The organism is Allobosea sp. 05T433 (assembly GCF_056396065.1).
Genome location: NZ_JBFTKS010000014.1, coordinates 54,960 through 109,972, shown reverse-complemented (window position 1 = coordinate 109,972; position 55,013 = coordinate 54,960). Strand labels below are relative to the sequence as shown.

55 protein-coding genes (2 of these 55 cut by a window edge) are annotated in these 55,013 nt (G+C 64.9%); 23 read left to right on the top strand and 32 right to left on the bottom strand.

The features are described from left to right. Both AC1DGP_RS19920 and AC1DGP_RS19915 read right to left on the bottom strand, forming a co-directional pair. Window positions 1–995 carry the 5' portion of a Gfo/Idh/MocA family protein gene (locus AC1DGP_RS19920; protein WP_476768863.1) on the bottom strand. It extends 274 nt beyond the left edge of the window, so only the first 995 of its 1,269 coding nucleotides appear in the window; the start codon lies at window positions 993–995; its stop codon lies beyond the left edge, outside the window. 86 nt (window positions 996–1,081) lie between these two features. Beyond that, on the bottom strand, window positions 1,082–1,822 hold the full coding sequence (locus tag AC1DGP_RS19915) for a GntR family transcriptional regulator (protein WP_476768864.1): 741 nt from the start codon (window positions 1,820–1,822) through the stop codon (window positions 1,082–1,084). 415 nt (window positions 1,823–2,237) lie between these two features. Here AC1DGP_RS19915 and AC1DGP_RS19910 point away from each other — a divergent pair, with 415 nt between their 5' ends. From AC1DGP_RS19910 to AC1DGP_RS19885, 6 genes are all read left to right on the top strand, one after another. Further along, a complete protein-coding gene (locus AC1DGP_RS19910; protein ID WP_476832441.1) occupies window positions 2,238–3,524 on the top strand; it encodes an ABC transporter substrate-binding protein in 1,287 nt (428 codons plus the stop codon). Window positions 3,525–3,624: 100 nt separating this feature from the next. Beyond that, on the top strand, window positions 3,625–4,473 hold the full coding sequence (locus AC1DGP_RS19905; RefSeq protein ID WP_244523698.1) for a carbohydrate ABC transporter permease: 849 nt from the start codon (window positions 3,625–3,627) through the stop codon (window positions 4,471–4,473). Continuing rightward, complete coding sequence (locus AC1DGP_RS19900) at window positions 4,466–5,344, top strand: carbohydrate ABC transporter permease (protein ID WP_476768866.1); 879 nt, start codon at window positions 4,466–4,468, stop codon at window positions 5,342–5,344. Before AC1DGP_RS19905 ends, AC1DGP_RS19900 begins: the two co-directional genes overlap by 8 nt. A gap of 11 nt (window positions 5,345–5,355) precedes the next feature. Beyond that, on the top strand, window positions 5,356–6,396 hold the full coding sequence (locus AC1DGP_RS19895; RefSeq protein WP_476768867.1) for a Gfo/Idh/MocA family protein: 1,041 nt from the start codon (window positions 5,356–5,358) through the stop codon (window positions 6,394–6,396). Then, entirely contained in the window at window positions 6,396–7,472 is a 1,077-nt protein-coding gene (locus tag AC1DGP_RS19890) for a Gfo/Idh/MocA family protein (protein WP_476768868.1), read from the top strand. The genes AC1DGP_RS19895 and AC1DGP_RS19890 overlap by 1 nt, the downstream gene beginning before the upstream one ends. Window positions 7,473–7,551: 79 nt before the next feature. Then, window positions 7,552–8,628, top strand: a complete 1,077-nt coding sequence (locus tag AC1DGP_RS19885; protein WP_441491157.1) for an ABC transporter ATP-binding protein — start codon at window positions 7,552–7,554, stop codon at window positions 8,626–8,628. 85 nt (window positions 8,629–8,713) lie between these two features. Here the strand turns inward: AC1DGP_RS19885 and AC1DGP_RS19880 are convergent, their stop codons facing one another. After that, entirely contained in the window at window positions 8,714–10,312 is a 1,599-nt protein-coding gene (locus AC1DGP_RS19880) for an MDR family MFS transporter (RefSeq protein WP_476768869.1), read from the bottom strand. An 86-nt stretch (window positions 10,313–10,398) separates the two neighbouring features. Further along, the gene (locus tag AC1DGP_RS19875) at window positions 10,399–11,583 is read right to left on the bottom strand and encodes an HlyD family secretion protein (RefSeq protein ID WP_476768870.1); all 1,185 of its coding nucleotides are present in this window, start codon (window positions 11,581–11,583) and stop codon (window positions 10,399–10,401) included. 112 nt (window positions 11,584–11,695) lie between these two features. Between AC1DGP_RS19875 and AC1DGP_RS19870 the strand changes: the two genes are divergently transcribed. After that, entirely contained in the window at window positions 11,696–12,343 is a 648-nt protein-coding gene (locus tag AC1DGP_RS19870; RefSeq protein ID WP_441491160.1) for a TetR/AcrR family transcriptional regulator, read from the top strand. An 88-nt stretch (window positions 12,344–12,431) separates the two neighbouring features. Here AC1DGP_RS19870 and AC1DGP_RS19865 read toward each other — a convergent pair whose 3' ends face one another. After that, on the bottom strand, window positions 12,432–13,775 hold the full coding sequence (locus tag AC1DGP_RS19865) for an aminotransferase-like domain-containing protein (protein WP_476832440.1): 1,344 nt from the start codon (window positions 13,773–13,775) through the stop codon (window positions 12,432–12,434). 181 nt (window positions 13,776–13,956) lie between these two features. On the opposite strand from AC1DGP_RS19865, the gene AC1DGP_RS19860 reads away from it, so the two are divergent. Next, a complete protein-coding gene (locus tag AC1DGP_RS19860; protein ID WP_476832439.1) occupies window positions 13,957–14,226 on the top strand; it encodes a YjiS-like domain-containing protein in 270 nt (89 codons plus the stop codon). A 70-nt stretch (window positions 14,227–14,296) separates the two neighbouring features. Beyond that, window positions 14,297–15,055 (top strand): sulfite exporter TauE/SafE family protein, encoded by a 759-nt coding sequence (locus AC1DGP_RS19855; protein WP_476769142.1) that lies wholly within the window; start codon window positions 14,297–14,299, stop codon window positions 15,053–15,055. A 25-nt stretch (window positions 15,056–15,080) separates the two neighbouring features. On the opposite strand, the gene AC1DGP_RS19850 is transcribed toward AC1DGP_RS19855, so the two are convergent. Further along, the gene (locus AC1DGP_RS19850) at window positions 15,081–17,078 is read right to left on the bottom strand and encodes a transcriptional regulator (protein WP_476769143.1); all 1,998 of its coding nucleotides are present in this window, start codon (window positions 17,076–17,078) and stop codon (window positions 15,081–15,083) included. A 131-nt stretch (window positions 17,079–17,209) separates the two neighbouring features. Between AC1DGP_RS19850 and AC1DGP_RS19845 the strand changes: the two genes are divergently transcribed. From AC1DGP_RS19845 to AC1DGP_RS19835, 3 genes are all read left to right on the top strand, one after another. Then, window positions 17,210–18,298, top strand: coding sequence for a PLP-dependent cysteine synthase family protein (locus AC1DGP_RS19845; protein WP_476769144.1), 1,089 nt, complete (start codon window positions 17,210–17,212; stop codon window positions 18,296–18,298). Window positions 18,299–18,314: 16 nt separating this feature from the next. Beyond that, window positions 18,315–19,814, top strand: coding sequence for a pyridoxal phosphate-dependent decarboxylase family protein (locus AC1DGP_RS19840; protein WP_476769145.1), 1,500 nt, complete (start codon window positions 18,315–18,317; stop codon window positions 19,812–19,814). A 127-nt stretch (window positions 19,815–19,941) separates the two neighbouring features. Then, the gene (locus AC1DGP_RS19835; protein WP_476769146.1) at window positions 19,942–20,787 is read left to right on the top strand and encodes a class I SAM-dependent methyltransferase; all 846 of its coding nucleotides are present in this window, start codon (window positions 19,942–19,944) and stop codon (window positions 20,785–20,787) included. Window positions 20,788–21,131: 344 nt separating this feature from the next. Here the strand turns inward: AC1DGP_RS19835 and msrA are convergent, their stop codons facing one another. Further along, on the bottom strand, window positions 21,132–21,647 hold the full coding sequence (msrA, locus tag AC1DGP_RS19830; RefSeq protein ID WP_476769147.1) for a peptide-methionine (S)-S-oxide reductase MsrA: 516 nt from the start codon (window positions 21,645–21,647) through the stop codon (window positions 21,132–21,134). A gap of 241 nt (window positions 21,648–21,888) precedes the next feature. After that, window positions 21,889–22,989, bottom strand: coding sequence for a PLP-dependent transferase (locus AC1DGP_RS19825; protein WP_476769148.1), 1,101 nt, complete (start codon window positions 22,987–22,989; stop codon window positions 21,889–21,891). A 189-nt stretch (window positions 22,990–23,178) separates the two neighbouring features. On the opposite strand from AC1DGP_RS19825, the gene AC1DGP_RS19820 reads away from it, so the two are divergent. After that, window positions 23,179–23,628, top strand: a complete 450-nt coding sequence (locus AC1DGP_RS19820) for a hypothetical protein (protein ID WP_441491170.1) — start codon at window positions 23,179–23,181, stop codon at window positions 23,626–23,628. Between the two features lie 181 nt (window positions 23,629–23,809). Here the strand turns inward: AC1DGP_RS19820 and AC1DGP_RS19815 are convergent, their stop codons facing one another. Further along, window positions 23,810–24,220, bottom strand: a complete 411-nt coding sequence (locus AC1DGP_RS19815; protein ID WP_441506738.1) for a YunG family protein — start codon at window positions 24,218–24,220, stop codon at window positions 23,810–23,812. Between the two features lie 80 nt (window positions 24,221–24,300). Continuing rightward, on the bottom strand, window positions 24,301–25,008 hold the full coding sequence (locus AC1DGP_RS19810) for a TetR family transcriptional regulator (RefSeq protein ID WP_476769150.1): 708 nt from the start codon (window positions 25,006–25,008) through the stop codon (window positions 24,301–24,303). Between the two features lie 88 nt (window positions 25,009–25,096). Between AC1DGP_RS19810 and AC1DGP_RS19805 the strand changes: the two genes are divergently transcribed. The 5 genes from AC1DGP_RS19805 to AC1DGP_RS19785 all read left to right on the top strand — a co-directional run bounded on the left by AC1DGP_RS19805 (window position 25,097) and on the right by AC1DGP_RS19785 (window position 30,100). Then, window positions 25,097–25,882: a cyclase family protein gene (locus tag AC1DGP_RS19805; RefSeq protein WP_476769172.1), complete on the top strand. Its 786-nt coding sequence runs from the start codon at window positions 25,097–25,099 to the stop codon at window positions 25,880–25,882. Window positions 25,883–25,931: 49 nt separating this feature from the next. Continuing rightward, window positions 25,932–26,858, top strand: a complete 927-nt coding sequence (gene kce, locus AC1DGP_RS19800) for a 3,5-dioxohexanoate:acetyl-CoA acetone transferase (protein ID WP_441491173.1) — start codon at window positions 25,932–25,934, stop codon at window positions 26,856–26,858. Between the two features lie 8 nt (window positions 26,859–26,866). Then, window positions 26,867–27,907, top strand: coding sequence for an SMP-30/gluconolactonase/LRE family protein (locus AC1DGP_RS19795; RefSeq protein ID WP_476832438.1), 1,041 nt, complete (start codon window positions 26,867–26,869; stop codon window positions 27,905–27,907). 26 nt (window positions 27,908–27,933) lie between these two features. Next, the gene (locus tag AC1DGP_RS19790; RefSeq protein ID WP_476769152.1) at window positions 27,934–29,145 is read left to right on the top strand and encodes an ABC transporter substrate-binding protein; all 1,212 of its coding nucleotides are present in this window, start codon (window positions 27,934–27,936) and stop codon (window positions 29,143–29,145) included. Window positions 29,146–29,383: 238 nt separating this feature from the next. Then, window positions 29,384–30,100: an amino acid ABC transporter ATP-binding protein gene (locus tag AC1DGP_RS19785; RefSeq protein WP_476769153.1), complete on the top strand. Its 717-nt coding sequence runs from the start codon at window positions 29,384–29,386 to the stop codon at window positions 30,098–30,100. Between the two features lie 153 nt (window positions 30,101–30,253). On the opposite strand, the gene ubiA is transcribed toward AC1DGP_RS19785, so the two are convergent. From ubiA to AC1DGP_RS19755, 6 genes are all read right to left on the bottom strand, one after another. Then, window positions 30,254–31,168, bottom strand: a complete 915-nt coding sequence (gene ubiA, locus AC1DGP_RS19780) for a 4-hydroxybenzoate octaprenyltransferase (RefSeq protein ID WP_476832437.1) — start codon at window positions 31,166–31,168, stop codon at window positions 30,254–30,256. 182 nt (window positions 31,169–31,350) lie between these two features. After that, entirely contained in the window at window positions 31,351–32,142 is a 792-nt protein-coding gene (locus tag AC1DGP_RS19775) for an endonuclease/exonuclease/phosphatase family protein (RefSeq protein WP_476769173.1), read from the bottom strand. Window positions 32,143–32,251: 109 nt separating this feature from the next. Continuing rightward, entirely contained in the window at window positions 32,252–32,746 is a 495-nt protein-coding gene (locus AC1DGP_RS19770) for a hypothetical protein (RefSeq protein WP_476769155.1), read from the bottom strand. 183 nt (window positions 32,747–32,929) lie between these two features. Continuing rightward, complete coding sequence (locus AC1DGP_RS19765) at window positions 32,930–33,430, bottom strand: sugar O-acetyltransferase (protein ID WP_476832436.1); 501 nt, start codon at window positions 33,428–33,430, stop codon at window positions 32,930–32,932. A 190-nt stretch (window positions 33,431–33,620) separates the two neighbouring features. Beyond that, window positions 33,621–34,550 (bottom strand): hypothetical protein, encoded by a 930-nt coding sequence (locus tag AC1DGP_RS19760; protein WP_476769157.1) that lies wholly within the window; start codon window positions 34,548–34,550, stop codon window positions 33,621–33,623. Window positions 34,551–34,561: 11 nt separating this feature from the next. Then, the gene (locus AC1DGP_RS19755) at window positions 34,562–35,368 is read right to left on the bottom strand and encodes a MerR family transcriptional regulator (protein ID WP_476769158.1); all 807 of its coding nucleotides are present in this window, start codon (window positions 35,366–35,368) and stop codon (window positions 34,562–34,564) included. A 155-nt stretch (window positions 35,369–35,523) separates the two neighbouring features. Between AC1DGP_RS19755 and AC1DGP_RS19750 the strand changes: the two genes are divergently transcribed. From AC1DGP_RS19750 to AC1DGP_RS19740, 3 genes are all read left to right on the top strand, one after another. Beyond that, the gene (locus AC1DGP_RS19750; RefSeq protein ID WP_476769159.1) at window positions 35,524–35,742 is read left to right on the top strand and encodes a hypothetical protein; all 219 of its coding nucleotides are present in this window, start codon (window positions 35,524–35,526) and stop codon (window positions 35,740–35,742) included. A gap of 176 nt (window positions 35,743–35,918) precedes the next feature. Next, the gene (locus tag AC1DGP_RS19745) at window positions 35,919–36,632 is read left to right on the top strand and encodes a riboflavin synthase subunit alpha (RefSeq protein WP_476769160.1); all 714 of its coding nucleotides are present in this window, start codon (window positions 35,919–35,921) and stop codon (window positions 36,630–36,632) included. Between the two features lie 340 nt (window positions 36,633–36,972). Then, window positions 36,973–38,880 (top strand): potassium transporter Kup, encoded by a 1,908-nt coding sequence (locus AC1DGP_RS19740; protein ID WP_441491184.1) that lies wholly within the window; start codon window positions 36,973–36,975, stop codon window positions 38,878–38,880. 30 nt (window positions 38,881–38,910) lie between these two features. On the opposite strand, the gene AC1DGP_RS19735 is transcribed toward AC1DGP_RS19740, so the two are convergent. The 6 genes from AC1DGP_RS19735 to AC1DGP_RS19710 form a co-directional block, all read right to left on the bottom strand. Beyond that, window positions 38,911–39,849, bottom strand: a complete 939-nt coding sequence (locus AC1DGP_RS19735; protein WP_476832435.1) for a LysR substrate-binding domain-containing protein — start codon at window positions 39,847–39,849, stop codon at window positions 38,911–38,913. A 92-nt stretch (window positions 39,850–39,941) separates the two neighbouring features. Continuing rightward, window positions 39,942–40,712: an ABC transporter ATP-binding protein gene (locus AC1DGP_RS19730; protein ID WP_441491186.1), complete on the bottom strand. Its 771-nt coding sequence runs from the start codon at window positions 40,710–40,712 to the stop codon at window positions 39,942–39,944. Then, entirely contained in the window at window positions 40,709–41,578 is an 870-nt protein-coding gene (locus AC1DGP_RS19725) for an ABC transporter ATP-binding protein (protein ID WP_441506749.1), read from the bottom strand. The genes AC1DGP_RS19730 and AC1DGP_RS19725 overlap by 4 nt, the downstream gene beginning before the upstream one ends. 11 nt (window positions 41,579–41,589) lie before the next feature. Further along, a complete protein-coding gene (gene nikC, locus AC1DGP_RS19720) occupies window positions 41,590–42,507 on the bottom strand; it encodes a nickel transporter permease (RefSeq protein WP_441506750.1) in 918 nt (305 codons plus the stop codon). After that, on the bottom strand, window positions 42,504–43,523 hold the full coding sequence (locus AC1DGP_RS19715; RefSeq protein ID WP_441491365.1) for an ABC transporter permease: 1,020 nt from the start codon (window positions 43,521–43,523) through the stop codon (window positions 42,504–42,506). Before AC1DGP_RS19715 ends, nikC begins: the two co-directional genes overlap by 4 nt. A 45-nt stretch (window positions 43,524–43,568) precedes the next feature. Further along, window positions 43,569–45,164 (bottom strand): ABC transporter substrate-binding protein, encoded by a 1,596-nt coding sequence (locus AC1DGP_RS19710; protein ID WP_441506751.1) that lies wholly within the window; start codon window positions 45,162–45,164, stop codon window positions 43,569–43,571. 580 nt (window positions 45,165–45,744) lie between these two features. Here AC1DGP_RS19710 and AC1DGP_RS19705 point away from each other — a divergent pair. Then, window positions 45,745–46,389: an alpha/beta hydrolase family protein gene (locus AC1DGP_RS19705; protein WP_441506752.1), complete on the top strand. Its 645-nt coding sequence runs from the start codon at window positions 45,745–45,747 to the stop codon at window positions 46,387–46,389. A gap of 366 nt (window positions 46,390–46,755) precedes the next feature. Here the strand turns inward: AC1DGP_RS19705 and AC1DGP_RS19700 are convergent, their stop codons facing one another. The 9 genes from AC1DGP_RS19700 to AC1DGP_RS19660 all read right to left on the bottom strand — a co-directional run bounded on the left by AC1DGP_RS19700 (window position 46,756) and on the right by AC1DGP_RS19660 (window position 53,869). Continuing rightward, window positions 46,756–47,160: a RidA family protein gene (locus AC1DGP_RS19700; protein WP_441506753.1), complete on the bottom strand. Its 405-nt coding sequence runs from the start codon at window positions 47,158–47,160 to the stop codon at window positions 46,756–46,758. 114 nt (window positions 47,161–47,274) lie between these two features. Next, window positions 47,275–48,312 (bottom strand): trans-3-hydroxy-L-proline dehydratase, encoded by a 1,038-nt coding sequence (locus tag AC1DGP_RS19695; RefSeq protein ID WP_441506754.1) that lies wholly within the window; start codon window positions 48,310–48,312, stop codon window positions 47,275–47,277. Between the two features lie 62 nt (window positions 48,313–48,374). Then, complete coding sequence (gene lhpI / locus AC1DGP_RS19690; protein WP_441506803.1) at window positions 48,375–49,373, bottom strand: bifunctional Delta(1)-pyrroline-2-carboxylate/Delta(1)-piperideine-2-carboxylate reductase; 999 nt, start codon at window positions 49,371–49,373, stop codon at window positions 48,375–48,377. Between the two features lie 82 nt (window positions 49,374–49,455). Next, complete coding sequence (gene ehuA / locus AC1DGP_RS19685) at window positions 49,456–50,250, bottom strand: ectoine/hydroxyectoine ABC transporter ATP-binding protein EhuA (protein WP_441506755.1); 795 nt, start codon at window positions 50,248–50,250, stop codon at window positions 49,456–49,458. A 47-nt stretch (window positions 50,251–50,297) separates the two neighbouring features. Continuing rightward, the gene (gene ehuD / locus AC1DGP_RS19680; protein ID WP_441491194.1) at window positions 50,298–50,957 is read right to left on the bottom strand and encodes an ectoine/hydroxyectoine ABC transporter permease subunit EhuD; all 660 of its coding nucleotides are present in this window, start codon (window positions 50,955–50,957) and stop codon (window positions 50,298–50,300) included. Continuing rightward, a complete protein-coding gene (locus AC1DGP_RS19675) occupies window positions 50,954–51,619 on the bottom strand; it encodes an amino acid ABC transporter permease (RefSeq protein ID WP_162768001.1) in 666 nt (221 codons plus the stop codon). The genes ehuD and AC1DGP_RS19675 overlap by 4 nt, the downstream gene beginning before the upstream one ends. Window positions 51,620–51,643: 24 nt before the next feature. Further along, entirely contained in the window at window positions 51,644–52,534 is an 891-nt protein-coding gene (gene ehuB, locus AC1DGP_RS19670; RefSeq protein WP_441491196.1) for an ectoine/hydroxyectoine ABC transporter substrate-binding protein EhuB, read from the bottom strand. Between the two features lie 27 nt (window positions 52,535–52,561). Continuing rightward, window positions 52,562–53,464, bottom strand: coding sequence for an ectoine/hydroxyectoine ABC transporter substrate-binding protein EhuB (ehuB, locus tag AC1DGP_RS19665; protein ID WP_476769167.1), 903 nt, complete (start codon window positions 53,462–53,464; stop codon window positions 52,562–52,564). A 27-nt stretch (window positions 53,465–53,491) separates the two neighbouring features. Beyond that, complete coding sequence (locus AC1DGP_RS19660; protein WP_441506757.1) at window positions 53,492–53,869, bottom strand: RidA family protein; 378 nt, start codon at window positions 53,867–53,869, stop codon at window positions 53,492–53,494. 153 nt (window positions 53,870–54,022) lie between these two features. Between AC1DGP_RS19660 and AC1DGP_RS19655 the strand changes: the two genes are divergently transcribed. After that, entirely contained in the window at window positions 54,023–54,691 is a 669-nt protein-coding gene (locus AC1DGP_RS19655; protein WP_441506758.1) for a GntR family transcriptional regulator, read from the top strand. A gap of 8 nt (window positions 54,692–54,699) precedes the next feature. Here AC1DGP_RS19655 and AC1DGP_RS19650 read toward each other — a convergent pair whose 3' ends face one another. Further along, window positions 54,700–55,013, bottom strand: the 3' end of a protein-coding gene (locus tag AC1DGP_RS19650; protein ID WP_441506759.1) for an SDR family oxidoreductase. The gene runs 439 nt beyond the window's last position; the window shows 314 of its 753 coding nt (coding positions 440–753); its start codon lies beyond the right edge, outside the window; the stop codon is at window positions 54,700–54,702.

Genomic DNA, 55,013 nt, shown 5'->3' with positions numbered 1-55,013 from the left:
ACCTCGAAGGCCTGGCGCTCGTACTGGCGGATCTCGATGCGGCCCTTGGTGCCGTTGAAGGCGAGGTGGTGCCCCTCGATCGGCATGAAGGTGTTGAGCGAGTAGGAGGCGATCACGCCGTTCTCGTAGCGCAGCATCGCCGTCATCGTATCGGGAATGTCGATATCCTCGCGATAGACGCAGCCATCGCGGAAATAGCCATCGACCTCGGCGGGCTCGTCATAGAGCGCCGTCAGCCAGGGATCCTTGCTGATGTCGAGATGGAAGTCGCATGCGACGGTATGCGCGCAGGTCTGGCAGCGCTCGCCGCGGAACGGGCCATTGCGGCCGTAATGGCGCTGCGTGCCGAAAGCGGAAACCTCGAGCGCGGTCGAGTCCAGGTACCAGTTCAGCAGGTCGAAATGATGGGTCGACTTGTGCACGAACAGGCTGCCGGAATTCTTCTCATAGGCGTGCCAGCGCCGGAAGTAGTCGGCGCCGTGCTTGGTATCGAGATACCAGTGGAAATCGACCGAGGTGACGGTGCCGATGGCGTTCTCGAGCAGCAGCTGCTTGATCCGGGCGGCAGTCGGCGCGAAGCGATAGTTGAAGGTCACGTCGATCTGCCGTCCGGTGCGGATCTCGGCCTCGAGGATGCGGCGGCATTTCTCCGGCGTCGTGGTCATCGGCTTTTCCGTGATGACCCGGCAGCCGGCCTCCAGCGCCTTGATGATGATGTCGTCATGGGTGTCGTCGCGGCTGCAGACGATGACGATCTCGGGCTTTGCCACGGCGAGCATCGTGTCGACATCGGTATAGATCGGCGCATTGGTGCCGATCTCCTGGCGGGCATGGCTGGCGCGCAATTCGTTGACGTCGCAGATCGCGACGAACTCGGTGCAATCGCGCCAGCCGGCGAGGAGCTCGCGCCCCCACATGCCGGCTCCGCGGTGGCCGGTGCCGACCAGGGCCACGCGATGGCGTTCGTCACTCAAGGTCATCGCCGCATCCGTCATGTCTGCATTTCCTCGTCAGTCTCTTGTTTTTTGAAACCCTCCGGATCACCGCGCCGGGCTTGATCGCCGGCTGCAATGACCGGCCGTCAGACGAAATAGTCGGGATGGGCGACGCGCAGCCGGGCCAGGTCGGGGATGACCACGTTGAGATGGGTCTGCATGGCCTCCCGCGCGGCCTCGACGTCATGCCGCGCGATGGCGTCGCGGATGACCTCGTGCTCGCCGATGACCTGGTGCATGCGGCCGGGGACCGGCAGGGTCAGCCGGCGCGCCCGGTTGATCTGGACCTTCACCTGGCGCAGCAGCTTCCAGATGCGGGGATAGCCGGCGATCAGCGCGATCGCCTCGTGGAAGGCTTCGTCCGCCGCGTGGAAGGCGTCCATGTCGCCGATCTCGGCCAGCATCCGCTGGTTCGCCAGCTTGGCGTCGAGCTGGGCGATGTCGGCGACGGTCGCGATCTCGGCCGTGCGCTTGATCGCCGTGTCTTCAAGGGCCAGCCGGATGACCTGCGCCTCGGGGATTGCGCTGAGCGGCACATGCGAGACGAAGGTGCCCGATTGCGGGAAGATGTCGACGAGTCCGTCCTCCGAGAGGCGGATCAGCGCCTCGCGCACCGGCGTCTTGCTGACCCCGAATTGCTGGGTCAGCGCCTTCTCCTGCAGGGGGGTCCCGGGGGCCAGGTGCATGTTGACGATGGCCTCGTAGAGCTCGTCGTAGATCACCGTCGCCGTGGTGACGCGTCGCTGCGGCGGACGAAGGCCGGACTTCGCCGACCGCCCCCGCGGGACGGGCCCCTCCGCCGTTTCATGCTCCCCCTGGCGTTCCATCGCTCTCGCCTGTTCGGCCTGTGCAGCACCGCTCAAGGCGGTTTTGACATACTAGTATCTTAGTGTATCAGTTTATCAAGGCTCAAAGGAAGGCGCTTGGTTGGAACGCCACAAAACCAGCTCGCTACCGCTCGAAGCGCATGCCCGTCCGCGCTCATCCGTCTGTTGGGCATGACGGGGCAGGGTTCGCTACACTTGCGGGCTGGGATCGAGGCCGCGCTCGTGCAAGCATGGGCGGATACAGCTCGCCGCCTGACACCAGCTCCGACGACTGCAGACGCTTTGATGCCTGAAGTATCTTTGACGCCCGAAGTAGGTTTGACGTCCGAAGACTTCCGCGCGCACCGGCGCGCCAAGAACAACAAGTTCAAACAAAAACAAAATCTGGAAACGCACCAATCGAGGGAGAAAGTCGATGAGCGCCTATTCTGTTAACCGTCGAGGGTTGCTTGGCGCCGGCGCCGGTATCGCTGCTGCTTCGCTGCTGGGCCTCAAGCCCGCAGCTGCGCAGCAAAAGGACATCAGGGTATTCTGGTGGGGCTCGCAGGAGCGTGCCGACCGTACCAACCGGGCCGTCGATGCTTACAAGAAGGCGAATGCCGGCATCGAAGCCAAGACCGAGTTCGCCGGCTGGAGCGATTACTGGCCGCGCCTCGCCACACGGGTCGCCGGGCGCAATGCGCCGGATCTGCTCCAGATGGACTACCGGTACATGTTCGAATACGCCCGCCGCGGCGCGATCGTGCCGCTGGACCAGTACATCGGCAACGCGCTCAAGATCGAGGATTTCGGCAAGGCCAATCTCGAATCCTGCAGTGTCGACGGCAAGCTCTTCGGCATCAATCTCGGCGTGAACTCGTCCTGCGCCGTGTTCGATCCGGCGGCATGGGAGGCGGCTGGCGCCGCTCCGCTGGCGTTCGGCAACAGCTGGGACGAGTTCGTCAGCAAATGCGCGGCCTTCGCAAAGGGCAACAAGCGCAAGAAATTCTACGCCACCATGGATGCCAGCGGCCATGAGCCGGGCTTCGAGCTCTGGCTCGTGCAGAACGGCAGGGCGCTCTATGGCGAGGATGGAAAGCTCGCCTTCGACGAAAAGGACGCGGGCAACTGGTTCAAGCTCTGGGCCGAACTGCGCAAATCGGGCGGCTGCGTACCGCCGGATGTCCAGGCCCTCGACAAGTCGACGCTCGACACCTCGACGCTCACGCTCGGCTATGCCGCGACCGCGTTCCCGCATTCCAACCAGTTCGTCGGCCTCCAGCAGCTCAACAAGGCCAAGCTCGACATCACCGCCTTCCCGGTCACGGCGGGCGGCAAGCCGGGGCAGTATCTGAAGCCGTCGCAGATGTGGTCGATCGCCTCGGATTCGAAGAACCCCGAGATCGCGGTCAAACTGGCGAACTTCACTGTGGCGGAGGCGGGCGGCGCAAAGATCCTGGGCGTCGAGCGCGGCGTGCCGGCATCCTCCGGCATGCGCGAACTCCTCGGACCGGACTTGGACGAGGTCAGCAAGAAGGTCGTCGATTATATCGGCAAGCTCGGCCCCTACACGGCCAAGCTGCCGCCATCTCCACCCAAGGGTGCCGGCGAAGTCGCCTTCGTCCTGGAGCGGGTCAGCCAGGAAGTCGCCTTCGGTGTCTCACCGGAAGAGGGCGGCAAGAAGTTCGTCACCGAGGCCGCGTCGATCCTCAAACGCGGGTGACGCGATGGTGTCCTTTACCGCAGGTGACGCGGTAGAAAGGCGCCCGGCGAAGCCCGGGCGTCTCAGCCGCTTCTTTTTCGCCGGCAACGGCGCGGGCTACATGTTCCTCGCGCCCTGGCTGATCGGCTTCCTCGGTCTGACCCTCGGCCCGGCGCTGGCCTCGCTCTACTTGTCCTTCACCGACTACGACCTGCTGCAGTCGCCCAAATTCGTCGGCATGGACAACTATGTCCGCATGGCCACGGGGGACGCGAAATTCGCGGCGGCGATGAAGGTGACCTTCATCTATGTCATCCTCTCCGTGCCGCTGAAGCTGATCTTCGCTCTGGCGCTGGCCATGGCGTTCAACCGCGGCATCAAGGGCCTGCCGTTCTACCGCGCGGTGTTCTATCTGCCGTCGCTGCTTGGCGGTTCGGTCGCGATCGCTGTGCTCTGGCGCCAGCTCTTCGCTGCCGACGGCCTGGTGAACTCGGTGCTCTCGGTCTTCGGCATCGACGGTCCGAGCTGGATCTCCAACCCGAACTACTCGCTCTACACGCTGGTCGTGCTCTCGGTCTGGCAGTTCGGCTCGCCGATGATCATCTTCCTCGCCGGCCTGCGCCAGATTCCGCAGGACATGTACGAGGCGGCGAATATGGACGGCGCCTCGAAGGCGCGGCAGTTCTTCAGGATCACCTTGCCGCTGCTGACGCCGGTGATCTTCTTCAACTTCGTCATCCAGACGATCGACGCGTTCAAGGCCTTCACGCCGTCCTTCATCATCTCCGCCGGCACGGGCGGGCCGATCAACTCGACGCTGTTCTACACGCTCTACCTCTATCAGGAGGCCTTCGGCTTCTTTCGCATGGGCTATGCCTCGGCGCTCGCCTGGGTGCTGGTGCTGATCATTGCCGTCTTCACGACCTTCTCGTTCCTGTCGGCGCGCTACTGGGTGCACTATGATGAATGACGCCGCGCATGCCGCCCCGCCCGGCGATACGCCGGAGCGGTCCATCCTGCACTCCGTGCTGATCCACTCGCTGCTGATCGGCGTCTCGTTCCTGATGCTCTATCCGCTGCTCTGGATGGTATCGGGCTCGGTGCGCCCGGCCGACGACATGTTCGGCGGGCAGACCTCGCTGATCCCGTCGCAGGTGACGCTGCAGGCCTACAAGACCGGCTGGTTCGGCCTGCAGGTCAGTTTCGGCACGTTTTTCCTGAACTCGCTGGCCATTTCGGTGCTGGCGACGATCGGCAACGTCATGGCCGCCTCGGTCACGGCCTTTGCCTTCTCGCGGCTCGAGTTCTTCGGCAAGAGCTTCTGGTTCGCGTTGATGCTGGGCACGCTGATGCTGCCCTATCACGTGACCCTGATCCCGCAATATGTCCTCTTCCTGAAGATGGACTGGGTGAACACCTGGCTGCCTCTGGTCGTTCCGAAATATTTCGCGGTCGACGCCTTCTTCATCTTTCTGATGGTCCAGTTCTTCCGTGGCCTGCCGCGTGAACTCGACGAGGCGGCGATGATGGATGGCTGCAGCGCCTGGCGGATCTACTGGAAGATCGTGCTGCCGCTCTCGCTGCCGGTTCTGGCGACCGCCGCGATCTTCTCCTTCATCTGGACCTGGGAGGATTTCTTCGGGCCGCTGATCTATCTCGGCGACATCCACAGCTACACCGTGCAGATCGGCCTGCGCTCGCTGATCGACTCGAGCGGCACCTCGGACTGGGGAGCGCTGTTTGCGATGTCGGTGCTGTCGCTGATCCCGATCTTCCTGATCTTCCTGTTCTTCCAGCGGCTGCTGATCGAAGGCATCGCCACGACCGGCATGAAGCGCTGAGGATGCCCGTGATGAGAGTGCTGAACTTCGCCGTGATCGGCATCAACCACGACCACATCCATGGTCAGATCGGCGCGCTCCGGCGCACCGGTGCCACCTGCGCCGGCTTCTACGCGGCCGAGGACGATCTCGCGGCCGCGTTCATGGCCAGGTACCCGGAGATCCCGCGTGTCACTGAGGCGGCCCGGCTCCATGAGGACCGGGCGATCGACCTGGTCGTGAGCGCTGCCGTTCCCGCCGACCGCGCCGCGATCGCGATCACCGCGATGCGCCACGGCAAGGACGTGATGCTGGACAAGCCGGGGGTGACCAGTCTGGCCCAGCTGCATGAGGTCAAGGCGGTGCAGGCCGAGACCAGGCGGATCGTCTCGATCATGTATTCCGAGCATTTCGAGGTGGCGGCGACGGTGAGGGCCGGCGAGCTGGTGGCGGCAGGCGCGATCGGCGAGGTCGTCAACCTGATCGGCATGGGCCCGCACCGGCTCCGCAAGCCCGAGCGCCCGGGCTGGTTCTTCGAGCGCGAGCGCTATGGCGGCATCCTGACCGACATCGCCTCGCATCAATGCGAGCAGTTCCTGTTCTTCGCCGCAGCCGACGACGCCGAGATCCTCTCCGCCTCGGTCGGCAACCGCGCCAATGCCGACCGGCCTGGCCTGCAGGATGTCGGCGACATGCACCTGCGCACGCAAAATGGCGTCACCGGCTATATCCGCGTCGACTGGTTCACGCCCGACGGGCTGCCGACCTGGGGCGATGGCAGGCTGACCATCATCGGCACGCAGGGCACGATCGAGCTGCGCAAGTATGTCGACATCGCCGGCCGTCCGGGCAAGGACCATCTTTTCCTCGTCGACCGCAGCGGCATGCAGCATATCGACTGCTCGGCTGTGGAGCTGCCCTATGGCCGCCAGCTCGTAGCCGACGTCTTGGACCGGACCGAGACGGCGATGCCGCAGGCGCGCTGCTTCAAGGCGATGGAGATCGCCCTCAAGGCTCAGCACCTTGCCGAGACCGGCAGGCTGCCGAGCGCATCGTCCCAAGAGGCTGCCTGATGAGTGAAGTGAAATCCGTCGCGGTGGTCGGCTGCAATATCGGCCGCTCGCATATCCTCGAAGGCTATGCGCCACGGCCCGAGCGCTGGCGCCTTGCCGCGGTCTGCGACCTCAATCAGGAGCGGCTCGACAAGGTCGCCGACGAGTTCTCAGTCGAAAGCCGTACGCAGCATTTCGACGAGCTGCTCGGCCGCGACGATATCGACGTCATCGATATCGCGACCCCGCCGGCGACCCATCTCGAGCTCGTTACGAGGGCGCTCGCCGCCGGCAAGCATGTCGTCTGCGAAAAGCCGCTGGTCGGTTCGCTCTTCGACGCCGACCGCCTGCTCACGGCGGAGGCGCAGAGCGGGCGCATCCTGATGCCGGTCTTCCAGTACCGCTATGGCGACGGGGTGCAGAAGGCCAAGCGCATCATCGATTCCGGCATCGCCGGCACACCCTATCTCGGCACGGTCGAGACCCATTGGAAGCGCACGGCCGCCTATTACGACGTGCCATGGCGCGGCAAATGGGAGACCGAGCTCGGCGGCGTGCTGATGACCCATGCCATCCATATCCACGACATGCTGACCTATTTGATGGGGCCGGTGGCGAAGCTGTTCGCCCGCGCCGTGACGCGGGTCAACGCCATCGAGGTCGAGGATTGCGTCGCCGCCTCGCTGGAGATGCAGAGCGGCGCCCTGGTCGCGGCCAGCGCGACGCTGGGCGCGCAAAACGAGATCAGCCGCTTCCGGCTCTGCTTCGAGAACGTGACCTTCGAGAGCGGCGGCGGCTGCTATTCGCCCGGCGACGATCCCTGGACGGTCCTGCCGGCGAATGACGCCGTGGCGGCCCGGATCGAGGCGTTGCTGGCCGACTACCAGCCGGTCGGACGGCGCTTCCTCGGCCAGATGGATGCGTTCCACGAGGCCTTGAACGGGCGGGCGCCGGTTCCGGTGACGATCGCCGATGCGCGCCGGGCGCTGGAACTGGCGACGGCCTTCTACCAGTCGGCGCAGACCGGCGCGGATGTCTCACTGCCGATCGGGCCGGATCACCCGAAATACACGAGCTGGCGCCCGAACGGGCACTGAACCGGGACAAGAACACCAGGACCGATCGCTGTCACACGGCCGGAACGGCGGGGCTGATCGGCAAGATGGGGAGGACGAGATGGCGACGAGCATCAAGCTCAACAAGGTGGTGAAGCGCTACGGCGCAGTCGAGGTCATCCACGGCATCGACCTTGCGATCGATCCGGGCGAGTTCGTCGTCTTCGTCGGCCCCTCGGGCTGCGGCAAGTCGACCTTGCTGCGGATGATCGCCGGGCTGGAGAAGATCACCGGCGGCGACCTCCTGATCGACGGCGAGCGCATGAACGATGTCCCGGCCTCGCAGCGCGGCATCGCCATGGTGTTCCAGTCCTACGCGCTCTACCCGCACATGACCGTCTACAAGAACCTGGCCTTTGGCCTGGAGACGGCCGGCTACAGGAAGGCCGAGATCGACGAACGCGTGCAGCGTGTCGCCAGGATCCTGAAGATCGAGAGCTATCTGCAGCGCCGCCCCCGCGCCCTGTCCGGCGGCCAGCGCCAGCGCGTCGCCATCGGCCGGGCGATCGTGCGCGAGCCCAAGATCTTCCTGTTCGACGAGCCGCTCTCCAATCTCGACGCCGAGCTGCGCGTGCAGATGCGTGTCGAGATTGCCAAGCTGCACCAGGACCTCGGCAACACGATGATCTACGTCACCCATGACCAGGTCGAGGCCATGACCATGGCCGACAAGATCGTGGTGCTGCGCGACGGCATCGTGATGCAGGCCGGCGCGCCGCTCGAACTCTATAACCGGCCGGCCAACCAGTTCGTTGCCGGTTTCATCGGCTCGCCGAAGATGAACTTCCTGGCGGCGCGCGCCAGCGCTGCGGCCAACATGATCGAGGTCGCCGGCCGCAATGTCTCCCTCGATGCGGCTCTGGCCGTGCGCCAGGACGAGCCGCTGACCTTCGGCGTCCGCCCCGAGCATATCGCGGTCGGCGGCGAGGCGGGCGAAGTGCTCGGAGAGGTCAAGGTCCAGCTCGTCGAGCATCTCGGCGGCGGGACCGTGCTTTACGCCACCACGGCGGGAGGCGAGAATCTGACGATCTCGGCCGCCGGGCAATTGCGCGTCCGGCACGGCGAGAATGTGCCGCTGCGCATCGACCCGTCGATCTGCCACGTCTTCGACAGCCAGGGCATGGCGCTGCGCAGCTGAGCGAGGCGGCCGAGCCCGAGCTTCACACGCGCCGAGGACGAGAGGGAGATGGGCGTCGGCATCCACTGCTTCGGGGCAGGGCGTTTCAATGCGCGGCCGCTGCACCGCCGCCTTGGCCCTTCCTGGCGAACAGGACCACGATCGCGGCGAGGACCAGGATGATGCCGATGACGGCGAAGGTGTCGCTGAAGCCGAGCACCAGGGCCTGGCGCTTGACCGTCTTGCCGAGCGCGATGACCGCCTGCTGCTGCGCCGCCGCATGGTCGGAGATGCCATGCGCCATGAAGTAGTTCGTCATCTGGTCGAGGCGGGTGCGGACCTCCTCGCGGAAGGGCGTGACCGCCTGGCCGATGATGTTGGAGTGGAACTGCTCGCGCTTGGTGATGATCGTGCCGAGCACCGCGGTGCCGACCGCGCCACCGAGATTGCGCAGCATGTTGAACAAGCCCGACGCATTGGCGGCGTCCTTCGGCTGGATGCTCATCATCGCGATCGCCGTCAGCGGCGTGATCACCATGGACTGGCCGACGGCGCGCACGACATTGGGCCAGAACAGCTGGTCGCCGGAATAGTCGAGCGACATGTGGATGTTCATGAAGCAGGAGGCCGCAAACAGCGAGATGCCGACGAAGGTGATGTAGCGCACGTCGAAACGCTTCATCAGCATCGGGACGAGCGGGATCAGCAGGAGCTGCGGCAGGCCGGTCCAGGCCAGCACCTTGCCGATCTGCTCGGCATTATAGCCCTGCACCTGGCCGAGATATTGCGGCAGCACATAGACCGAGCCGAACAGGCCGAAGCCGACGAGGACATTGGCGATCGTGCCGACGGTGAAATTGCGGTTCTTCAGCAAGGAGAGGTCGACGAGGGGCTTCTTCACCCGGAGCTCGATCCAGATGAAGGCCGCCAGGAACACGACCGCGATCGCGGTGAGGCGGATGATGAAACTCGACTGGAACCAGTCCTCCTTGTTGCCTTCCTCGAGCAGGGTCTGCAGCGCCGACAGGCCGATCGCCATCGTGGCGATGCCCGCCCAGTCGCCTTCGCGCAACAGCCCGAGCTGCATGGGCTGGTTTTCCAGCGTGAAGGCGAGGGCGATCACCATCGCGATGCTCGGGATGGTGTTGATGAAGAAGATGGTCTGCCAGCCGTAATTCTCGGTCAGGTAGCCGCCGATGGTCGGGCCGATGGCGGGCGCGAAGGTCACGGCCAGCGCGAACATCGCCAGGCCCATCGGCTGCTGCGACTTCGGCAGGCGCGTCACCACCATGGTGAAGGCCATGGGGATCAGGACGCCGCCGGCAAATCCCTGCAGGCCGCGCAGCGCGATCATCTGGCCAAGTGTGGTGGCGAAGGCGCAGGCCATGGAGAACAGCGCGAAGGCGACCGTGCTCCAGATCATGTAGCGCTTGAACGAGAACACCCGGCTGAGAAAGCTCGTCAGCGGGATGACGATGATCTCGCCGATCAGGTAGGAGGTCGAGATCCAGGCGCCGTTGTCGACGCCGGTCCCGATGCCGCCCTCGATGTCGAGCAGCGAGGCATTGGTGATCTGGATGTTGAGGATCGCCATGAAGGCGCCGATCGCGCCGGCGATGATCGCGATCCAGGTGGAGAGGCTGGCCTTGTCCTGCGCGGGAAGAGCCTGCGGGAGGACGGCGGCAGTCGGCGTTTGGTTCGGCATGACCCAGCTCCTTGCAAGCCAGGCGCGCGTGCCGGAAGCATGCTCCTCAAGACCGGGGCGCGGCCTTGCGACATGCTCAGGATCGGCTAGCGCGCGTCTGCCACGACATCGGCGTTCGAGACCTTGGTGTTGATCGTCGGCACGACCGACATGCCCGGGCGCAGATCGCCCGCCAGGCCATGGCCGGCGTCGAGCACGATCTTAACCGGAACGCGCTGGACGACCTTGGTGAAGTTGCCGGTCGCGTTGTCCGGGGGCAGCAAGGCGAATTCCTGGCCGCTGGCCGGCGCGATGCTGTCGACATGGCCCTCGACCTTGACGCCCGGGAACATGTCGACCTCGACCTCGACCGCCTGGCCGGGCTTCACCCCGGTGAGCTGCGTCTCCTTGAAGTTCGCGACGATATAGGTGCCGGCGAGCGGCACGACCGCCATGAGCTGCGTGCCGGCCTGCACGTACTGGCCGATGCGCAGCGTGCGGTTGCCGACGACGCCGTCGACCGGGGCGGTGATCTCGGCATAGGACAGGTTGAGTTCGGCCTGGCGCTGCACGGCCTCGTCACGCGCGACGGTCGCCCGTGCCTGGGCGAGATCGGCCTTGATCAGGTCTACCTGCTTCTGCGCTGCGGCGAGCGCTGCCGTGTCGCGGTCGGTTGCGGCGCGGGCAGCCGCGATCTTGGCAACGGCGGCCTGCGCGTTCTGCACGGAGCCGTAGCCGGTCCTGGCCAGGTTCGTGTAGCGGTCATTGTCCTGCTCGGCGAAGGTCTGGTTGGCCTTGTCGACCTCGACGGTCGCCCGGGCGGTGTCGATCAGCGATTGCTGGGCGTCGAGCTGGGCCTGCTTGCTGGCGACGGCGGCGTGGGCAGCCGCGACCTCGGCCTTGGCCTGGTCCAGCGCGACGCGGAGGTCGCGGTCGTCGATCCGGGCGAGGACCTGGCCGGCCTTCACCGGCTCGTTGTCGCGCACCAGCACCGCTCCGATATAGCCCGAGATCTTGGGGGCGATCGTGGTGCTGTCCGCCTTGACATAGGCGTCGTCGGTCGAGACCTCGAAACGGCCGGTCGTCCAGTAATCATGGCCCCAGGAACCGGCGCCAAGCAGAGCGGCCAGCGCGACGCCAGCAAGCGCCGCCTGGCGCAGCCTGCGCTTCGGCTGAACGGGTGCTGCGGGGGAGGCTGCCGCTTCGGCCAGCTTCTCCGCGACGATCCCCGGCACTGCCTCGTTGGCGGGGATGGCGCGTTCGGCGGAAATCCGGTCCTGATGGGTGCTCATCGCTTCAACTCCTGCAGGGCTGGGCGATCAGCCGTTCCTGCAATATGGAAACTTGATGTTTTCTAAAATAGTCGCTACCTTTCCTGTGTCAACGATAATTTGGAAAACCGTCATGGTACAAATTCACGAAACGGTGAAGCGCTGCCGCGGACGGCCACAGACCCGGCCCGACGAGGAGACGATGCGCCTGATCGTCGAGGCTGCGGACCGTGAGTTCCAGTCGAACGGCTATGCCGGCACGAATATCAAGGCGGTGGCGGACCGGGCCGGCGTCTCGACCAAGACGCTCTACAAGCTCGTGCCGACCAAGGCCGGGCTCTTCGAGGCGACGATCCGCCTTCGCATCAGCCGCTTCCTGCTCGATCTGGACGACGAGGTCGGCGAGGAACTCGACCCGCGCGAGGCGCTGGAACGCATCCTGTTCGCCTTCGGCGTGCTGACGCTGAGCGCCGAGACGATCGCCATCAACCGGCTCGTCATCGGCGAGTGCGGGCGCTTCCCCGAGGTCGCGCGCGCTTTTTACCAACTGGCGATCGTGCCGGTGAACGGCGTCATCGAGGCCTGGCTGACGCAGCAGAAGGACAAGGGCACGCTTCGCATCGACGATGTCCATATCGCGTCGGGCATGCTGCGCGGCATGATGATCATGGAGCCGCAGCGCACCGCGATGATGGGGCAGCGCGCCGCACCGCATCGCGACGAGATCGCACTTCGCGCCCGGCAATGCGCCGAGGTCTTCTATAACGGCTGCAGGATGTGAGGCGCCGAGATCTGACGGAGAGGGGGGCTTGGCCGGGCCTGCCTGCCGGTCCCTGGACACAGAGTGCGCATGAGCGGCCGCGCGTCGCTCATTCCGTCGAGTCGAAGTCGTCCTCCCCGCCATTCAGCATCGCGGCCAGTGTGCGCAGGCCGGTATCGAGCTGATCCATCGTCGGGGAGGCCAGCGCCAGCCTGACGGCGTTGGGCGCATGGCCGGGGCTGACGGCGAAGGTCGAGGACGGCGTCAACGCGATGTCGCGCCTGGCTGCCGCCGCGACGAAGGCCTGCGAGCGCCAATGCGCCGGCAAGGTCAGCCAGAGATGATAGCATTTTCCGTTGGTCCGGATGTCGAAGCCGGAGAGACGGTCGGCCGCCAATCTCTGGCGCGCCCGCGCGTCGAGGCGCTTCAGTCTCGCAAGCGCGGCAACGGTGCCGTCGCCCAGCATCCGCTGCGCCGCCGCAAACGCAAATCCCGAGGCGGTCCAGCCGCCCGCGCGCACCGAGGCCGCCACGCTTTCCCGCAGGCGCGGGGGCGACGCGATGAAGCCAAGCGTCAGGCCGGGCGCGACCTTCTTGGAGAGGCTGTCGATGACGATGCAGGACGCGGGCGCCAACGCGGCAAGCGGTGGCTGATCGTCGAGGAAGCCGTAGACATTGTCCTCGATGACCGGAAGCGCGAGTTCCTCGACAACGCGCAGGAGATCGGCTCTGCGCGCCGCATTCATCGTCATGCCCAGCGGATTCTGGACCGCCGGCTGAACATAGATGGCCGAGAGCTGGGCCTCGCGATGCGCCGTTTGCACCGCGTCGGGCCGCAGGCCGTCTTCGTCCATCGCCAGCGGCACCAGCGAAATCCCGAGCCGGGCGGCGATGCTCTTGATGAAGGGGTAGGTCAAGGCCTCCACGCCGCAGCGGCCGCCCGCTGGAACGACCGCAGCGAGCGCTGCGGCAAGGCTCTGGCGGCCATTGCCGGTGAACACGAGCTGTTCGGGCGAGGCGGACCATGCGCCCTGCGACAGATACGTGGCTGCGACGCCTCTCACCGCCGGCGTCCCGATGCTGGTCGCCTGTCGCAACGCGGCATCCAGCGCGGCAGGATTGTCCAGGCCGCCCAGGCTCTTGGCGATCAGCGCGGTCTGGTCGGGAAGGATCGGGTAATTGAACTCGAGGTCGATCCGGCTGCCATGCGGCTCGCCTGGCGCCGCCACGCCACGCCTGGCATCGCCTGAGATGAAGGTGCCCCTGCCGACTTCGCCGACGACGAGGCCGCGGCGCAACAGCTCGGCATAGACGCGGCTCGCCGTCGAGACGGCGATCGCGCGGTCATAGGCGAAGCTGCGCTGCGGCGGCAGGCGGTCGCCCGGCTTGAGCGTGCCGTCGGCGATCTCCGCGGCGATCGCGTCGGCGAGCTTCAGATAATCGGATTTCGACATTATTGCACCGAGGTCAATGTTTCGATTGCTCGGAGCATTATGTCGGATCATTTTGTCCGCATCAACATGATTGAACCGGGAGCCGCGACGTCTTCGGGACTCAAAGCAGCAGGTGGCCCGCTCGGCGAGCGCTTGCGGCTGTGGTGTCGCCTTGCCCGGATCGAGCATTGGGAGACAGGACATGTCTGCAATTCCTTCAATCTCACCTTCCGTGACGCCCATTCCTGCAACCTTCGCCCGGCATGCGGTCGCAGGGACGCCCGGCGCACCGTTCCGGCTGCTCGGCGCCTCTTACCGCTGGATCGCGGGCTATTTCGTCCGCCGCGACGCGATTGCATGGCTTCGCGAATGTGATGACGCGGCATTGCGGGATATCGGCCTGGCGCGGAGCGAGATCGAAGACGCGGTCCGCGGCCTCGTCAGCCCTTCCGGTGGAGCGAGGAGGGGATGATGGCCTCCTCGGCCGCGATGGGCCCTTGCGCAGGCGGAGGCCGGCACGCGTCCTCCATGGAGGCCGCCACATGGACCTGACCTGGGCCACAATCCTGGTCGCCTTTGCCGGCGTCTTCCTGATTGGCTTCATGCGGGGAGCTTTTGGCGGCGGCTTCGCCATCATCGGCATTCCGCTGTTGTCCCTCGTGATGGACCCGGTCACCGCCGGCGGGCTGCTCGCGCCCCTGTTCATCGCGATGGATCTCTATGCGCTGCGCTACTTCAAGCCCTCGACCTGGTCGAAGCCGGATCTCGTGCTGCTCCTGCCGGGGCTCGTGATCGGCATCGGGGCGGGCTTTCTGCTGTTCCGCTCTCTTGACCACCGGACCGTCACGCTCGCGATGGGGGTGATCACCCTGATCTTCGTCGGCCTCTGGCTTGTCGGAGGCGCTGAGGTGACGACCCGGCCGCGTTCGACGCCGAAGGCGATCACGGCCGGTCTCGCCTCGGGTGTCACGACCATGGTCGCCCATTCCGGCGGACCGCCGCTGGCGATGTATCTGCTGCCGCTCGGCCTCGGCAAGGAGATCTATGCGGGCACCACGAGCCTGTTCTTCACGGTCGGCAACGCGACCAAGCTGGTGCCGTGGCTGCTGCTGGTGAAGCCGAGCGCCCATGTCTGGACCTTGATGGCGCTTTGCCTGCTCGCCATTCCCATGGGCGTCGGGCTGGGCTGGCGGCTGCACGGCGCGCTCGACCAGCGCCAGATCTATCGCGCCTGCTACGCGCTGCTGGTCGTGACGGCGCTGAAATTGCTCTGGGACGGCATTTCTGGATTTTGGGGCTGAGCGCGACTGTCTGCACCTCGCGCTTTCACGGGGCCAGGCCGATGGCTGCCGCAGCCTTGCGGTAGCGCATCTGGGTATCCGCTTCGAACCTGAACGTAGTCAGGAAATCGTCGAGCCGGTAACCCGGGTTGAGGGCATGGATGCGTGCGACGTGGGTGCGCGCCTCCTCGATACGGCCGGCAAGCGCGAGGCAATGCGCGGCGATGGCCAGGATGTGCACATGCGCATTGGGGCGCGCGGCCGCCTTCACGCCCCAATGCGCCGCCTCCGCGAAGGCGCCCAGCCTGACCAGCGCCATCGCACGCGTGCCCAGAATGCCAAACAGCAAGGGATCATGCGGGCTCAGCAGACGGGAGTGGTCGGACGCCGCGATCGCGGTTTCGGGATCCCCCGCCTGGCAGTGGACGAAGGCGAGAGCGTAATGCCCGAGCGCGAAATTCGGGCTGAGCGCCACGGACCGTTCCAGCGCGCCGATGGCTTCGGCTTGATCGCCGGCGAGCCACATGGCTCGTCCCATCGACCAATGGGCGGCGGGATTCTGCTCGTCGATCAACAGGCTCTGTTCGGCGGTTTCGATGGCCCGTCGGACTTCGTCATTCCGTTCGCCCCAGCGCTGGAAGGCCCTTTGCCAATGCGTGAAGGACAGGCCGGCCTGGGCGCGCGAAAAGGTCGGATCGAGCTGCGCCGAGCGGCGGAAGAACGCCGCGGCCTGCTCATTTTCCGCGGCGGTGAAGCGGTACATGTGCCAGAGCCCGCGATGATAGGCTTCCCACGCGTCGAGCGACTCCGGAGGTCTCAGGATCGCGCGATTGCGCTCCGCGGTCTCGATTTCGGAAGCGATCGCCGAAACGATGCCGTTGCCGATCTCGTCGAGCACGGCGAGCCGATCGAGCGAAGAGGCCTCGAACCGGTCCGTCCAGACGATATGCGCACTCGCCGCCTCGACGACTTCGATGACGGCGGTGGTGGCGCGCTCGTGCCGCTCCAGCAGCCCGGTGACGACATAGCGGACGCCCAGCCGCTCGCCGATCTCGCGATATCCCAGCTGCTCCGGCGCAATCGCGAAGACCGAGCCGCGCGCGATGACGAAGAGCCCACGCAGGCGCGCCAGGCGGCTGATCACGTCATGTGTCAGGGCGTTGCCGAGATCGCTGGGGCCGATGCCGTTCGCGCTCACTTCCTGGAGCGGCATGATCGCAACGGAAATCCGGTGCTGCGCCGAAGGCTCTGTCGTCTCATGGCCGGCGGCCTCGGCGGCGACGGACGCGGGCGTCGTCCTCAACTCCCTCCAGGCGGCCGCGATGGGGGCAAAATCGATGCCGTCGGCCGCGAAACTCCTGGCGGTCCTCTCGAGGTGCCGGGTGCAGTCGTCGATCAGGCGCCGATCGTAGAGTTCGGCCAGGAACCGGGCGTGCGCGCCGATATCGAACGGCGAAAGCTCGATCCATCTGCGGGCCGCGGCCCAGCCTGCTGGCGTTCCCCTCGCTGTCCTGCGCGCCGTCTCGGCCACCAATGCGATTTCGAACGAGCGGAACTCGCTCCGGCGGCTCGCCACCCAGTGTTCGAACTCGATGCTCTGGGCGAGCTCGGTGCCTTCCAGGAATTCTTGCTCCGCCGCGGCAGTGAGCGACTGCAGCTCCGTGTCGCCAAGCCGCCCGAAGCCGGCTTCGGCAGCCGCAAGCAGGCGCAGGACATCGACATCGCAGCCCGCGAGATCGAGCGCGATGCCGTCATCGCAGGCTAAGACGCGACGATGAGCGGGGTCGTCGACCAGCGCTCGCAGCTTGCTGAGGCACCATCTCAGCTCGCCGCGCGGATCGTCGGGGACCTGCCATAACAGGCTGCAGAGGCGCTCGCGGGGAACCGGACGCGAAGCCAGCGCGAGATAGGCAAGCAGCGCCCGCACCTTGCGCGAGGGCGGAAGCGTCTCGGCCGCACCGGCGCGCAGGAGCTTCAGCGGACCGAGGAGCCGGAGCTCGAGCTCGGGCCTTGAAAAATCGGCATCGGAACCCTGCGATTCCATGCGCACTCCAACGGTGGCTCCCACGCGGAGTACCCCACCGCCATCCTAGCATCCCCTGACTATCCGCACAGCCGGAAGCTGCGGCGGCTGGGATGGCCACCGCCGGAAGTCAGTCATGAAGGAGGGAAACCATGCCTTCGATGGACATTTCGAGGACGACGCAAGGTCGGGGCCGCCTGTTCGAAACCGTGCTCGACACGATTGGCGACACCCCGGCCATCCGCATCAACAATCTCGGCGTCGATCACGCCACGATCTATGTGAAGGCCGAATTCTTCAATCCGGCCGCCTCGGTCAAGGACAGGCTGGCGGTGGCCATCATCGAGGAGGCCGAGCGCAGCGGCGCCTTGCGGCCCGGGCAGACGGTCGTCGAGGCGACCAGCGGCAATACCGGCATCGGGCTCGCCATGGTCTGTGCGCAGAAGGGCTATCCGCTCGTCGTCACCATGGCGGATAGTTTTTCGGTCGAACGTCGGCTGCTGATGCGGATGCTCGGCGCGAAGGTCGTGCTGACGCCGCGGGCGCAAAAGGGGTTCGGCATGTATCTGAAGGCCGTCGAACTGGCCGAGAAGAATGGCTGGTTCCTTGCCCGGCAGTTCGAGACCAAGGCCAATGCCGCCATCCACGAGGCCACCACAGGCCGCGAGATCGTCGGCGATTTCGCCGGCTCACGCCTCGACTATTTCGTCACCGGCTACGGTACCGGCGGTACGGTGGTCGGCGTGTCGCGCGTGCTCAGGCGGGAACGTCCGGAGACGAAGATCGTCCTGAGCGAGCCGGCGAATGCGCGGCTGATCGGCAGCGGCCAGAGCCAGCAGCGTGGTGCGGGAGGCGCGCCATCGGCTAGCCATCCCGCCTTCGAGCCGCATCCGATCCAGGGCTGGACGCCGGATTTCATCCCCGATGTGCTGCAGGAGGCGATCGACGAGCATTACTATGACGACGTGGTTCCGATTGCCGGACCGAAGGCGATCGAGTGGGCCCGGCTGCTGGCGCAAAAGGAAGGGATCTTCACCGGCATCTCGGGGGGAGCGAGTTTTGGCGTCGCCCGGGAGGTCGCTGCTACGGCGCCGGCGGGCTCCGTCATCCTGTGCATGCTGCCCGACACCGGCGAGCGCTACCTCTCGACCCCGATGTTCGACGCGATCGAACCCGGGATGGACGCGGACGAACTGGCATTGTCGCAATCGACGCCCGGTTTCCAGATCGCTGCCGAATAGCGCGGAGGAGACAGTCATGGACGCGCGTGTGGGACCATTGATGCAGACGGATCCCGACGGATATGGCGGGGAGGAAACGCTCGATCCGCAGGAATGGGACGCGGTTGCCGCGCTGGCGCATCGCGTCGTCGACGACGCGGTCCGCCATCTCAGGGATCTGCGCGAACGGCCGGTCTGGCGGCCGATGCCGGGCGAGGTCGAGGCGCTGTTCCGCGCCCCCGTGCCCGATCAGCCCAGGCCGATCGAGCAGGTCTACGGCCTGGTGCGCGACAGCGTGCTGGCCTATCCGATGGGCAATATCCATCCCCGCTTCTGGTCGTGGTTCATGGGGGCGGGCAATTTCTCCGGTGCGCTCGGCGACTTCATCGCCGCCGTTCAGGGCTCGAACCTGGGCGGCGGGAGCCATGCTGCTGCCCGGCTCGACCAGCAGGTCGTCGGCTGGCTGCGCGATATGGTCGGCCTGCCGTCTTCGGCCAGCGGCACTCTTGTCAGCGGCGGCTCGGTGGCGAACCTGATCGGGCTGACCGTCGCGCGCAACACGGCGGCGGGGATCGATCTGCGCGAGCACGGGGTCGCCGCGCTGGATCTGCCCTTGCGCTATTATGCATCCGATCAGGTCCATTCCTGCCACCGCAAGACCGTCGAGGCACTCGGGCTCGGCAACAAGGCCTTGCGCCGGATTCCGACCGGCCCCAGCTGCCGGATCGACCTGGATGCGCTGCAGGCCGCGATCGCGCAGGACCGCGCCGAGGGCTTTCATCCCGCCTGCATCATCGGCACGGCCGGCACCGTCAATTCCGGTGCTGTCGACGATCTGGCGGCGCTCGCCGACATCGCGGCCGATGAAAACATCTGGTTCCATGTCGACGGCTGCATTGGCGCCCTGCTGACGATCGCACCGAAGAACGCCTGGCGGGTGAGGGGTATCGAGCGCGCCGATTCCGTGGCGCTCGATCCGCACAAATGGCTCCACGCTCCGTTCGAGGTCGGCTGCGCTCTGATCCGTGACCGGGCAAGCCACAGGAACAGCTTTGCCGTCTCCCCGGAATATCTGCAGACCACTACGCGGGGCATCGCGTCTGGGGACTGGCTATACGAATATGGGCTGCAGACGACGCGCGGTTTCAGCGCCCTCAAGGTCTGGATGGCGCTGATGGAGCACGGCGTTGCGAAATTCGGCCGCCTGATCGACCAGAACATCGCGCAGGCCGCCTATCTCGCCGAGCTGATCCGGTCGCAGCCGGCCCTGGAGCTGGTTGCCCAGCCGGAGATCAATATCGTCTGCTTTCGTGTCGCTCCGGAGGGCCGTGACGAGGAGCGCGTCAAGCAGATCAATGTCGAGATCATGCTTCGCCTCCAGGAGACCGGCATTGCTGCCCTGTCCGACACGACGCTCCGGGGGCGGCACTGCCTGCGCGTGGCGATCTGCAATCACAGGACGAGGCTGGAGGATCTGGATCAGCTTGTGGCCGCCGTGCTGAACCTTCGAACGGGTATGGCAGAGCAGGCAGCCTGAGGGGCTGAGGTCAACGTCTCGCCCCCGCGAGCACTGTTGCACGGCGAAACGGGTTGAAACCTGCCGCAGTCGGTCCATGCTAGTCTCAGTTTTCGGGTCGGAAGTACATCACGGAAGGAAAACGTGCATGTCCACGAACCTCGATCAGATCCGCGACCAGCAGCGCGACACCTGGGATCGTTTTTCCGCCGGCTGGAAGACATGGGATCGCCTGGTCCTGAGTTGGCTTGCTCCCTTCGGTGCGGCGATGATCAGACAGGCCGATCTCCATGACGATTCCCATGTCCTGGATGTGGCTGCCGGCACCGGCGAGCCGGGGCTCTCGGCGGCGGCGCTGGTCCCGCGGGGGCGCGTGACCGTGACCGACCTCTCGCAAGCCATGCTGGCGGTAGCGGCAGAGAACGCTGCGCGTCGCGGCCTGCGGAATTTCGACACCAGACCGTGCGATGCCGGTGCGTTGCCCTTCGACGATGCGAGCTTCGACGCCGTACTCTGCCGCTTTGGCTTCATGTTCTTCCCCGACATCGATGCAGCGGCGCGCGAGTTCGCACGCGTGGCTAAGCCGAACGCTCGCATTTGCGCCGCCGTGTGGAGCGCCCCGGAGAAGAATCCCTGGGCAACGACCATCATGGGCACGATTGCGCGTCATGTTGAGATGCCGCCACCGCCACCGGGTTCGCCAGGCCTGTTTCGCTGCGCGCCGGAGGGCCTGATGCGTTCCGCCTTTGCCGCAGCGGGCTTGCACGACATCACCGAAGAGGAGGTGTCGGCCGAGATGGTTCACGAGACGCCGGAGCAATACTGGCAGTTCATGAACGACATCGCCGCCCCGGTCGTTGCCGGGCTCGCCAAGGCCGATGCTGAGACGGCGGAGCGGATCCGCAGCGAAGTCCTCGACCTGGCGCGCCAGTCCATCCGGGACGGCAAACTGCGCCTGATGTCGACTGCAAGGGTGATCGTCGGCTCGCGCTAGGACCCGGCGCGTGCGTTCACGACCAAGGCATCGGCGCGTGGCTGTCATTGGGGCGGGTCTGCGCCGGGGCGCGTGCGGACCGTCGCTATCGTCCCGACCAGGGCCAGGACGCCGGGAATGGGCCCCAAGCGAACGCCATTCCCGTGCTGTCGAGGAGAGGGATCGTGATCAGGCTGGGCGCGAAGGCGTCTCTGCGGCCGGCCAAAGCCGACGGCCTGGTCCTGCACTCGGCCCCGGCATGGTCATCGACACGGGCTCAGGCAGCGCCAGGCTCTGGAACCGATCCGCCAACCCGCCGAAGGGCTCGTCGCGCCGAGCCCTTCTCCATGCCCCGCCTGCGATCGTCAGGCGGCGTGGCTGCGGCGCGGCAGCTTCCAGTCCGGGCGGGCGAAATGGCAGGTGTACCCCCCGGGCTGGCGCTCGAGATAATCCTGGTGTTCCGGCTCGGCCTCCCAGAAGTCGGAGACCGGCACCAGTTCGGTGACGACTTTTCCCGGCCACAGGCCCGAGGCATCGACATCGGCGATCGTCTCCTCCGCCACTTTCCTTTGCTCTTCGGACCCGTAGAGGATCATCGAGCGATAGCTCAGGCCCATATCGTTGCCCTGCCGGTTCTTCGTGGTCGGGTCGTGAATCTGGAAGAAGAATTCGAGCATATCCCTGAAACTCGTCTTCTCCGGATCGAAGACGATCTCGATCGCCTCGGCGTGGGTGCCATGATTGCGATAGGTCGCATTCGGCACGTCGCCGCCGGAATAGCCGACCCGGGTGGAAATGACGCCGGGGCGACGCCGGATCAGATCCTGCATCCCCCAAAAGCAGCCACCAGCCAGCACGGCCCGTTCAGTTGCGCCAGTCATTGCTCTTCTCCTTCTTCAGCCGATCGCATGCGAAACAGTGCTTCGTCTGGCAAGTAATCGCCAAGGGGGGTGATCGCCAGGGGGCGATCGCCATGGCTTTATCGCCAGAGATGACGTGCAAGGAGGGCGTGTCGATGGCCGTGCGCGTCCAGGTAAGGCAAATTCACGTCACGCTACGCGACCTGCTTCAGGGCCTGCTCCAAGTCGGCGATGAGGTCGGCGGGCTCCTCCAGGCCGACATTCAGCCGGACGATCCGGCCATCATAGCCGCGCTGGGTCCGCGGTAGCGGCGGGTAGGCCATCGCCAGGCTATGCGTGCCGCCCCAGCTGAAGCCCAGCGGAACAGGCGCAGCGCCTCGACGACATCTGTGACGCGCTGCGTATCCCAGCCCGGCTCGAACACCACCGAGAACACGCTCGCCGAGCCGGTGAAATCGCGCCGCCAGATCTCGTGCCCCGGACAGTCCGGCAGGGCCGGGTGGAGCACGAGCGCGACCTCGGGGCGCGCCTTGAGCCAGTGGGCGATCTCCAGCGTCGTCCTCTCCAGGCGGTCGAGGCGAACGGCCAGCGTCTCCAGACCGCGCAGGGCAAGCGCGCAATCGTCCGGTGATACCGCCATGCCGAGCAGGCGGTGTGTCGCGCCGATCCGCTCCTGCGCCTCCGCCGTCCCGACCGAGACGGTGCCGAGCAGGATGTCGCTATGGCCGCCGACATATTTGGTCAGCGCCTGCATGCTGACATCGACCCCATGCGCGAAGGCATCGAACAACACGCCCGCCGCATAGGTGTTGTCGAGCGCCACAGGTACGCCCGCCGCATGCGCTGTGGCGACGATGGCCGGCACGTCCTGCACCTCCATGGTGATCGTGCCGGGGCTCTCGCACCAGATCAGCCGCGTGTTTCGCCGGATCAGCGCAGCGATGCCGGAGCCGATCAGCGGATCATAGGTCTCGACCGTGATGCCGAGCCCGGCCAGCAGCTCATCGGCGAGTTCGCGGTTGGGCCCATAGGCGGTCTCGGGCAGGAGGGCGTGATCGCCCGCACGGCAGAAGGCGAGATAGATCAGCGCGATCGCCGCCTGGCCGCCCGGCACGACGAAGCTCGCGCGCGCGCCTTCGAGGTCGGCGATGCGCAGCGCGAGTTCGCGCGTCGTCGGCGTGCCGTAGAGGCCGTAGGAGTAGCCTTCGCCGCGCCAGTCGTCGCGAGCCTCGGCGACGCGCTCGAACAGCACGGTCGAGCCGCGATGAATGGCGGGGACGAGGGCGCGAAAATCCTGCGATGCGGCCACCCTGGGGTGCACGAGCTTGGTCCGCCAATGCCGGGCGGGATTGTCGTCGGTCATTGCGCCTCACCGAATCGCCGGGGTCGACAGCCCCCTGAGCCAGCAAGGGTGGGGGCCGCTCCCCGCCGCTGTCAAAGGGGACGGGGCGATCGCTAGGGGGCTCCGACACAACTTATCGCTGCATCGGGATCGAAATCGCCCTTCGCGCGTTAAACCTCTGCGCCACCAAGCGAGCGCGAGGAGTAGACGATGACGACGATGAGGCAGACAGCCGTTTCTTTCGCGGCCCTTCTGATGCTGGCATCACCCGCCTTGGCGCAGTCGCCGCCGCTCGGGCCTTCGACCGGCACTGTTCGCATCGAGCAGGTTTCCGCCGGTTTCATCGCCTCGGGCGAGGCGGGCGGCGGCACCTTGCGCTTTCAGGGCCGCTCCTATCCGATCTCGGTCGGCGGCCTTGGCATCGGCTCCATCGGCGCATCGCGCACGGTCGCAACCGGGACGGTCTACGGGCTGCGCAAAGTGTCTGATTTCGCCGGCGCTTATGTCCAGCTGAAGGAAGGCTGGGCGGTTGGCAGGCAGGGCGGCGGCAATGTCTATCTGCGCAACGACAAGGGCGTGACCCTGCGATTGGCGACGCGCCGGCAAGGGCTTCAGCTTTCGCTCGGCGCAGATGGCGTGCTGATCGGCTTCAAGCAGTAGAAGACCATCCGGCAACCAGTTCACCGGACCGGATCTCGCATCCGGTCCGACCCTTGCGTAGCAAGGGAGGCAGTTTCCGTCCAAAAGTAGAGGGATCAGGAATCCATCTGATCTCGGCTGCTCACGACGCGTCCGACTGGCTCGCCCGGACATTCCCCCTTGCGTCTGCGCCATGCGCCGGTCAGCGGGCTGATGTTTTAAGATAGTCTTCGACCCGGCTCAGCAACAGCGCGCAGCGTTGGAGCGTTGCTTCCGTGTCTCCAAGGTTCTCGCGGTCGAGCACCGCGAACTCCCTGATCATCGATCCCGGCGGGAATTGCTGCCAGCTGAGGTCAATGTGATACCAATCCTCGCCGACCGGCAGGCCGTTCCAGAAATGGGTTTCGTCACTTTCGCCCGTCCACACCATTCCCTTGATGATTTCCGTTTGCGGGTAATAGTGCTGCACGACCCGTGAGGTTGGGTAACACTGACCAAGGGCGGGATTGCCGGGCTTCACAGCCGCCTTGTACGAGGTTCGTCCGTCCCAGGACGCCTCTAAAGCCTCGCGAAGGCGCAACATTCGGTCCTGGAGCTTGGTCTGGTTCGGCATGGCGACTCCCATGGGTTCCGGCATCGGATCCTGCTGAGGTTCAAGCTCGCTCCGATGGATCTTGCGTCGCACGCGACCAGTCACGCTCTCAGTCCCGATGGCGCCTCACCCTCGCGCAACGCGGCTTCGTCACTCGCAACAGGAAGCGCGCGGAACAGGGCCGCGATCATGTGGACGAAGAAATCGCACATGCGCGGGTCGCCCGATTGCGCACGGCCTTCGGAGAGCCGTTCGACCCGGCGGTCGGCGACATGCATCAGGAGCGCTCCGAGCGCATATTCATAGCCCCAGACCATTGTCTCGCGTGAGCGGCCGGGCAGGGCCTGCATCATCGCATCGATCAGGCTATGCGCCAGACGGTCATAGACGCGCTCGATGATCGCGCTCGCCTCCGGCCCGGGATCCCAGGCGGTGCGGGCGACCAGCAACGAGAATGCGTCTGCGCCGGCTTCCCGCAGGCGAATGACCGGCTCAGCCCAGGCCCGGACCAGATCCTCGACCGCATGGGGATTGGCGCCGGAGATATCGACCGCGGCAATCCTGTCGATGCGCTCGGTGACGTAGCCGCTGCGATGCGCGAAGACCGCGGAGAACAGGTCCTCCTTGCGCCCAAAGTGATAGCCGACAAGGGCAAGCGGCACCTTGGCCGCGCCCGCGATGTCGCGGACCGAAACGCCGGAATAGCCACGTTCGGCGAACAGGGCCTCGGCCGCGCTGAGGATCGCGAGCCGCCGATCTTGCGCCGCCTCGGCCTTCCGCGAACGTTTTGCCTCGCCCGGTCCGGTCATGCCGCCCGCTCCATCAGCACTCCTCGTCGATGATCTTGTACGATCGTCCAAGATATCCTATCCCATTCCCGACGCCGGCAAGCCCGGCATGCGGCTGGCGGCGATGAACCTGATCGATCTGTCCATTCCCCTAGAAAACGACGTACCGGCCGATCCGCCCTTCCAGAAGGTCAGGATCGACTACCGCCATCACGGTGAGACGGCGACGGAAATCGCCGCTGCCTTTCCGGGTCTGCGCCCCGAACAGCTTCCGGACGGCCAGGGCTGGGCGGTTGAGCAGGTCAATATCTCGACCCATAACGGCACCCATGTCGATGCCCCCTGGCATTATCATCCGACGATGGATGGCGGCGTGCGGGCCGCGACGATCGATGAATTGCCGCTCGACTGGTTCATCAGGCCGGGCGTGAAGCTCGATTTTCGCGATATGCCGGACGGGCATGTCGTGACGCCGGACGAAATCGACGCCGAACTCCGGCGCATCGGCCATCGCCTGCAGCCCTTCGAGATCGTCGTCGCCAACACCCGCGCCGGCCAGCGCTATGGCGAGGCCGACTATATCCATTCCGGCTGCGGTTTTGGGCGAGCGGCCACGCTGCATCTCGTCCGGCAGGGCATCCGCGTCGTCGGCACCGATGGCTGGAGCTGGGATGCTCCGTTCAGCCATACCGCGCGCCGCTTCGCCGAGACCGGCGACGCCTCGCTGATCTGGGAAGGCCACAAGGCCGGCCGGGAGGCGGGCTACTGCCAGATCGAGAAGCTGCACAATCTGGAAGCGCTGCCGCCGACGGGATTCACCATCTCCTGCCTGCCGGTGAAGGTGAAGGGCGGCTCGGCCGGCTGGACCCGGGCTGTCGCCATTCTGAACGCATGACATCGCAGGCATAGGTCGAAACACAACGGCCGATCCCGGGGAGGGGCATATGGGCAAGGTCATCATCACCTGTGCGGTCACGGGCGGCATTCATACGCCGACCATGTCCGAGCACCTGCCGATCACGCCGGGCGAGATCGCCCAGCAGGCGATCGAGGCGGCGGAGGCCGGCGCCGCCATCCTGCATCTGCATGCGCGCGATCCCAGGGATGGGCGGCCGACGCCCAATCCGGCCGTGTTCATGGAGTTCCTGCCGCGGATCAAGCAGGCGACCGATGCGGTGATCAACATCACCACGGGCGGCGGTCTCAACATGACCGTCGAGGAGCGTCTTGCCGCGCCGCTGCAGGCCGCGCCCGAGATGTGCTCGCTCAACATGGGCTCGATGAACTTTGCGCTGCATCCGCTCGCCAAGCGCTACAGCAACTGGAAACATGGCTGGGAAGAGCCCTATCTCTCCGGCACGAAGGATTTCATCTTCCGCAACACCTTCGCCGATATCGAGCGGATCTATAAGCTGCTCGGCGAGGGGCACGGCACCAAGTTCGAGCATGAATGCTACGATGTGGGCCATCTCTACAACCTCGCCCATTGCCTCGATCAGGGCTGGTTCAAGCCTCCGGTCTTCCTGCAGCTGATCTTCGGGATTCTCGGCGGCATCGGCGCCGACATGGACAATCTGATGTTCATGAAGCGTACGGCCGACAAGCTGTTCGGCAAGGACTATCAGTGGTCCGTGCTGGCCGCGGGCCGCCACCAGATGCCGTTCTGCACGCAGGCCGCGATGATGGGCGGCAATGTCCGCGTCGGCCTCGAGGACAGCCTGTTCATCGGCCGCGGGCAGCTCGCCCGCAGCAATGCCGAGCAGGTCGCCAAGATCCGGCGCATTGTCGAGGAACTCGGAATGGAGATCGCGACGCCGGCGGAAGCACGCGCCACGCTCGGGCTGAAGGGCGGCGACCAGGTGAACTTCTGAGGCGCGCCATGGCGGGGACATCCAATCCGATCGACGGCTTCACGGTCGATCCAGCGGCGATCAGCTATGTCGGCGAGTGCCTGCAGCGCCCGGAATGCATCCTGGCCGAGCGCGACGGCACGCTCTGGTCAGCCGATGCGCGCGGCGGTGTCGTGCGCATCGTCCCGAACGGGCACCAGCGGCTGATCGTGCAGCAGGCGAGCCGCGGCTTTGCCGAGGCCGGAAACGACGAGGACCGCTTCGTCGCCGGCACCTTGCCGAACGGGCTGGCCTTTGCCCGCAATGGCGACATCCTGATCTCGAATTTCGGGACCGACCGGCTCGAGATCATGACCCGGGACGGGCAGACGCGCGTCCTGATCGACAACATCGGCGGCGAGCCGATCGGCAAGGTCAATTTCGTGCTGCGCGACAGCCGGGACCGGATCTGGTTGACGATCTCGACCCGGACGAAGAACTGGATGAAGGCGATGAGCCCCGCGATCCGGGACGGCTATGTCGCGCTCTATGATGGCGGGCGCCTGCGCGTCGTCGCCGACGGCTTCCATTTCACCAACGAGATCAGGCTCGATGCCGCCGAGGAGTGGCTCTATGTCGTCGAGACCTGCGGCCGCCGCGTGACGCGGCTGCGTGTCGGCGGGGATGGCAGCCTTTCGCAGCGAGAGACATTCGGCCCCAGCGATCATGGCGCCTTCATCGACGGCATCGCCTTCGACGCCCACGGCAATCTCTGGGGCACCCATGTCATGACCGACCGCATTTTTGCGATCACGCCCGACGGCGACCTGCGCATCCTGCTCGACGATGATCGCGGCAGCGCGGCGGGCAGGGCGCTGATGGCGGCCTTCGCCCGCGACGAGGCGACGCCCGAGCTGATGCTCGCCTGTGGCGGCAGCATCGCCCCCTGGTTCGCCAGCATCACCTTTGGCGGTCCCGATCTGCGCACCGCCTATATCGGCAGCCTGAGGGGCACGCGCATTCCGACATTCCGGTCACCTGTTGCCGGATTGCCGCTGGCTCATTGGCACGGGAACGATCGACCCGCCTGACGGTCGACGGATTGGGAGGATTTGGAATGCGGATCAAGTTCGTAGCAGCGACGGTCGCGCTGGCGCTCGGGTGGCCGGGTCTCGCGGCCAAGGCGGAGATCTCCGACGGAGTCGTCAAGATCGGCGTCCTCACCGACATGTCCGGCGTCTATTCCGACATCACCGGCAAGGGATCGGTGCTGGCGACAAGGATGGCGATCGATGATTGCCTTGCGGCCGAATGCGCCGGCATGACGATCGAAACCGTCTCGGCCGATCATCAGAACAAGGCCGATGTCGCCTCCGTGATCGCGCGCGAATGGATCGACCAGCAGAAGGTCGATGTCCTCGCCGACATGTCGAACGCCTCGCTCCAGCTCGCCTTGCCGCCGCTGCTGAAGGAGAAGAACCGGGTCGGCCTGTTTCCGGGCGGCACGGCGCGGCTGACCGGTGACGCCTGCCAGCCCGATCATATCGTGCAATGGATGTGGGACACCTATGTCCAGGTCTCCGGGGTCGCGAATGCGCTGACGAAGCCCGGCTCGAAATGGTATCTGGTGACGGCGAATTATGCGCTGGGACACCAGCTCGAAGCCGATACCAAGACCCTGGTGACGGCCAAGGGCGGGAACTATCTCGGCTCGGTCCGGCATGCCTTTCCCGCAACCGAATTATCGTCGCAGCTCCTGACCGCGCAAGGCTCGGGCGCCGACATCATCGCGCTGGCCAATGCCGGTGGCGACACGATCGCCGGGATCAAGACGGCGCGGGACTTTGGCGTCGGCCAGGGCGCCCAGAAGCTGGTCGCCTTCTTCATGACCGTGATGGATGTGAAGAGCGTCGGCCTCCAGGGCGCGCAGGGCACCGTGCTGACGGAAGGCTTCTACTGGAACCTGGATGATCGGACGCGCGCCTTCTCCGAGCGCTTCAAGGCGAAGAACGGCACCGTTCCCTCGGCCATCCATGCCGGAATCTATTCGGCGGTCCGGCATTATCTCAAGGCGGTCGCAGCCGCGAAATCGGACGATGCCAAGACGGTCATCGCCAAGATGCGCGAGATCCCGATCGAGGACGATGTCGTGCGCAACGCGAAGCTGCGCGAGGACGGACGCATGGTCCATGACTTCTACGTCTTCCAGGTGAAGAAGCCGGAGGAGTCGAAGGGCGACTGGGACTTCTACAACCTCGTCGCGACCATCCCCGGAGACCAGGCCTTCCGCTCGCTCGCAGACGGCGCCTGCCCGGCTCTCAAGAAATAGAGAGGCGTCGCCGATGGTCTGGGGTTGGGGATGTCATCGCCCTGGCCTCCAGGCCAGCAGCGACGCCGCCGCGCGCGCCGCCGGTTTCGTGGAGACCGGGACGGGGTGTTTGGTGACGCTGGAGTCGGCGCCTGTACCACCTTCCGGCTCATCGCCATCTATGTCATGATCACCATCATTGACTTCGCGCATTGCTTCGACATGACGCAATGGAGCCGGCGGCTCGAGCGGAGGCTGCATGTCGCTCCTTGATCTGAATGACGTGGTCAAGCGCTACGGCCAGCACACGGTCTTGAATGGCGTGTCGCTCACCGTCGCGAAGGGGGAGATCATCGCCGTCATCGGCCGCTCGGGCTCGGGCAAGAGCACCTTGCTGCGCTGCGTGAACGGGCTGGAGCCTATCCAGGGCGGCACCATCTCCTTCAACGGCACCGTGGTCAACGATCCCGGCACGGATCTGCGCAAGCTGCGCCTGCATGTCGGCATCGTGTTCCAGAGCTTCAATCTCTTCCCGCATCTCAGCGCCGAGGAGAACATCACGCTAGCGCCCAATGTGGTGAAGGGGGTGCCGCTGGCCGAGGCACGGCGCCTGGCCGAAACCGTGCTGCGAAAGGTGGGACTGGCCGAGAAGATCGATCCCTATCCCGATCAGCTCTCCGGCGGTCAGCAGCAATGTCTGGCCATCGCGCGTTCGCTGGCGATGTTGCCGCAACTCATCCTGTTCGACGATCCGGAGCTGGTCGGCGAGGTGCCGAAACTGCTGGAGGAGATGGTGCGCGACGGCATGACCATCATGCTGGTGACCCACGACATCGGCTTTGCCTGCAAGGTCGCCAACCGCGTGGCGTTCATGCACCAGGGCCTGATCTGGGAGGAAGGTCCCGCGGCCGCGACACTCGCCCGGCCTCGCACGCCAGAGCTCGAGACGTTTCTAAGCGCAGTCCTATTGCATTGAGCTCACCGCCGGCAGGAGCAAATTAAGCGGGTCGAACGTCGGCTTAAGGGGGGCAGCTGCTGGCGAGGGCGGAGATCGAGGGGCATGAGGATGCATGTCAGTCGGGAACCGCGGGCCTTAGCGAGCGAGTTTCGCGACCGACCGCGCCGGGCCTCACATCGTTCCCAGCAGGGCGGTAGCGGCCAGCAGCGCCCCGGTCAGGATGTTCGCCAGGAACAGCCCGAAATTCACGTCGGGGCGGGCAAGGTCGATCCGCCAGGTCTGCCAGGCCAGATGCGCGGCGATCAGCAGCATGCCGATGGCGTAGGGCAGCGACATGCCCAGCAGCCAGCCACCAAGCGACCAGGCTGCAAGCGTCAGCGCATAGAACAGCCCAACCCACGCCTTGCCGTGCCGCCCGAACAGGATCGCCGTCGATTTCAGCCCGAGGCGGCTATCGTCCTTTACGTCGACATAGGCATAGACGGTATCGTAGCCGATCTGCCAGGCGATGGCCCCGGCCCACATCAGCACCGGGCCGGGCGGGATTTGTCCCGCGACCTCGGCCCATGCCATGAGCATGCCCCAATTGAAGGCCGCGCCCAGGACGGCTTGCGGCCAATGGGTGAAACGCTTGCAAAGCGGGTAGATGAACACGAGCGGGAGTACGCAGAGCGCGACCAGAGCTGTGTATGGGGCAAGGCCAAGCAGCAGCGCAGCCGCCAGCGCGAGCTGGACGCCCAGAAAGACGAAGGCTTGTCGCGTGCCGATCTGCCCGCTTGCCAACGGCCTGAAGCGGGTTCGCTCGACATGGCCGTCAAAGTTCCGATCGGCGATATCGTTGATGGTGGAGCCGGCGCTTCGCATCAGCAACGCACCGAGCAAGAAGATGGCCAGGAGCCCGAGGTCGGGAACGCCATGGGAGGCCTGGATCAAGGCGGCCCAACAGGGGAACAACGTGAGCCATATGCCCACGKGGCGATCGAKCCGCGCCAGCCGCGTATAGGGCCGCCATGCGGCCGGCAGCCGGCGGTCGACCCAATCGCCCTGATGGATGTCGCTTAAGTCCGGACGGCTTGCCGTTGTCATGACCAGATCTATGTCCTGTCGCGAACTTCCGATGAACGCGACAGTCTTGTCCGCGATTCCAGCACCATCGCAGAGTGGAATTTGTGCGCCAAGGATCGGCGTCGGCACCGGGGGCGACGCGGCGCGCCATCCGCTTCCGACAAGCGCTCCAGCAGCATGTCGCCTATCTCCGGCGGCGCCTGTCATATCCTGAGAAGAAGCGGTCGATGGTCCGAGACCTCGGGATGCTCGACCACCGTGAATTCGATCACGTCGATGCTGCTGCGCACGAGCATATAGTCGGCGTAGCGACTGGCCTTCTTGTAGTGCGAGGTTCGGGTGTCGGTGCATCCGGTCGCCGTGACGAGGTCGTGCAAGCCGATCTCGGCCAGGATGTCGAACGTCCGGCTGCCAGGTTCGACATTGAAATCGCCGCAGACGACCAGGCGCTCCCCCGGCGGCGCGACATTCGCGATCAACCGCGCGAAGCGCGTCGCCTGCTCCAGGCGCTCTTGTGTGTCCAGCTTGCCCGCGAGGTCGCGAAGCCCATGCATATGCGCGATGGTGATCGGCCACCCCCGTTCGAAATCGAAAAGTCGGATGACGTGAGCGTTGCGCGACCTGGGATGGTCTCCGTAGCCATCCCAGGAGAACGCCTTGTGCACGAAGCCTTGCGCCTGCCCGATGATCGGATAGGCCGATCGCACGAATGTCGCGAGGCCCCATTGCGAGGGCACGGGTTTACCGTCGTCCCAGAGAATGCCCTGCGCCGCCGGGAAGAACATTGCGGTATGGTCGGGCAGAGCCGCGCCGATATCGCGGAAGAAGTTTGCACGCTGGGGAAGAACATGGTCGCCGTCGCGGTAGGTCAGCCAATCCTTTGACGACGAAGGCGTATGCACGACTTCCTGCAGGCACAGGATGTCGGGTAGAGCGCTGCGGAGATAGGCGTCCGATGCGGAGAGAGCGCGGATCACGCGGAAATCCCGGACAATGACTAACGCCTTGTCGCGCTGCGCGGCAATTGCCGCCACGTGCTGCACGGTCGGTCGTGCGGCCGTTGGGGGAGGCGCGTATCGGAAGGCCCGATACGCGCCGGTCTTCTCAGTTGATCGACTTGATGCTGCCGAAGATATCGTCGAGCGCCTTGGCGTGCGTCTCGCGCTCTTCGTCATTGCCCCAGACGGTGATCATGATCATCCGGCCGCTGCCGGCCGGCATCAGGATGAAATCGACTGTCGTCGGGCCATTCGCGTCAGTGGTGCGGAACTGGAAGACAGTCGAGGAAATCCCGTTGATCGGGACTTCTGCCTGGATCGGCTTCACCTGCTTGATCTTGTTTTCCTTCATCCAGGATTCGTTCGTGGCCATCATCTTGTCGATCTCACGGGCATGCGCGAACTCGACCGAGAAGAAGATCGCCTCGTCCTGCGGGCGCGCGGAGTAGCCGAACTCGATCTCCTGCGTCTTCCAGTTGTTCGGAACGGTCAGCGTGATGGCCGGGTTCTTGTCGGGAACCGCGAAATTCTTGGCGGCGGCAGGCACGACGCACAGAAGCGCGGCGGCGAAAGCCGCAAAGCAGAGACGGGCGATAGACATGGGAGAGTTCTCAAGAGCCAGGTGACACATGTGACCTGCAGCCCGCTCGTTTCCTCTGCGCCACCAATGGCGCTGACGCAATGCCGATGGACCGGCCGTGCCGCGTAAACCTTAACCGGCCCGGCATTCGCCAGGGGATCGCGGGCGAAGGAGCATTTCACTGCCCATTATAGGGAGGGTTCTTCAGTCGGCGATCGAACGAATGACCCGCGCCGGATTGCCACCGACAAGAGTGTTCGAAGGAACGTCCCTGGTGACGACCGAAGCCGCCGCGACGACCGAATTCTCTCCGATCGTCACGCCGCCGATGATGGTCGCACCGGCTGCGATCCAGACATTTCTCCCGATCGCGATGGGCTTTGCGGTGACGCCGGCGCGCCGTTGGGACGGCTCAAGGGGGTGGCCGGTCGTGATGATGCTCACATTCGGCCCGATCAGCACGTCGTCGGCAATATCGAGCCCGCCGAGATCATAGAAGGTGCAGTTCTGATTGACGAAGACATTGCGCCCGACACGGATATTGACCCCATTTTCCGTATAGAACGGCGGTATCAATACGAAGCTGTCGTCGACCTTCTTGCCGATGAGATCGCTGAACAAGGCCCGGACTTCATCGGCATCGTTATAGGTCAAACGGTTGAGGGTGGCGGTGATCGCCATCGCCCGCTTGACGTTTGCCGACATCGCCGCCGATTCCGGCGTTCTCCTGGGAATGAACCTGGTGCGATCAGCATTCGCCATTCGGTATTGTCCTCCGGGCGCGGCCAAGCGAGGTCCCGGTGCATGACAGCGCCGCCGGGATTCGCTGAGGGTAGCTGCAAATCGCCGGGATAAGCGTCCAAACGTCCAGGCGCGTCCACTCCCAGGCAGGCATTCACCTTTGGTTTTCCAAGGCCGTCCGCAGCATGTCGTAGGTGGGCGCCAGGTCACGAAGGGCGGTCGCCGCAACGGCGTCGTTGCCGACAACCAGCGGATATTGCATCGCGCCGATCAGGCGCGCCTGCCTGTCGGCAATCCGCGCGGCCTCGGCATAGCCGGCGCGCGCCAGGCAGGCTGCGGCATCGACCGCGCGGCGGGCGCCGACCCTGACCGCGAAATGGACCATATGGCCGCGCAGCGCCTCGTCGCATCGCGCCTCGATCCGTGCCGCCAGGGCTTCGGCTGCTTCGCCATTGCCGAGGCTTCCGGCCGGCATGCCGAGATCGCCGTCCATCGACAGCCAGCGGATCGCCGCGCGAACGGACGCACGGATCGTCTCCACCTCGCTGACCTCTGCGACGCGCCTGAAGGTGGTTCGCATGGTGTAGGGCGCGCCATAGATCAGCGTGCTGGCGCTCCAGGCGGCCATGAAATCGGCGACCGGCAGGGTGGCATAGGGATAGCCTTGCGGATCATGCATCACCACACGCTCGTCATCCGCTTCAAGGACGACGACATAGTGGTCCGCCTCGATCGGTCCACGCATGCCCGGCTGGTGCCGCAGATGCCCCATCTCGACCGGGCCGATCCAGACTGGTCCGCCAGCCAGCGCCGCCTTGAGGCGGGCGAGGGCCTCCTCGGCTTCGCCGCCCTGCGTGACCGTCGATGTCCAGCCGAGCGACGAAAGCGCGTCCTCAAAGCCCTTCTCCGGGTCCCAGCCATAGGGATCGAAGAATGGCAGCGTGCCGCCGATCAACTGCATGCCGAACGGACTGCCGATGGCGATCTCGATCACCGCGGTGGAGGGCGCGTCGGCCCCGAACATCATCGCGAAGGAATTGGCGTAGCAATAGGGGCCGGAGCCCGTGTAGGAAAAATGCGTCATGGCGGGCTCGCTTACAGGGTGATCGGATAGGCGACGTCGAAACGTGCGCCGCCGGTTCCGGGATAGGTTTCGCAGGGGCTGTCGCTGCAGCTCAGATCGTTTCGTGCGTCGAGCCACGCCTCGATCGCGTCGTAGACGCGCAGGACGAGCGGGAAATCTTCATAAGCCCTGGGCACCGGCAGATAGGCCTCGCGCCGCGCCGGCTGCAGCCATAGGCGCAGGTCGCCGGCAGGTTCCAGGCTGCCCTCATAGGCGATGGCGACCTCGACCAGACCTTCGCTGTCGCGGCTGACGAGGCTGTGGCAATGCACGCTCATCGGCCCGTCGCCCGGCAGGCCCGAGCCCCGCAGATGGGCGCGGATATCGGCCTCGGCGCTGGCGACGAAATTGTCGAGGGCCTCGACGCCGACGTGGCGCTGGCGGGACACGACCTTGCTGGCCTCGATCTCGCGCAAGCTTATCGCCGTGGCCAAGGCGGGTTCACCACCGTCGGCGTGTCGGGCAAGCGCCCGAACACCCTCGGTCTGCTCTGCCAGAAGCTCGTTCTGCGCGCTGAGCCATGCCTGCAGTTCGACGGCGCGCGCCTCGGGTGCAAGCGCGACAAGCTGCCCGACACGCGCCACCGGCAGGCCGAGCCGCCGCAGCCTCGCGATCAGCCGCGCCGGTGGCGCCTGCTCGGGGGCGTAATAGCGGTACCCGGTCTGCGGATCGACGTAGGCCGGCACGAGCAGGCCCTGTTCGGCATAGAGCCGCAACGCCTTCGGAGACAGCCGCGTGGCGGCGCCGAAACGTCCGGCAAGAAGATAGGAATCGCTCATGAACCCATCTCTAGAGTCAGCCCTTGGGGCGAGGTCAAGCGCCGAAGGAGCCTTCGCCATGGCGGCCCGACCTCGGCCTTCCAGTCTCCGGGCTGGCGATGTCATCGGGCTTCATGGCACGATCCGAGCCTTGCCATTCAGACGTGGAGCGCCTGATGACCAATGCCAGCGCCGGGAACCCCGTTGCCGACGAGGCTCCGACTCATCCCGAGGAAATCAGATCCGAGTTCGACCTGCGTGTCGGCAAGCACATCACCCTGCAGGGACGGGCGCGGATCACTCCGGCTGGCTTGATCTGCTCCGGGCTCGCGGTCGCCATGGTGACGTTTGCTCTGGGCTACCTTGCCCGGTCGCTCCCAGCGCGGCGGCGGTGAGCCTTCGGACCGGCATGGTCCATCGCCCCTGCGCCCGTTCATCCGGGCTGTCCTGGTCAAAGCGGCCGACAGCCAACTCCGACCCATCGCGGACGCTCGCAGGCCTTGCCCTGATCGACTGGCCTGCCGCATCCGGCGAGCGCTATAAGGCGCGGCTCGAGAGGATGAGGACAGCGATGTTCACCGGCATTGTTCAAACCGTAGCGCGGGTTGCAGCCATTGAGGACGACAATGGCATCCGGACCTTCACGCTCGATTTCCCCGCAGGGTTTACCGAAGGGCTCGCCATCGGGGCCAGCGTCGCCGTGGATGGCGTCTGCCTGACGGCAACGACGATCATATCCACTGAGCGGGTGCTCTTCGACGTCATGCTCCAGAGCCTCGCGGTCACCACGCTGGGGGATTGTGGGCCGGGCAGCATGGTCAATGTCGAACGGGCGGCGAAGGATGGCGCAGAGATCGGTGGGCACCCTCTCTCGGGCCATATCGACTTCGCAGCGCGGATCGACCTCATCAAGGAATACGGAGGCAACAAGGCCATCCGGTTCTCCATCCCTCGGCCCTTCGAGCGGTACATCTTCCCGAAAGGCTACATCGCCATCAACGGATGCAGCCTGACGGTCTCGGAGTGCAACAAGGCCGAGGGCTGGTTCGAGATCTGGATTATCCCCGAGACGCGCCGGGTGACGAATCTCGACGCCAAGCGAGAGGGTGACGCGGTCAATGTCGAGATCGAACGGGGGACTCAGGTGGTTGTCGACACGGTGCGGGACACCGTCGCGGAAAGCCTCGGCGAGCTGCGCCCGTTGCTCGAAGCCCTGCTGAAGGAACGTGGCCTGGCTCTGGAGGACTTGGTGACGCCCTCGGCCCTGTTGCCTCCCCGTCACTGAGGGGGCGCGGCCTCCGCGCCTTGCGGAGCTCGTCCTGCCTGATCGCGAACCGCAATCGTCGGTCTTCACCTGAACCGGCCAGGGCCCCTGAAGGCGTTTGGGTGACTCAGACGCGGCCCCATGGTTCTGGTCCAGCTTGACCTCCGTTCTGGCCGATCGTGAGGATCAGACCAGGGGCGCACGGCATCCCGCACGGCGAGGAAGCGCAGCCCTTTGGACGGGCGCCTGACCTGCGGGACGACGATGGTCCTTCCGACCCGCGCGACCGGCATCCTCGCCCCCTAGCAATTTGCCCCCAATGCTCGCAGATTAGGTACTGGGTTGCAGCTGGGATCGAACCATGACTGCCCACAGCGCTCAGGTAACGAGACCGCCCGCTGCCCTGCCGGTCGCGGCCACGCTCGGCGCTCTCGGCGTCGTCTATGGCGATATCGGAACAAGTCCGCTCTATGCCTTGCGGGAAGCGGCGAGGGCGGCGACCCAGGGCGGCAGCCTCAGTCAGGATGCGGTGCTCGGCATCGTCTCGCTCATCCTGTGGGCGCTGATCCTGATCATCTCCATGAAATACGCGCTGCTGATCCTGCGTGCCGATAATCGCGGCGAGGGCGGCATCGTCGCCATGCTGGCCCTGCTCTCGGCCCGCAACGCCGAGCCGGGGAGCTGGCGCGCCTATCTCCTGATCGTCGGCCTGATCGGTGCGGCGCTGCTTTACGGCGACGGCGCCATCACCCCGGCCATCTCGGTGCTGAGCGCCGTCGAAGGCCTGAAGCTCGACGCGCCGGCGCTGCAGCATGTCGTGGTGCCATTGACCGTGGTCATCCTGATCGGCCTGTTTGCCGTCCAGAAGAAGGGCACAGGCTTCATCGGCGCGATCTTCGGTCCGGTCATGCTTGGCTGGTTTATCATCATCGCGCTGCTTGGCCTCCACGGCATCGCCCAGGCGCCCGGCGTGCTTGTGGCGCTGAGCCCGCTCTACGCCGTCAATTTCCTGATCCACCAGGACTTCCATGTCAGCTTCGCCATTCTCGGCGCGGCATTCCTGGCCGTCACCGGCGGCGAAGCCATGTATGCCGACATGGGACATTTCGGCCGCCTGCCGATCAGGCTCGCCTGGTTCGGCATTGCCCTGCCGGCGCTCGTGCTGAACTATTTCGGTCAGGCCGGACTCCTGATCACCGACAGCGCCGCGCTGGATAATCCATTCTACCAGCTGGCGCCGGACTGGGCGCATTACCCGCTGGTCGCCCTTGCCACAGTGGCGACCGTGATCGCCTCGCAAGCCATCATTTCCGGGGTGTTCTCGCTGACGCAGCAGGCGATCCAGCTCGGCTTCCTGCCCCGCATGCATATCGAGCACACGGCAAGCCACGAGATCGGCCAGATCTATGTGCCGCTGGTGAACTGGCTGCTGGCGGCGGCGACGCTCGGCGCGGTGATCGGCTTCGGCTCGTCCGATGCGCTGGCAGGCGCCTATGGCATCGCCGTCTCCCTGCTGATGGCCATCACCACCCTGTTGGCCGCGCTCGTTGCGCTGCACTGGGGCTACCCGCCGGTGATCGTGATTGCGGTCAACGGCTTCTTCCTCGTCATCGACTGCATCTTCTTCGCCGCGAACACGACCAAGCTGTTCGAAGGCGGCTGGTTCCCGCTCCTGCTTGCGGCCGCTGCCGCCTTCGTGATGCTGACCTGGCGCAGCGGCGTCAAACTGGTTGAGCGCGCCCGCCGCAATCTGCGCCAGCCGGAGGAGGAGCTGATCGAGAGCGCGGTCGCGACCTGCTGCTCGCGACTGCCCGGAACCGCCGTCTTCATGGCCTCGGCTCCCCATGGCGTGCCGCTCGCGCTGACGCAGTTCGTCAAGCACAACCGCGTCCTGCATGAGCGCATCCTGCTGGTCACGGTCGTCATCGCAGAGGTCCCCCGCGTCGAGGAGGATGGCCGCGTCGAGGTGATCGAACTCCATGAGAGCATCACCCGGATCATCCTGCATTTCGGCTTCATGCAGTATCCGAGCATCGCCGACGGACTTCGGATGGCCTGCGAACAGGGCAGGCTGCCCGGAGTGGACCCCACCCAGATCACCTATTTCATCAGCCGGGAGACGATCATCCCGACCAAGCAGATCGCCGGCATGGCGGTCTGGCGGGAAACGCTGTTCGCCTTCCTCCAGCGCAATGCCGAGCGCTCGGCTGCGTTTTTCGGCGTGCCGACCAAGCAGGTGGTCGAGCTCGGAACCGAGATCGAGATCTGACGGGCATGGGCAAGCGACTGCCCATGCCCGTCAGCAGCGGACGAGCTGCGGCTTTGCACTGACCGCGTCCTGCTCGCCCTCGCTGACGGTGCGCCAGAATTGCTCAACGACCGGACGGGAATTCGACAGGGATCGGTAGAGCCGGATATCGACCGTCAGGTCCCAGCTGGCATCGGCGGCGCGCACGAGTTGCCCGCTGGCAAGATCGAGCCGCACGATGCTCTCCGGTATCCAGGCCAGCCCCCAACCGGCCAGAGCCATCGCCTTCAGGCCCTCGGACATCGTGTTCTCGTGGATCGTGATGCGTTCGAGCGCTCGTCTCGCGAAGAGATCCGCCAGCACGTGATGGAAGAACGATCCGGCGCCATAGGCGAGGTGCCGCGCCGGGGTCGCTCCCGGCTCGATCCGGTGAAGCGGGCGACCGCTGGCATCAGGGGCTGAAACGGGGACGACGCGCTCGTCGCCCAATCGCATATGGATGATGTCGGTGTCGCCGATGAAGACCGGCACCGCGCTATGCGAGTAGATCAACAGAAAATCGCTGCCGCCTTCCCTCAGCGAGGTCACGAGGGAATCGATCCCGTTATTGTCCGCGCTCACTCTCGTCCGCAGCCCGCCGAAGCGGGGCTCGATGCGCCGCAGCCATTGCGGGAAAAAGGTCAGCGACAGCGTGTGGAGCGCTGCGAAGGACAGGGTGTTTGCACGCAAACCCTGCTTCTCCCGCAGCTTGTCCCTGGCGCGATACAGGTCCTGCAACAGCTCCTGCGCGGTCCCGCGGAAATTCTCGCCGGCCGAGGTCAGCCGGACCGGATAGGAGGCCCGATCGACGAGGGGCAAGCCGACCCAATCCTCGAGTTGCCTGATGCGGCGGCTGAAGGCGGACTGGGTGACATGGCGTTCGGCAGCGGAACGGGAGAAGCTTGCCGTGCTCGCAAGGCTGAGGAAATCCTCCAACCATTTGACCTCCATGGCGTCCTCCCTAACGCGACAGGGTCGCAGCGCCCGGCCGCGTCCAGGGCGATGCCGCGTCGACATCCACCTCCGCCCGCCCCACGGCCGGGCTAGTCCGCATCGAGGCCGACCAGCGCACGATCATAGCCGGCACTGGCTGCGATGAGCCTCTGCGTGTAGCCGCTATGGGCGCGCGCCGACATCAGGTCGGCGACGCCGAGCTCCTCGATCAGCTTGCCCTGGTTCATCACGGCGAGCCGGTTGCACAGATTGGCGACGACGGGCAGGTCGTGGCTGACGAGGACGCAGGTGAGGCCCTGTTCGACCTGGATGTCGCGGAGCAGGTTGAGAACCTCGGCCTGGACGGAGACGTCGAGAGCCGAGGTCGGTTCGTCGAGAAACAGGATGCGGGGCTCGAGGATGAGAGCCCGCGCGATCGCCACGCGCTGGCGCTGGCCGCCGGAGAGCTGGTGCGGGTAGCGGTAGCGGTAGCTCTCGCCAAGACCGACCTGGGCAAGCACGCGGGAGACGCGCGGGCCGATGCCGGCGATGCCGTGCACCACCAGCGGCTCCGAGAGAATGGTGTTGACGGTGTGCCGTGGGTGCAGGGAGCCATAGGGATCCTGGAACACCATCTGGGCCATCCGGTAGAACGCGAGATCGCGCACCGGTCCCACGGTCTTGCCGGCGATCCTGATGGTCCCCGACCATTGCCGGTTGAGGCCGGCAAGGCACCGCAGGATCGTCGTCTTGCCGCAGCCGGACTCGCCCACGAGCCCGTAGACGGTCGCTTCGGGAATCGAGAAGGAGACGTCGTCGACGGCGACGGACTGGTTTTCACCCGCGCCGAAGGCGACGCGCAAATGGCTGACTTCGATCATGCTTCCGCCGGAATGGGTTCGTTGCGCCAGGACGGGTCGCGCTCCAGCACCCGCAGGCGCTTATGGCCGTCCTCGAGCCGGGGCAGTGAGGCCAGCAGCCCGCGCGTATAGGGATGTTTCGCCTGGTGAAGGTCCGCGGCGGGGCATCGCTCCACGATGCGCCCGGCATACATGATCAAGACCTCGTCGCAGAAGGTCGAGACCAGGTTGAGGTCATGGCTGATGAACATCAGGCCGATGCCGCGGGTGGTGACGAGCTCGTCGAGAATGGCCAGGACCTGGAGCCGGACGGTGACGTCGAGCGCCGAGGTCGGCTCATCCGCGATGATCAGCTCGGGCTCGGGAATGAGCATCATGGCGATCATGATGCGCTGCCCCATCCCGCCCGAGACCTCGTGCGGGTAGAGCGCGAAGACGCGCTTGGGATCGCGGATGCGGACCGCCGCCAGCATCTCCAGGGCCCGCTCGTTCGCTTCGGCGCGGGAGGCGCGATGATGCACGCGAAAGGCTTCGGCGATCTGATGCCCCACCCGCATGACTGGGTTGAGCGAGTATTTCGGGTCCTGCAGGATCATCGAGACGCGCTTGCCGCGAATCCCGAGCATCTCGTTTTCGCTCAGGCCTGCGAGCTCGGTCTCGCCCAGTTTCATCGACTTGACGGTGGAGGTCGCTCCCGACGGCAACAGGTTGAGGATCGCCCGCCCGGTCATCGACTTGCCGGAGCCGGACTCGCCGACGATGCCGACCTTGTTCCGGCCGACCTCGAAGCTGATGCCGCGCACGGCTTCCACCAGGCCGCGCGGGCCGGGAAAGCCGACGCGCAGGTCCTCGACCGTGAGGATGGGGCTCTTTTGGGTCCCGGACATCGTCCTCTCCCTCACGAGCGCGGGTTCAGCATGTCGCGCAACCCGTCTCCGAACAGGTTGAAGGCGAGGCTGACGGTCAGGATGGCCAGGCCGGGCATGGCGGCGAGATACCAGTGCTCGAGCAGGTATTGTCTCGCCGTCGAGAGCATGGCGCCCCATTCCGGCGTCGGAGGCTGGGCGCCCAGGCCGAGGAAGCCGAGGCCGGCCGCGGTCAACGCGACGCTGGCCATGCTCAGCGTCACCCGCACGACGACCGAGGGCAGGCACATCGGCATGACGTGCTTGAAGATGATCCGCGGTGTCGAGGCCCCCATGACGCGGACGGCATCGACATAGTCGCTGGAGCGGATCGTCAGGGTTTCCGCCCTGGCGAGACGGGCGATCCCCGGCCAGGAGGACAGCGCGATGGCGATGATCGCATTGTCCAGGCTCGGGCCCAGGGCGGAGACGAAGGCCAACGCCAGGATCAGGCTCGGGAAGGACAGGAAGATGTCGGTGATCCGCATCAGCAGCGCTTCGACCCAGCCTCCGAGATAACCGGCCGTCGCGCCGATGCACAGGCCGATCGGCCCGACGATCACCGCAACGAGGCCGACGATGTAGAGCGTGGTCCGGGCGCCATAGACGATGCGGCTGAAGACATCCCGGCCGAGCTCGTCCGTTCCGAGCCAATGCGCGGCGCTCGGGCGCTGAAGCCGTTCGGCCAGGACCTGGTCGAAGGGCGAGTGGGTGGCGATCCACGGCGCCATCAGCGCGACCAGCCCGATCACCAGCAGGACGACCACGCCGATGACGGCGAGGGGGTTCGCGGCCAGGCGCAGCCAGGCGAGGTAGAAGCTCTGCATCCAGGCCTGGAAGCCCGATTGCGGTGCCTCGGCGAGAAGCCAGGATCGCAACGAAGCGTTGCGCTCGAAGGAATGAGCCGTCATCGGGTGCGCGGATCCAGGAAGCGGTAAAGGAGATCGGTGATCAGGTTCAGGCAGATGAAGACCAGACCCACGATCAATGTGCAGGCGAGAACGGCGTTCATGTCGCCGATCATCAGGGCGGTCGTCAGGTACTGACCGAAGCCGGGCCAGGCGAAGACCGTTTCGGTGAGCACCGCTCCTTCGAGCAGCCCGCCATAGGAAATCGCAATGACCGTGGCGAGCTGGACCAGCACGTTGCGGAAGGCATGACCCCAGACCACGCGCCGCCGCGAGAGCCCTTTGACCCGCGCCGTGGTGATGTATTCCTGGCTCAGCTGATCGAGCATGAAGCTCCGGGTCATGCGGCTGATATAGGCCATCGAGGAATAGCCGAGCAGGAGAGCCGGCAGGATGATGTGCCGCGCGGCGCTGACGAACACGTCCCAGTCGCCCGCCAGTGCTGAATCGACGAGCAGCAGCCCCGTCCGCTTCGGCACGGCGTCGAGATAGAAGATATCCACCCGGCCGGAGCCGCCGACCCAGCCGAGCCAGGCATAGAAGACGATCAGCCCCATCAGGCCGAGCCAGAAGATCGGGACGGAATGGCCGATCAGCGACAGGAGCCGCACGGCGTGGTCGATCGGTTTTCCCCGATAGACCGCAGCGGCGACGCCGAAGGGGATGCCGAGCCCGCTGCCGATCACGATGGCGACGGTGGCAAGCTCGACCGTCGCGGGAATGACATGTCTGAGATCGTCGGCGACGGGATTGCCGGTGAAGATCGCCCGCCCGAAATTGCCGCTCAGCATGTCGCGCAGGAACATGACGAACTGGATGTAGAGCGGCTGGTCGAGCCCGAGCTTGATGCGAACGTTCTCGTAGACGCTGGCATCGGCCTTCTCGCCGACAACCGCGGCGATCGGGTCGAAGGGCAGCACGCGCCCGATGAAGAAGGTCAGGGCCAGCAGGCCAAGCAGGGTGAGCGCGACGGAGAGCCCGCCGCGCAGGGCCGGCGCTGCCCAGCGCGGCAGGCGCAGGCGGGCGTTTCGGCGCGGCGCGAGATCGGTCAGGGAGCTCACGCCTCACTCCTTCTCGATCGTGTCGTAAAAGAACTCCGAGCCGTTATATTCGAAGCGCTTGACCCGCTTGTGCAGGGCCATCGCGCCCAGCCGCTGGAAGATGCCGATGATCGGCGCCTCGCGCATGTGGCGGCGCTGCAGCTCGGCATAGAGCGCGGTGCGCTTGGCGGGGTCGCGCTCCACCTGCGCGGCCTCGACCTGCTGCTTGAACCAGGCGTCGGGCGCCCATGCGGCACGCCAGGCCAGGAAATTCGTCGCCTTCGCGGCATCGCTGTTGTCGGGGTTATACGCCATCCGCAGCGCCATATCGTTGGCATCGGGATAATCGTAATCATAGACCGCCATCAGCATCTGGAAGTCGCGGCTGCGCATCAAGGTGTAGAGCTGCGCCGTCGCCATGGTGCGAATATCCAGCGTCACGCCGACCTTCGCGGCATTCTGCTGGAAGTTCTGCGCAAGATCCGGAAACGGGTAGTTCGTCATCGTCAGGACGGTCTTCTTGAAGCCGTCGCCATAGCCTGCCTCGGTGAGGAGGGCCTTTGCCTTGGCGATGTCCAGCCGATAGGGGTCCTCGCCCTTCGGCAGCGCCCCGAACACGCCGGCCGGCACGAAGCTCTGGCGGATTTCGGCGCGCCCCTTCTGCACGGTCTCCTTCAGCCCCTGATAATCGATCAGGTAGCGAAAGGCCTCGATGACCTTCGGGTTGCTGAGGATCGGGTCCTTCTGGTTCAGCGCGAGATAGACGCTGTCGAGGCGCGGCTGAAACTGAAAGCGCAATTCCGGATTGGCCACCATGGCCGCCAGCGACGAGGCTTCGACCGATTTGGCGTAGTCGATGTCATTCTTCTCGAGCAGGAGCCTCTGCGCGCCCGGTTCCGGCACATGGCGCACGATGATCCGCTTCATCGCCGGAGGGCCCTTCCAGTAGGTCGGGTTGGCTTCCAGGATCGCGACTTCCTGGGCTCGCAGCGTGTTCAGGCGGTAGGGGCCGTAGCAGGCCACATTCGTGTTCAGCCAGCCGGCGCCGAGATCGCCGTCCTTCTCGCGCGCCATGATCGTGTCGCGGTCGAGAGCCGACCCCATGCGATGGTTGGTGAAGGCAAAGGGCGTCACCGAGGGCGCCAGATCCTTGGCCAGGGTGATGACGAGCGTGTGGTCGTCCGGCGTTGCGATCTGGTCCGGCGAGGTGAGCCCCCAGTCGCGCATCAGGCTCGCGCTGACCAGGTTGAGCTTGATCGACCGGCGCATGGCCCAGGCGATGCCCGACGAGGTGACCGGATTGCCAGACGGGAAAACCATGCCGCGCCGCAGCGCGAACGTCCAGGTCTTCCCGTCCGGGGAGCTCGACCATGTCTCGGCGATGCCGGCGACGACTTTCGAAGGATCCTTGTGATCCAGCGAGAGCAGCGGCGTGCACATCTGCCGCAACAATTCGTTGGGAAACGACTCGTTGGCTGCAGCCGGATCGAACGTGATGAAGGTGGTGAGGTCGCTCGCCATGACGAATACGTCCTTGGGCGTCGCGGCCTGTCCCGGAGCCACGGCAAGGCCGAGCAGGAACGAGCCCGCGAGAGCGGCTCGGGTCAATCTGCGTAACATAGCGAACGCTCCCCATGCGGATCGACATCAGCGGAAGGGCCGCCTCGATCACGATATTCTTGAGGGCAGGATGTTTGAAAAGACGAGCGGTATCAAGATAACAGTTATGAGTTAATTGCATAGACTCAATACATTTTCGAATACATTGCAATAAGTATTCGATACGCCCCGCATATTTGCGATATCGCTTGACTCTCATACTGCAAGATACTTCAGTTTGGAAAATTATCTAGGGATGGAACGCGAATATGTCTCTGTTTGCATCGAGCGTCGCCTCTGTCGGGGATTGGATGCTGCCGTTGAAATGTGCCGTTGCGGCGTCGACCCTGGCGCTGGGGCTTGCCCCTCCGGCTCAGGCGCAGCCGTCAAACCCCTGGGAGGCGGTCGAGCATCCCCGGCCGGGCCGGTTGCCCGTCGATCGGGAGCGCCCCGGCGAGCAGGCCTGGTTCGTCCCGGTGGGCCGGGATGCGCAGGGGGCCGAGATCCTGCTGCCGGCGCGCGCAGTCCGGTCGGGCCCGGCCCGTTCCCGCTCGCGGTCGTCAGCCACGGCTCGCCCGCGAATGCGGCTGCGCGCAAGACCATGGCGCCGCCCGAATACCGGGCAGGGGCGGAGTGGCTGGTCTCGCGTGGCTTCATGGTCGTGTTGCCGCTGCGTCGCGGATATGGCCCGCGCGGAGGCGAATGGGCCGAGGCCTACGGACCGTGCAGCCAGCCGGACTACGTTCGCGGCGGGCTGGCGACTGCGGATGATATCCAGAATGTCGCGCGCTATTTCGCGACCCTTCCCACGATCCGGGCCGACCGTATCCTGCTCGTGGGCCAATCGGCCGGGGGCTGGGGTTCGCTGGCCGCAGCGAGCCGCGGCCCCGAGAGCGTGCGCGCCGTCATCAATTTCGCCGGTGGCCGCGGTGGCTATGCCGGCGGCCGGCCGAACAACAATTGCGCGCCGGACAGCCTTGTCGACGCGGCGGCGACCTTCGGCCGTTCATCGAAGATCCCGACCCTGTGGATCTATACCCGGAACGACCGCTTCTTCGACAGCGCCCTGACCGCCCGCATGGCAGGGGCCTATCGCTCCGCCGGCGGCGATGCCGAATATCATCTCCTGGACGCATTCGGCGAAGACGGGCACAGGCTGTTCCCGACGCCGGAGGGCCGCGCACTCTGGCAGCCCTATGCCGACCGGTTCCTCGATCGCATCTGGGGGGCGAGCGCAAGGCCTTGATGCGACGCTTGGGGCGCCGGCCGCAACGGGTATCTGGCCCGTCCAGGAGGCTGGAATGGGCAGCCACGTCCCGGCTGGACACATGAAGGTGGCCACACGCCTCATGGCTGGACAGAGGGGGCCGCACCAAGGCTTCCACGTCCGGGGTCTCGCGTCTGGCACACAGGCTTCGCGCAGTTTTCGCCTCTCGCGACTTCCCCTTTCCAACTGTCGGGAAGTCTCGCTGCCACAAGGCGAAGCAAGCAGGGCCTAGTCGCTATTGCCCATGTTTGGCAAAGGCCGTCCAAGCAAAACTGGGGCGAAAGGGGAGACCTCTGCCTTCCCTTTCGCACGCTTGTGGGCGGCGTTGGATCGGCCGCCCATCGTTCAATCGTCGCTGATGACAGCGATGACATCGATCTCCACGAGGCAATCTCTCGCGAGCATGCCGGTCTGCACCCGCGTGCGAACCGGAAAGTTGCGCTTGAAGAACCGGGAGTAGATCTCGTTGAAATTGTTGCCGGTGCGATAGTCCGCGTCGCCGTTCCGGGCATCGGCCACAAAGACGACGACCTTGACGACGTCGTCGATCGTGGCGCCGGCCGCTGCCAGAGCCCTCTCCATGTTCTGGAGCGCAAGTTCGGCCTGTTTCTCAAAGCCTTCGGCCCAAACGCCATGGTCGTCCCAGCCGACCTGGCCCGCCAGGAAGACCAGTGTCCCCTTCGCCTTCACGACATCGGAGAAGCAGGGCCATTTTTCGGGATGGCCGGGCAGGGTAATCGACTCGCGCATGTTCGGTATCCTCTGTTCATAGGTTCGCGGAATGCCCATTTGCGGGCAACTAAGGTGCTACGCGTAATGCTTTACGATTGGATTCAAGAAAGCCCCGGGCAAGAGCTCGCTCCGCTATCTCTGCAGTTTTTGCATTGGCCAGGTATCGGACAGCCGATAGCCGGCCGGGAATGGGTCCGTGGGGTCGAGCATGTGCTGATGGATGCCGGTGATCCAGGCACGGCCCGAAATCACCGGGACAATCGCTCGCTTGCCGCCCAGGCCCGCTTCCGATTCCAGCAGGCAATCGAACTCGGTATCGACAATCGACCGCCCGACAAACCGTTCGCCAACAGCCAATTCGCCGCGTGCGTTAAGGACCGCCATCCGCGCCGAACACCCCGTTCCGCACGGCGATCGATCAATCTTGCCCGGCTGGATCGCCACGGCGCTTGTGCCGTGCATGACGCCGTCCCTTCGTGTCACCGGCTCGGTCATCTGGCAAAAGGAGATATGGTCCCAGCCGTTGGTCGGATGAGAGAAACCCAGCTGTTCGTTGGCTGCATTCGTGACGCGTACGCCAACCCCGGCAATGTCACGGGCTTGGTCCGGCCGGATTGCGAGCCCGAGCGACGGCGCATCGATGATGACGAAGCTGTCGCCGCCCCAGGCAATGTCGACCGCCATCGTGCCGATGCCAGGGATCTCGAGTTGCGCATCGAGCTTGTCCACGAAGGAGGGATGGTTCCGGACCCGGATGCGCTCGGCCTTGCCGTCCCTGCATTCGGCCTCGACTTCGATCAGCCCTCCCGGAGGTTCAAGGATGAGGCGTGTGATTGGTTCCTGCATCGGGACGATGCCGCTGTTGAGCAGGACGGTCGAAACGCAGATCGAGTTTGAGCCGGACATCGGTGGGGTATCGCCGGGTTCCATGATGATCCAGCCGGTATGGGCTCTGGGGTCCTTGGGGGGCACCAGGAGATTGACATGGCGGAATACGCCGCCTCGAGGCTCGTTGAGCACAAAGTTCCGCAATCCCTGATCGCGGGCGATGAACTGCGCCTGCTCCCAGATCGTCTCGCCCGGCGGCGGCAGAACGCCGCCCACGATGACGTCGCCGACCTCGCCCTCGGCATGACAACTGACAACATGAATAACGCGGTTGCTTTGCATGGGATTCCTCGGAAGATCACAGGGTTTCTCACCAGGTCGCCCCGATGGGGCCGCGCGACCCATTAGGAGGCGGTGTTCAGGCGCATCTGCTGCTCGGGAGCCTTCAAGGTACGGTAGACAAGGCGGGCCGCGACAAGATCGGCCAATGACGATCCGACGGCCTTGAACACGGTCGTCTGCTCGGCGGATTGGCGCCCGAAAGCGGAGCCCCTGCACAGTTCCGTCAGTGTTGCCCGCACGTCGGAAGCGGTGATGACCCCCGCATCAATCGGCTGAATGAGATCGCCGGACTCGTGCAGCGCGTCGCTTGTATCGACATAGATCATCGCAGCCGCCATCAGGCGATCGTCCGCTTCACGCATTGTCGGCGTGAAGCTGCCGATCAGATCCACATGCGTACCCGGGCGAACCCAATCACCGCGAAGGAGAGGGTGCGTCGACAACGTCGCTGCCGAAATAATGTCGGCCTCGCCGACCGCATGCTCGAGATTGTCGACGACGGTTGCTTGAAAACCATTGGCGGTGAGGTTGGCTGCCAGACGGCGCGCGCCGACGCCATCGATGTCCCAGACCGCGACCTTGTCGATCGGTCGAACGGCTCGCATCGCTTCGGGGACGAGGCTGGCAACCCGACCGGAGCCGAGCAGCAGGAGGCTTCGTGCGTTCTCACGCGACAGGAACCGGGCGCCCAGCGCCGCTGTCGCGACGGTTCGGCGGGCTGTAATGGTGTTCCCGTCAATGATCGCCAGTTGCTGGCCCGTCGAGCCATCATAGAGCACATAGGTCGAGGCGAGTCCCGGCAGTCCCTTCGCGGCGTTGCCGGGGTATACGGTCACGATCTTGACGCCGAGAAGGCTGTCTGCGTCGCCATCATGGCTCCACGCCGGCATCAGGAGCAGCGTGGCTTGCGGCTGCCCGGCCCGATCGATCGCGTGGTGATGGCGCAGCGGCGCCTGACATCCCGCCGCAAAACCGGTTGCCAATGCATCTATGAGAGGACGGTAGGCGAGAGCCGAAGCGGTCTCGGGGGCTCCGATTATCGTAGGTGAGGACATTGTGATCTCCCTTGCTCGCGGCAATGCACGGCCGTCGCCCGACTGCATGAGTCCAATCAGGCCGGTTTTGCTGTGATGTCTTTGTCGGCTATCGCTTGATTGCGTTCAGAAACGCCTTGGTTCTGTCGTTTCTTGGAGCGTTGAAGATCTCGCCCGGAGAGCCGTCTTCGACGATCTTTCCTCGTTCCATGAAGATCACGCGATCAGCAATGTCACGGGCGAAGCCCATTTCATGCGTCACAACCAACATCGCCATCTTGGTCTCGTGGGCGAGATTATGGACAACCTCGAGGACCTCACCGATGACCTCGGGATCAAGCGCAGACGTGATCTCGTCGAACAACATGATCTGGGGCTTCATGGCCAAGGCCCGCGCGATCGCGACGCGCTGCTGCTGGCCACCTGACAGTTGCGATGGATAGGAGGCGCCTTTTTCGGCCAGGCCGACCCGTTTCAAGAGACTCTCGGCAAGGTCTCGGGCCTCCTGGCGTTGCATTCCGAGCACCTGCACCGGCGCTTCCATGACGTTTTCGAGCGCGGTCATGTGCGGGAACAGGTTGAACTGCTGGAACACCATGCCGATCTTGCCGCGGATCGCTCTGAATTCCCGATCCGGTCGAGCTTTCGCAGATCCTTCGCCGCCGGCCGAAAGGATGTCTCCAAACACCTTGATCTCACCCTCGTTGGGTCGCTCCAAGGTCATCAGAAGACGCAGGATCGTGGTTTTCCCGGAGCCGCTCGGGCCGATCAGCGAGACGCGCTCTGACGGCCTGATCTGCAGGTTCAGATCGTCGATGATCGTGAATGCACCGAACGACTTCGAGACATTCACGAATTCAGCCGCCAGCGGCGTTTGGGAGGCAGTTGCGCTCTGATGGTCCATTCTCAGCACTCGATAAGGAGCAGGAAGCATACAAACGACCTTTGCACTCAGGCCCGGCCGTAAGTCGTTCTCTGCTCCAGGTAACGGACAAGACGTGAAAATGCGAAGCCGATCACGAAGTATATGATGCCGACAAGCGTGAAGGCTTCGAAGTATCGGAACGTTTCACCGGCAAAGTTCAATGCCGCTCCGAGAAGCTCGACCACTGTGATCGTGGCGAGAAGGGACGCATGCTTATACATTGAGATGAGGTAGTTGCCGATTTGCGGCAGGACGATGCGAAAAGCCTGCGGTAGGATTATTCTCGTCCAGGTTTTTACACGCGAGAATTGAAGGGCGATGCAGGCTTCCCACTGCCCGCGGGGGACAGCATCGATGCCAGCCCTGAAGACCTCGGAGATGTAGCTGCTGTAATGCAACCCCAGGCCCAGGATGCCCGTAAACAAGGGGCTGAACGACGGCCCGTAAAGTGGAAGCACATAGAAAAGCAGATACAGCTGAATCAGGAGAGGCGTGCTGCGGACGACGGTGACGAAGCTGTCGATGATCAGGACGGCGACAGGATTGCCGCCACGGCGGGCGACGGCGATCAAGAGCCCGACGGCCAATGCGACAGCCATGCCAGCGGCCGTAGCGTAAAGAGTGACGACAGTCCCTCTGAGCAGTGCCGGGAGGAGTTCCGCCGTGATTTGAGGGCTGAAATTCATGTCGTCGGCACCTTTGGCTTCCACTGGCCTCCGGAGTGCCGCTCAAGAGCCTTGTTGAGAGCAACTAGAGGCAAGGCCAGAAGCAGGTAGATCACGAAGATCGACATGTAGATGAGGGTGGGGTGCCCGTAATACTGGACAAGTTGAGCCCCGGAAAACGTCAGCTCCGTGATTGTTATGAGCGAAACCAGCGAGGTGGCCTTCAACAATTCCAGTGCGTAATTCCCAAAGGCAGGAAGCATGACCGGAATGGCCTGGGGGATGATGATCCGCCGGTAGCTCAGGCTGGTGGGCATATTCAGGGCGATGGTGGCGTCGTGCTGTCCGCGGTCAATCGAAAGAATGGCTGAGCGCACAACCTCGGAAATATAAGCCCCGAAATTCAGTGCCAGCACGAGGCATCCTGTCGTGAATGCCTCGAGCCGAATCCCAATGAGAGGGAGCACGAAGAAGAAGTAGAAGATTTGGACCAGCGAGGACGTGTTGCGAAATACCTCGATGTAGATCGCCAGCGGAATGGACAGCCACCGGGTCCGGGCCAGGCGAGCGAGCCCAACCGCGAAGCCCACCAGGAGCGCGCAGGTCCCAGATACCAACGTGAGCAACACGGTTGTGTATGCTCCCCGCAGCAACACCGGACTGATTTCAAGCAGGAGGTTCACGATTCATCCTGGAGCATGCGACGGTCAGTTCTTTGCGGCGCAGAGATCTGCCGTCTTGATCGTGTCAGGTGCGATATCTGCCGCCGTGAAGCCGAACGGCTCCAGCAGTCGCACAATTTCACCCGACTGCTTGGCTCCTTTGAGCCAGGCATTCCAGGCGGCGAGAAGCTCCGGATCCGATTTGCGGAAACCAACTGCCCCATATCCGATGACCGGATTGCCATCCTTGTCGAGGGGCGGCTTCGACATTGCGACATAGGCGAGTTCAGGATGCTTGTCGCCCGCCAGCAAGCCGCGGATGGTGATCGAGGTCTGCATCATGGCGTCGACCCGGCCCGCCTTGATGCCAGACGCCGCGGTGGGCAGATCTGGGAAGATGACGACCTGAGCATCAGGGATGCCGTTGATCCTGGCGTACTCCCGCTCGGTGCCACCGGCGACAACAGCAAGACGGGTGGCGGCATTGCTCTTCACATCATCCAAGCTTGTCAGTTTGGACGGATTGCCGGCCTTTGTAACGAAACCCTGCGTGCTGACCCATTCCGGCTCGCCGAAAGCGATCTGCTGGCAGCGACCGGGCCGGATTTGCATGCCGGCGCCGATGAAATCCAGTCGCTTGGCATCTAGTGCGGGGATGATCGAGACGAACTGCGTGACTACGCCGTCCATCTTGTCTACGCCGATCGACTTGAGAAACGCTCGGACGAGCGTCGGCTCGACCCCTGAAAGCTCTCCCTTGTCGTCGACATAGCCCCACGGGGTGAAATTCGAGAAGCCGACCCGCGCATAGCCTTCGCTCTTGATCGAAGACAGGCTGTCGGCATGGGCAATCGTCGGGAACGACAGCGCAGCGCTGACGATCAGGGCGCTTGCGAGCGCATTCGCGACACGGGCCGTCCGGGACGTGATCTTCATGGTATTCCCCCTTGTCTTGGCGAGCGGTTATTTGCGTTCCGCGCAGGCGTATTCGGCAGTGGTGCCTTCCTTCGGCAACGTCTCCGGCCCGAAGCCGAACGGCTCGATGATCGACGTGACGCGGCCGCTCTTCAGGCCCTTGGCGAGCCAGGTATTCCAGGCCTCACGGAGTGAAATGTCGTCCTTGCGAAAGGCCATGCCGCCGTATCCGATCGATTCATTGCCGGATTCGTCGCGGGGTTGCTCGGACAGGGCGGCGAAATCCAGGCGCGGATCATTCGCCCGCGAAAGCGCTCCGCGGATCGTAACGGTCGACGCCACCACGGCATCAACCCGGCCGGCCTGAAGACCCGCGATTGCCGCTGAAAGATCGGGGAAGAGGAGGCGGCGTTCCTGGGGGATGCCGGCCAGCTCCGAAAAGCGGATCTCGCCGGCGCCCGTCAACAAGCCGATCTTCGCGTCGGCGTGCCTTGCCAGGCTGACGAAGCTCGTCACGCCCTTGGGGTTGCCCTTCTTGACCGCGAAGGCCCGGTTGATCTGATATTCGGGGTCGCCAAAGGACACGATCTTGCAGCGCTCGGGCTGGATCAGCATGCCCGTTGCGACGATATCGAAGCGTTTGGCTACAAGCCCTCCGATCAGCGAACCGAAATCCGTCACGACGGGCTCAAGGGAGGACACGCCCATATCCGCGAAGAAGGCGCGGATGAGTTCGGGAGCCTGCCCGGTGACCCGTCCATCGGGCATCACGTAGCCGTAGGGATTGATATTGGCGAAGCCAATCCGGACTTTGCCCTGAGACTTGATGCGCGCCAGGCTGTCGTCCTGCGGCTGAGACAGCGCTGCTGACGCTCCCACCACCGCCCAGCTCGCCAGCGCGCCGCAAAGGAGCAGGCGCCGCGAGAGATGATCCGAGTTTTTCAATCCCATTGCCGTTGCCCCTCTGATGGATCGCGTTCAAGCGTCGTCGATCACCGCGATGACGTCGATTTCGACCAGGCAATCGCGCGCAAGCATCGCCGCCTGGACACGGGTCCGTACCGGCCGGTCGGTCTTGAAATAACGCGCGTAGACCTCGTTGAATTCGTCGCCGTACCGAACGTCGACGAGATAGGCGTTGACTTTGACGACATCGTCGATCGTCGCGCCTGCCGCATGCAGAGCGGTCTTCATATTCTCGAGGGAAAGTTCCAGCTGGCTCGCGAAATCAGGCGCCCACGTGCCTTTCTCGTCCCAGCCGACCTGCCCGGCGAGGAACACGAGCGCCCCCTTCGCCTTCACGATATCGGAATAATACTTGGCGTGCTGCCCTGGCAGGGTGATTGCTTCACGCATGTGCCTAAGCCTTTGTAAGGAGAGCAAGAGAGCGTCAGACATCACGTCCGATGCAGCTGAGGTGTAACATATTACCTGTAGCCGTCAACATTTTTCTCGACCCGCCGGAGCCGCGTCTCTACAAGCGTCGTGCCGTCACAAGGGCGACTGTCGATGTCCCAGCTACGTCTAAGCCAATTCTCAATTCCGCAGACGGTCAGCCTGCGTGAACGCGTCCGGCAGCTTTTGCTGGCCCAGATCATGTCGGGCGAGTTCGTTCCCGAAGAGATCTATTCGGTCGCACAACTGGCGGCAGGTATCGATGTATCTCCGACGCCCATTCGCGAAGCGGTCCTGGATCTGGCGAGCAAGGATCTCCTCGTCATCCACAAGAACCGCGGATTCTCCGTTCCTGCGACCACACCGGAAGAGCTCGAGGAGCTCCACAAGATCCGGCTCCTGCTCGAGGTTCCCTCCACGGTCGAGGCCGGACTGAAGATGGGGGAGGAGCACGCGCAAGAAACCCGGGCGATCGCCGAGGCCACTGTTCAGGCCGCGCAGTCGAACGACCTGGTCAGCTATGTCGAAGGCGACCGCCGCTTCCACCAGGCCTTCCTGGCCCCGTTGGCCATGCCGCATCTCACCGAGCTCATCATGAACTATCGCGATCGCGCTCGGCTGAGGGGATTGCGGGCCAGATTGGGAAGTCGCGAGATCGTGGCGGCATCGAAGGAACATATCGCGCTCGTCGATGCTGCCCTGGTGAGGGATGAGGCGCTGCTCCACAAGATCATCACCAACCACGTCGAATCCACGAAGACTCGTTGGTCCGAGGCCGGCTGAGGCTCCTCCTATCCCCGACCCACGAATGGCATTTTGGTCGCCATGACCGTCATCGACAGGATATTGGCCTCAAGCGGCAGGTTCGCCATGTGGAGCACTGACTGGGCAACGTGCTCGACATCCATGACAGGCTCGGCCTGGGCGTAGGTGCCTGCTGCCTTGGAGCGCTCGATCATATCACGCGCGATCTCGGTCAACGCGTTGCCGACGTCGATCTGACCGCAGGCGATGTTGTACGGGCGGCCGTCCAGCGCGGTCGTCTTGGTCAAGCCGCTTATCGCGTGTTTTGTGGCGCTGTAGGGAGCCGAGGCTGGCCGCGGAA

Bases quoted from the DNA above. Each gene is read 5' to 3' on its own strand.
- ehuB (WP_441491196.1), bottom strand. From the start codon at position 52,534: ATGAAGATCACGTCCCGGACGGCCCGTGTCGCGAATGCGCTCGCAAGC.
- msrA (WP_476769147.1), bottom strand. From the start codon at position 21,647: ATGACTGGCGCAACTGAACGGGCCGTGCTGGCTGGTGGCTGCTTTTGG.
- AC1DGP_RS19865 (WP_476832440.1), bottom strand. From the start codon at position 13,775: ATGTCGAAATCCGATTATCTGAAGCTCGCCGACGCGATCGCCGCGGAG.
- AC1DGP_RS19710 (WP_441506751.1), bottom strand. From the start codon at position 45,164: ATGTTACGCAGATTGACCCGAGCCGCTCTCGCGGGCTCGTTCCTGCTC.
- AC1DGP_RS19770 (WP_476769155.1), bottom strand. From the start codon at position 32,746: ATGTCTATCGCCCGTCTCTGCTTTGCGGCTTTCGCCGCCGCGCTTCTG.
- AC1DGP_RS19855 (WP_476769142.1), top strand. From the start codon at position 14,297: ATGGACCTGACCTGGGCCACAATCCTGGTCGCCTTTGCCGGCGTCTTC.
- AC1DGP_RS19750 (WP_476769159.1), top strand. From the start codon at position 35,524: ATGACCAATGCCAGCGCCGGGAACCCCGTTGCCGACGAGGCTCCGACT.
- ehuA (WP_441506755.1), bottom strand. From the start codon at position 50,250: ATGGACCATCAGAGCGCAACTGCCTCCCAAACGCCGCTGGCGGCTGAA.
- AC1DGP_RS19655 (WP_441506758.1), top strand. From the start codon at position 54,023: ATGTCCCAGCTACGTCTAAGCCAATTCTCAATTCCGCAGACGGTCAGC.
- AC1DGP_RS19730 (WP_441491186.1), bottom strand. From the start codon at position 40,712: ATGATCGAAGTCAGCCATTTGCGCGTCGCCTTCGGCGCGGGTGAAAAC.
- AC1DGP_RS19790 (WP_476769152.1), top strand. From the start codon at position 27,934: ATGCGGATCAAGTTCGTAGCAGCGACGGTCGCGCTGGCGCTCGGGTGG.
- AC1DGP_RS19740 (WP_441491184.1), top strand. From the start codon at position 36,973: ATGACTGCCCACAGCGCTCAGGTAACGAGACCGCCCGCTGCCCTGCCG.
- ehuB (WP_476769167.1), bottom strand. From the start codon at position 53,464: ATGGGATTGAAAAACTCGGATCATCTCTCGCGGCGCCTGCTCCTTTGC.
- AC1DGP_RS19795 (WP_476832438.1), top strand. From the start codon at position 26,867: ATGGCGGGGACATCCAATCCGATCGACGGCTTCACGGTCGATCCAGCG.
- AC1DGP_RS19905 (WP_244523698.1), top strand. From the start codon at position 3,625: ATGTTCCTCGCGCCCTGGCTGATCGGCTTCCTCGGTCTGACCCTCGGC.
- AC1DGP_RS19900 (WP_476768866.1), top strand. From the start codon at position 4,466: ATGAATGACGCCGCGCATGCCGCCCCGCCCGGCGATACGCCGGAGCGG.
- AC1DGP_RS19850 (WP_476769143.1), bottom strand. From the start codon at position 17,078: ATGGAATCGCAGGGTTCCGATGCCGATTTTTCAAGGCCCGAGCTCGAG.
- AC1DGP_RS19805 (WP_476769172.1), top strand. From the start codon at position 25,097: ATGCGGCTGGCGGCGATGAACCTGATCGATCTGTCCATTCCCCTAGAA.
- AC1DGP_RS19910 (WP_476832441.1), top strand. From the start codon at position 2,238: ATGAGCGCCTATTCTGTTAACCGTCGAGGGTTGCTTGGCGCCGGCGCC.
- AC1DGP_RS19765 (WP_476832436.1), bottom strand. From the start codon at position 33,430: ATGTCGGCAAACGTCAAGCGGGCGATGGCGATCACCGCCACCCTCAAC.
- AC1DGP_RS19820 (WP_441491170.1), top strand. From the start codon at position 23,179: ATGACGACGATGAGGCAGACAGCCGTTTCTTTCGCGGCCCTTCTGATG.
- AC1DGP_RS19880 (WP_476768869.1), bottom strand. From the start codon at position 10,312: ATGCCGAACCAAACGCCGACTGCCGCCGTCCTCCCGCAGGCTCTTCCC.
- AC1DGP_RS19915 (WP_476768864.1), bottom strand. From the start codon at position 1,822: ATGGAACGCCAGGGGGAGCATGAAACGGCGGAGGGGCCCGTCCCGCGG.
- AC1DGP_RS19755 (WP_476769158.1), bottom strand. From the start codon at position 35,368: ATGAGCGATTCCTATCTTCTTGCCGGACGTTTCGGCGCCGCCACGCGG.
- AC1DGP_RS19745 (WP_476769160.1), top strand. From the start codon at position 35,919: ATGTTCACCGGCATTGTTCAAACCGTAGCGCGGGTTGCAGCCATTGAG.
- AC1DGP_RS19825 (WP_476769148.1), bottom strand. From the start codon at position 22,989: ATGACCGACGACAATCCCGCCCGGCATTGGCGGACCAAGCTCGTGCAC.
- AC1DGP_RS19835 (WP_476769146.1), top strand. From the start codon at position 19,942: ATGTCCACGAACCTCGATCAGATCCGCGACCAGCAGCGCGACACCTGG.
- AC1DGP_RS19735 (WP_476832435.1), bottom strand. From the start codon at position 39,849: ATGGAGGTCAAATGGTTGGAGGATTTCCTCAGCCTTGCGAGCACGGCA.
- kce (WP_441491173.1), top strand. From the start codon at position 25,932: ATGGGCAAGGTCATCATCACCTGTGCGGTCACGGGCGGCATTCATACG.
- AC1DGP_RS19870 (WP_441491160.1), top strand. From the start codon at position 11,696: ATGGTACAAATTCACGAAACGGTGAAGCGCTGCCGCGGACGGCCACAG.
- AC1DGP_RS19725 (WP_441506749.1), bottom strand. From the start codon at position 41,578: ATGTCCGGGACCCAAAAGAGCCCCATCCTCACGGTCGAGGACCTGCGC.
- AC1DGP_RS19875 (WP_476768870.1), bottom strand. From the start codon at position 11,583: ATGAGCACCCATCAGGACCGGATTTCCGCCGAACGCGCCATCCCCGCC.
- AC1DGP_RS19845 (WP_476769144.1), top strand. From the start codon at position 17,210: ATGCCTTCGATGGACATTTCGAGGACGACGCAAGGTCGGGGCCGCCTG.
- AC1DGP_RS19885 (WP_441491157.1), top strand. From the start codon at position 7,552: ATGGCGACGAGCATCAAGCTCAACAAGGTGGTGAAGCGCTACGGCGCA.
- AC1DGP_RS19705 (WP_441506752.1), top strand. From the start codon at position 45,745: ATGGCGCCGCCCGAATACCGGGCAGGGGCGGAGTGGCTGGTCTCGCGT.
- ehuD (WP_441491194.1), bottom strand. From the start codon at position 50,957: ATGAATTTCAGCCCTCAAATCACGGCGGAACTCCTCCCGGCACTGCTC.
- AC1DGP_RS19815 (WP_441506738.1), bottom strand. From the start codon at position 24,220: ATGCCGAACCAGACCAAGCTCCAGGACCGAATGTTGCGCCTTCGCGAG.
- AC1DGP_RS19860 (WP_476832439.1), top strand. From the start codon at position 13,957: ATGTCTGCAATTCCTTCAATCTCACCTTCCGTGACGCCCATTCCTGCA.
- AC1DGP_RS19700 (WP_441506753.1), bottom strand. From the start codon at position 47,160: ATGCGCGAGTCGATTACCCTGCCCGGCCATCCCGAAAAATGGCCCTGC.
- AC1DGP_RS19695 (WP_441506754.1), bottom strand. From the start codon at position 48,312: ATGCAAAGCAACCGCGTTATTCATGTTGTCAGTTGTCATGCCGAGGGC.
- AC1DGP_RS19840 (WP_476769145.1), top strand. From the start codon at position 18,315: ATGGACGCGCGTGTGGGACCATTGATGCAGACGGATCCCGACGGATAT.
- nikC (WP_441506750.1), bottom strand. From the start codon at position 42,507: ATGACGGCTCATTCCTTCGAGCGCAACGCTTCGTTGCGATCCTGGCTT.
- AC1DGP_RS19760 (WP_476769157.1), bottom strand. From the start codon at position 34,550: ATGACGCATTTTTCCTACACGGGCTCCGGCCCCTATTGCTACGCCAAT.
- AC1DGP_RS19895 (WP_476768867.1), top strand. From the start codon at position 5,356: ATGAGAGTGCTGAACTTCGCCGTGATCGGCATCAACCACGACCACATC.
- AC1DGP_RS19810 (WP_476769150.1), bottom strand. From the start codon at position 25,008: ATGACCGGACCGGGCGAGGCAAAACGTTCGCGGAAGGCCGAGGCGGCG.
- AC1DGP_RS19890 (WP_476768868.1), top strand. From the start codon at position 6,396: ATGAGTGAAGTGAAATCCGTCGCGGTGGTCGGCTGCAATATCGGCCGC.
- AC1DGP_RS19785 (WP_476769153.1), top strand. From the start codon at position 29,384: ATGTCGCTCCTTGATCTGAATGACGTGGTCAAGCGCTACGGCCAGCAC.
- AC1DGP_RS19660 (WP_441506757.1), bottom strand. From the start codon at position 53,869: ATGCGTGAAGCAATCACCCTGCCAGGGCAGCACGCCAAGTATTATTCC.